Annotated in this window: 36 protein-coding genes and 3 tRNA genes; 22 read left to right on the top strand and 17 right to left on the bottom strand. The window is 36.3% G+C overall.

Annotated elements, in window-relative coordinates; all coding sequences use genetic code 11:
- Positions 1–298: XRE family transcriptional regulator (locus tag ACFIKX_RS00290; RefSeq protein WP_375629409.1), on the top strand; the 298-nt coding region annotated here is incomplete at its 5' end.
- Positions 299–387: 89 nt separating this feature from the next.
- Here ACFIKX_RS00290 and ACFIKX_RS00285 read toward each other — a convergent pair.
- The 3 genes from ACFIKX_RS00285 to ACFIKX_RS00275 form a co-directional block, all read right to left on the bottom strand.
- Positions 388–462: transfer RNA gene (locus tag ACFIKX_RS00285), tRNA-Val, on the bottom strand.
- 97 nt (positions 463–559) lie between these two features.
- Positions 560–922 carry a cell cycle two-component system response regulator CpdR gene (cpdR, locus tag ACFIKX_RS00280; RefSeq protein ID WP_375613077.1) on the bottom strand — a complete coding sequence of 121 codons (363 nt, stop codon included), beginning with the start codon at positions 920–922 and terminating at the stop codon, positions 560–562.
- Between the two features lie 843 nt (positions 923–1,765).
- Complete coding sequence (locus ACFIKX_RS00275) at positions 1,766–2,683, bottom strand: alpha/beta hydrolase (RefSeq protein WP_375629406.1); 918 nt, start codon at positions 2,681–2,683, stop codon at positions 1,766–1,768.
- A gap of 258 nt (positions 2,684–2,941) precedes the next feature.
- Between ACFIKX_RS00275 and ACFIKX_RS00270 the strand changes: the two genes are divergently transcribed.
- On the top strand, positions 2,942–3,409 hold the full coding sequence (locus ACFIKX_RS00270) for an Hsp20 family protein (protein ID WP_375613075.1): 468 nt from the start codon (positions 2,942–2,944) through the stop codon (positions 3,407–3,409).
- A 251-nt stretch (positions 3,410–3,660) separates the two neighbouring features.
- On the opposite strand, the gene ACFIKX_RS00265 is transcribed toward ACFIKX_RS00270, so the two are convergent.
- Positions 3,661–3,737: transfer RNA gene (locus ACFIKX_RS00265), tRNA-Pro, on the bottom strand.
- A gap of 606 nt (positions 3,738–4,343) precedes the next feature.
- Here ACFIKX_RS00265 and ACFIKX_RS00260 point away from each other — a divergent pair.
- On the top strand, positions 4,344–4,709 hold the full coding sequence (locus ACFIKX_RS00260) for an iron-sulfur cluster assembly accessory protein (protein WP_273791397.1): 366 nt from the start codon (positions 4,344–4,346) through the stop codon (positions 4,707–4,709).
- A 70-nt stretch (positions 4,710–4,779) separates the two neighbouring features.
- On the opposite strand, the gene mazG is transcribed toward ACFIKX_RS00260, so the two are convergent.
- The 8 genes from mazG to ACFIKX_RS00220 form a co-directional block, all read right to left on the bottom strand.
- Complete coding sequence (gene mazG / locus ACFIKX_RS00255) at positions 4,780–5,595, bottom strand: nucleoside triphosphate pyrophosphohydrolase (RefSeq protein WP_375611559.1); 816 nt, start codon at positions 5,593–5,595, stop codon at positions 4,780–4,782.
- A gap of 33 nt (positions 5,596–5,628) precedes the next feature.
- On the bottom strand, positions 5,629–6,558 hold the full coding sequence (locus ACFIKX_RS00250) for a lipid A biosynthesis lauroyl acyltransferase (protein ID WP_375611589.1): 930 nt from the start codon (positions 6,556–6,558) through the stop codon (positions 5,629–5,631).
- 6 nt (positions 6,559–6,564) lie between these two features.
- Complete coding sequence (locus ACFIKX_RS00245; RefSeq protein WP_375613072.1) at positions 6,565–7,593, bottom strand: zinc-binding dehydrogenase; 1,029 nt, start codon at positions 7,591–7,593, stop codon at positions 6,565–6,567.
- Between the two features lie 56 nt (positions 7,594–7,649).
- Positions 7,650–8,924 carry a beta-ketoacyl-ACP synthase gene (locus tag ACFIKX_RS00240; RefSeq protein WP_375613071.1) on the bottom strand — a complete coding sequence of 425 codons (1,275 nt, stop codon included), beginning with the start codon at positions 8,922–8,924 and terminating at the stop codon, positions 7,650–7,652.
- A gap of 15 nt (positions 8,925–8,939) precedes the next feature.
- Complete coding sequence (locus tag ACFIKX_RS00235) at positions 8,940–10,115, bottom strand: beta-ketoacyl-ACP synthase (RefSeq protein WP_375629402.1); 1,176 nt, start codon at positions 10,113–10,115, stop codon at positions 8,940–8,942.
- Positions 10,116–10,125: 10 nt separating this feature from the next.
- Positions 10,126–10,410 carry an acyl carrier protein gene (locus tag ACFIKX_RS00230; protein ID WP_005773457.1) on the bottom strand — a complete coding sequence of 95 codons (285 nt, stop codon included), beginning with the start codon at positions 10,408–10,410 and terminating at the stop codon, positions 10,126–10,128.
- Between the two features lie 189 nt (positions 10,411–10,599).
- Positions 10,600–12,918 carry an NADP-dependent malic enzyme gene (locus tag ACFIKX_RS00225; RefSeq protein ID WP_375611563.1) on the bottom strand — a complete coding sequence of 773 codons (2,319 nt, stop codon included), beginning with the start codon at positions 12,916–12,918 and terminating at the stop codon, positions 10,600–10,602.
- Between the two features lie 1,004 nt (positions 12,919–13,922).
- Positions 13,923–18,482: a hypothetical protein gene (locus tag ACFIKX_RS00220; protein ID WP_375629398.1), complete on the bottom strand. Its 4,560-nt coding sequence runs from the start codon at positions 18,480–18,482 to the stop codon at positions 13,923–13,925.
- A 654-nt stretch (positions 18,483–19,136) separates the two neighbouring features.
- Between ACFIKX_RS00220 and hfq the strand changes: the two genes are divergently transcribed.
- The 4 genes from hfq to ACFIKX_RS00200 all read left to right on the top strand — a co-directional run bounded on the left by hfq (position 19,137) and on the right by ACFIKX_RS00200 (position 23,967).
- Positions 19,137–19,376, top strand: coding sequence for an RNA chaperone Hfq (gene hfq / locus ACFIKX_RS00215; RefSeq protein ID WP_005773461.1), 240 nt, complete (start codon positions 19,137–19,139; stop codon positions 19,374–19,376).
- Between the two features lie 53 nt (positions 19,377–19,429).
- Positions 19,430–20,773: a GTPase HflX gene (gene hflX, locus ACFIKX_RS00210; RefSeq protein ID WP_375629395.1), complete on the top strand. Its 1,344-nt coding sequence runs from the start codon at positions 19,430–19,432 to the stop codon at positions 20,771–20,773.
- A 144-nt stretch (positions 20,774–20,917) separates the two neighbouring features.
- Complete coding sequence (locus ACFIKX_RS00205) at positions 20,918–22,744, top strand: hypothetical protein (protein WP_375629392.1); 1,827 nt, start codon at positions 20,918–20,920, stop codon at positions 22,742–22,744.
- 146 nt (positions 22,745–22,890) lie between these two features.
- Entirely contained in the window at positions 22,891–23,967 is a 1,077-nt protein-coding gene (locus ACFIKX_RS00200) for a COX15/CtaA family protein (protein ID WP_375629412.1), read from the top strand.
- Positions 23,968–23,987: 20 nt separating this feature from the next.
- On the opposite strand, the gene argC is transcribed toward ACFIKX_RS00200, so the two are convergent.
- Positions 23,988–24,920, bottom strand: a complete 933-nt coding sequence (gene argC / locus ACFIKX_RS00195) for an N-acetyl-gamma-glutamyl-phosphate reductase (RefSeq protein WP_375613064.1) — start codon at positions 24,918–24,920, stop codon at positions 23,988–23,990.
- A gap of 322 nt (positions 24,921–25,242) precedes the next feature.
- Here argC and glyA point away from each other — a divergent pair, with 322 nt between their 5' ends.
- From glyA to nusB, 6 genes are all read left to right on the top strand, one after another.
- Positions 25,243–26,556 carry a serine hydroxymethyltransferase gene (gene glyA, locus ACFIKX_RS00190; RefSeq protein ID WP_375629389.1) on the top strand — a complete coding sequence of 438 codons (1,314 nt, stop codon included), beginning with the start codon at positions 25,243–25,245 and terminating at the stop codon, positions 26,554–26,556.
- A gap of 11 nt (positions 26,557–26,567) precedes the next feature.
- Positions 26,568–27,050, top strand: a complete 483-nt coding sequence (gene nrdR, locus ACFIKX_RS00185) for a transcriptional regulator NrdR (RefSeq protein WP_375611570.1) — start codon at positions 26,568–26,570, stop codon at positions 27,048–27,050.
- On the top strand, positions 27,043–28,173 hold the full coding sequence (gene ribD, locus ACFIKX_RS00180) for a bifunctional diaminohydroxyphosphoribosylaminopyrimidine deaminase/5-amino-6-(5-phosphoribosylamino)uracil reductase RibD (protein ID WP_375611590.1): 1,131 nt from the start codon (positions 27,043–27,045) through the stop codon (positions 28,171–28,173). The genes nrdR and ribD overlap by 8 nt, the downstream gene beginning before the upstream one ends.
- Positions 28,155–28,772: a riboflavin synthase gene (locus tag ACFIKX_RS00175; RefSeq protein WP_375611571.1), complete on the top strand. Its 618-nt coding sequence runs from the start codon at positions 28,155–28,157 to the stop codon at positions 28,770–28,772. Before ribD ends, ACFIKX_RS00175 begins: the two co-directional genes overlap by 19 nt.
- Positions 28,773–28,853: 81 nt before the next feature.
- The gene (locus ACFIKX_RS00170) at positions 28,854–29,309 is read left to right on the top strand and encodes a 6,7-dimethyl-8-ribityllumazine synthase (protein ID WP_375611572.1); all 456 of its coding nucleotides are present in this window, start codon (positions 28,854–28,856) and stop codon (positions 29,307–29,309) included.
- Positions 29,310–29,311: 2 nt separating this feature from the next.
- Positions 29,312–29,782 carry a transcription antitermination factor NusB gene (nusB, locus tag ACFIKX_RS00165; protein WP_015856452.1) on the top strand — a complete coding sequence of 157 codons (471 nt, stop codon included), beginning with the start codon at positions 29,312–29,314 and terminating at the stop codon, positions 29,780–29,782.
- Positions 29,783–29,857: 75 nt separating this feature from the next.
- Here the strand turns inward: nusB and ACFIKX_RS00160 are convergent, their stop codons facing one another.
- Positions 29,858–30,337 carry an outer membrane protein assembly factor BamE gene (locus ACFIKX_RS00160; protein WP_375607172.1) on the bottom strand — a complete coding sequence of 160 codons (480 nt, stop codon included), beginning with the start codon at positions 30,335–30,337 and terminating at the stop codon, positions 29,858–29,860.
- Between the two features lie 221 nt (positions 30,338–30,558).
- On the opposite strand from ACFIKX_RS00160, the gene ACFIKX_RS00155 reads away from it, so the two are divergent.
- The 5 genes from ACFIKX_RS00155 (at position 30,559) to ACFIKX_RS00135 (ending at position 34,452) form a co-directional block, all read left to right on the top strand.
- Positions 30,559–31,116: a DUF177 domain-containing protein gene (locus ACFIKX_RS00155; protein WP_375629384.1), complete on the top strand. Its 558-nt coding sequence runs from the start codon at positions 30,559–30,561 to the stop codon at positions 31,114–31,116.
- 149 nt (positions 31,117–31,265) lie between these two features.
- Positions 31,266–32,336: a phosphate acyltransferase PlsX gene (gene plsX, locus ACFIKX_RS00150; protein WP_375613059.1), complete on the top strand. Its 1,071-nt coding sequence runs from the start codon at positions 31,266–31,268 to the stop codon at positions 32,334–32,336.
- Positions 32,337–32,385: 49 nt separating this feature from the next.
- Entirely contained in the window at positions 32,386–33,360 is a 975-nt protein-coding gene (locus ACFIKX_RS00145; protein WP_375629381.1) for a beta-ketoacyl-ACP synthase III, read from the top strand.
- 77 nt (positions 33,361–33,437) lie between these two features.
- Complete coding sequence (locus ACFIKX_RS00140; protein ID WP_273791377.1) at positions 33,438–33,752, top strand: integration host factor subunit alpha; 315 nt, start codon at positions 33,438–33,440, stop codon at positions 33,750–33,752.
- A 196-nt stretch (positions 33,753–33,948) separates the two neighbouring features.
- Complete coding sequence (locus ACFIKX_RS00135) at positions 33,949–34,452, top strand: MerR family transcriptional regulator (protein ID WP_375607116.1); 504 nt, start codon at positions 33,949–33,951, stop codon at positions 34,450–34,452.
- Positions 34,453–35,500: 1,048 nt separating this feature from the next.
- On the opposite strand, the gene thrS is transcribed toward ACFIKX_RS00135, so the two are convergent.
- The 3 genes from thrS to ACFIKX_RS00120 form a co-directional block, all read right to left on the bottom strand.
- On the bottom strand, positions 35,501–37,477 hold the full coding sequence (gene thrS / locus ACFIKX_RS00130; protein ID WP_375629377.1) for a threonine--tRNA ligase: 1,977 nt from the start codon (positions 37,475–37,477) through the stop codon (positions 35,501–35,503).
- 111 nt (positions 37,478–37,588) lie between these two features.
- A complete protein-coding gene (gene yidD / locus ACFIKX_RS00125) occupies positions 37,589–37,939 on the bottom strand; it encodes a membrane protein insertion efficiency factor YidD (protein WP_375607118.1) in 351 nt (116 codons plus the stop codon).
- Positions 37,940–38,368, bottom strand: coding sequence for an iron-sulfur cluster assembly scaffold protein (locus ACFIKX_RS00120; protein ID WP_375611578.1), 429 nt, complete (start codon positions 38,366–38,368; stop codon positions 37,940–37,942).
- Between the two features lie 125 nt (positions 38,369–38,493).
- On the opposite strand from ACFIKX_RS00120, the gene folE reads away from it, so the two are divergent.
- From folE to ACFIKX_RS00100, 4 genes are all read left to right on the top strand, one after another.
- Positions 38,494–39,105, top strand: a complete 612-nt coding sequence (gene folE, locus ACFIKX_RS00115) for a GTP cyclohydrolase I FolE (protein ID WP_375629374.1) — start codon at positions 38,494–38,496, stop codon at positions 39,103–39,105.
- Between the two features lie 137 nt (positions 39,106–39,242).
- A tRNA-Leu gene (locus ACFIKX_RS00110) sits at positions 39,243–39,327 on the top strand.
- Positions 39,328–39,520: 193 nt separating this feature from the next.
- Entirely contained in the window at positions 39,521–40,693 is a 1,173-nt protein-coding gene (locus tag ACFIKX_RS00105; RefSeq protein ID WP_375629371.1) for an alpha/beta hydrolase, read from the top strand.
- A 137-nt stretch (positions 40,694–40,830) separates the two neighbouring features.
- Positions 40,831–41,337: a hypothetical protein gene (locus ACFIKX_RS00100; RefSeq protein ID WP_015856440.1), complete on the top strand. Its 507-nt coding sequence runs from the start codon at positions 40,831–40,833 to the stop codon at positions 41,335–41,337.
- The last annotated feature ends 348 nt before the right edge of the window (positions 41,338–41,685 follow it).

The following is a 41,685-nucleotide window of genomic DNA, read 5'->3' as shown; positions in this document are numbered from 1 at the left end:
ATTAGACATATCTGTAGCATTTTTATCTTCTGTCGAGATTGGCAAAAAATCTGTTCCTGTAGGACTGGAGGAAAAGATAATAGAGCTTTATGGTTTAGATAAAGAGAAGGCTTCTCTCTTAAAAAAAGAAGCCTATTCTTGTCGAAAAAGCATCATCATAAAGCCTTCTACTCCGTTGCAACGTGAAACTGTTGTTGCGTTTATGAGACTTTTAGATGGCTTACATCAAGAAGCGTTAGCAGACTTCAAAGAAACATTAGAAACATTGTGCGAAGCGTGCTTTATAGAGAAATGTTAGAAAATCCTATTCCCTTAACTTTATTAAGGTATCCCTCACTTAAAAAAACATATGTAAAATCAATAAATTATTGTTGATATAAAATGCAATGGTGGGCGTGACAGGGATTGAACCTGTGACCCCTACGATGTCAACGTAGTGCTCTCCCGCTGAGCTACACGCCCATTCATTGATGTTGCATACACCATATAGAATGCCAAACGTCAATGCCTAATTTCATTTTCTCTTTCAACAGATGCAAATAACTTTAAAAAATACTTTTTAAGCAGCAATAAGGATTTTTTCAACCTCATTGACGAGTTCACGTAAGTGAAATGGCTTAGAGAGAACCTTTGCATCAGGAGGGGTATCACTATTTGAATTGAGTGCTACTGCTGCAAAACCCGTAATGAACATTACTCGTAAATCAGGGTCAATCTCAGTAGCACGTCGTGCGAGTTCGATTCCGTCCATCTCTGGCATCACAATATCAGTCAGGAGAAGGGAAAATGGCTCTTCTTGTAAACGTTCATATGCGCTAATACCATTATCGAAATCGGCGACTTCGTAGCCTGCACGTTCTAGGGCTTTTACGAGAAAGCGACGCATATCGTTATCATCTTCTGCGAGCAGGATTCGTTTCATGATTATGTTCCAATGGCTCCATTTGTCAGAGTTTTGCCGCATCAATTATACAATATAGAGTATTTAGAAAAAAGATGGTAAAATGCTCATAATTGAAATGAATGGCAAAATGGTTAATTCTTACATTCTTATTCAGAATACAGCATATTCGTTGTGAGTTGGTTAAATTCGAAATATATGTGATTTTGAAAAAAGAAGGGGGGCTCTAAAACTTCTAAGATGATTCATTGCTATCTTTTCTTTTAAATTTGCTGATTATTATCAGAATTCCATTAAAAAACTTATGAAAACCATTATTGTAGGGACTTCCTATATCGAGAAATTAAAAGAATATTATGTTAATTTATTGTTTTTAAAAAGTTCTCCTAAGAAATAGAAATTTTATAGTTATTTGTTTTTATAGAGATTTGTAATAAATATTATAAATGCGCTTTATTTCCAGTTTTTTTCCTTAAATAGATGAAAAATATTGTTTTCCTAGATATAATATTAAATTATCACTTAATAACAGATCAAAAATAGTATTTTGATGCTTTATTTATAAATATGTATCATGTTATATTAAGATAGATTTATTATTTTTATTTATATAAATAGTTTTTTATTAAGTTATTTTTTATGATATAAAATAATATTGTTTAATGTAATGATATACTTTGTATATTAGTTTTTTTATTAGAATGCGTGGTGAATATTTAGGTCATGGCTTGTCTGTAGAGGCTAGAAAACGAATCATATGAGTGGTTGGAAAGTAAAATCCATTATATTAAAAAGTGTTTGTAGATCCAATGCTCGTAGAAAATTTCTTTTTTGATAGGGCGGAGCGGAAATTAAGGTTTAGTGTTATTTTACAGATACATTATCGGGAATAAATGCATCAAATGCAGCCCAAAATTGCTTTTTATAATCTTCGTTAACCATAATTGTATCCAGTTCAGCGCCTGTAATAGTAATACTTTCTGTCAGACGTGTGTGTTGGCATAATTGCTGCACTTCAATGTTGTTTGCAATATTATTTTGATTGGCAAGAATAAAGAGTGTTGGGATTCGTAAATCTCCATGAAGTACATTTCTCTTCACAGAATCAATCGCATTAAATACTGATGCTATCCATTGGGATGTTGGGGGCTTAATGGAAGAGAGCGGCACTTTATGTATGTGTCCCAATTGTATATTTTTTTGTTTTGTTTTGTTTAATTTTTTACCATCTTTCGCTGGTATAAAGCCAAGACCTATATCAGAAAGAAATTGTGTTAATTTATGTTGAAAACCATTTGTTTTATTGCCGAATGGAGCAAAAAGGGGAGAAACACAGAGCAATCTATTAAACTGATGATTAATGAGATCTAATCCGCTAAGTGCTATCAATCCACCTATGCCGTAGGCAAGCATAGAGTAAGGTGGCGGACAATTAGGATAAACAATATTTTTAAGAAATTTATATAAGTCATTAATATCGTTATTTATATCAAAATAATGATGTCTGTTTTGTTTTCTTATCTTGAGGGATGTTTTTTCTTGATCAAACCAGTCAAATATTGCTGTATGAAAACCGCGTTTAGAAATTTCATTTATTAATAAAAAATATTTTTCTAAAGCATTTGCGTAGCTTTTGAGAATAACAATTGTTCCCTTAGATTTTTCCACCTCAGGATATGTTATAGCAAAACGAATTTCATGATCTATTGCTATTTTAAGAGTACCATGATGGACATTAAGAGGAGTGGCCCCCCAGTCTATGGGATAAAGAGGTGTTTCCAATTGAAATCCTTTACAGTGTATTTGCTGCTTAGTGCTTTGACATTTATGTAATGAAGAAAAAGGATTTAAAAAGGGGTATATTGCTTTTTAGATAGTTTTTATCAATTTAGGTCCCAAAGAGTTGAAATAAAGAAAAACGATTACTAGATAATATAGTGCGGTTGCCATGATGGGGCCGCAGGTTCACAAGTAAGTTTGCCATGTGGGAACTTTGTGAATTAGTTATAAATTATAGTCGCTCTAGAGGAGGGCAATATTATGCGTCAAGTAGATTTTTCACCATTTTATCGTTCCACAGTAGGTTTTGATCATCTTTTTAACTGGTTTGATTCTAGAACACAACCAGACGAAGTTTCTTCTTATCCCCCTTATAATATCGAGCGTTTAACTGAAGATTCTTATAGAATTTCTATGGCTGTTGCTGGTTTTTCTCAAGATGAAATTGATATTGAAACGCATTGTAACCAGCTGATCGTTAAGGGAGACAGAAAGTCTAAAAATGATGATGAAGAGCGAGAATTCCTTTATCGAGGTATTGCTTCGCGTGCTTTTGAACGGCGTTTTCATTTGGCTGATCATGTTAAGGTTATTGGGGCAGAACTTGGAGATGGGCTTCTTCATATTCAGCTTAAAAGGGAAATGCCAGCTGAATTAAAACCCAAAAAGATAACCGTACAGATGTCACCATCCATTACAAAAAATGATAACAGCGACGTTATCGTGTAAAGAAAATTTAGAAAATATGAGATCGGATAATTATAAATTTTTCTGAAAAATAAAAAACGCGAGGCAAAAGGTCTCGCGTTTCGTATGTGTTTTCCTAAGAACGAAGCGCATTTTAATAAAAAAGCTTATCTCGAATTTATGATAAAATATCATTGCACATTATTCTACGTTGAAGAAAAAGTTCATGTGTGTGCAATTGAAATGCATAATGATTCACTTTTTAAGTAAGCTTATTTATAGCATTTTAAAAATGGTCGGAGCGGCGGGATTTGAACCCACGACCCCTTGACCCCCAGTCAAGTGCGCTACCAAGCTGCGCTACGCTCCGAGTTCGTGTAAAACGATTAAATGACTGTTTCTTTAAAGGCAAGAGAAAAAATAAACAGAATAAAATCTAAAATGCTCTTGCACTTAGAGCTTTTGAAAGTAAAAATTTTGGACATCAATATTTTGTTGTTAATTCAAGATAAATAACGAATTTGTAAAATTCTTTGTGATCATTAAATTTTTAGCTCTATAGTTAATAGATGTATGCATTTAATTACTTTTGAGATTGTGAGGAGGGGGGTAAGATTGGTGTAGAAGGTATGAATTGGAGCAAATGAGTGCTGAAGGTATATTTTTTTCTTACCTAATCGTTACTTTTCTAAAAAGATAAAGATTTTCAAAAGAAGAGGAGTGAATATATGGTTTTGAAAAGTTTTCGTTTTTTAGAGTTTTATAGACGAGGTATTTTCATTTTATATGGATAAAAAATTGTAAGTTCTGGATTGTATAATCACAAATCTCGTTTTACGGGTATGTATTTTTATCCAAATAAACAAGATCAGAATGCTTTAATTTATGTTTTGTTGTTTTTTTTCTAAAATATCAGATAAAATATTATAGAGGAAAAACTTTCAAAGTGTCTATTGAACTAAGAAAAGAGTAAACTATGAGCCGTTTTTCGGTAATAAATTTGACGCAAGCAGCAGTGGATCGTGTTAAAGCGATTATGGATGCAAAAGATGCACAGGGTATTCTTGTTGGTATCAAAAAAGGTGGTTGTGCAGGGATGGAGTATACAATTACTCTTGTCAAAGAAAAGGGGATAGATGCGGATGTTGTTGAAGTGAATGGTGCCCGTGTTTTTGTAGCACATGATGCGGTATTATTTTTATTAGGGACGCAGATGGATTATGAAGTGACAACGCTGCGGTCTGGTTTTATCTTTAAAAATCCTAATCAAGTTTCAGCATGCGGGTGTGGAGAATCGGTGGAACTTCGTCCTGCTACGCAGGATCAATATAAAACAAATTGAGCTGAGCTAAATTATAATTTAGTAATTTTAGAGGGGCTTATTCTTTTAGGTAGAAGAAATCTACTATTTTTTATTGTTCATTTTTAGCTTGCTTCCAAAGTGCTTCCATTTCATTCAAGGATGCGTCAGTGAGTGTTTTAGATTGAGTGGATAGCTTTTCTTCAATATAGGCGAAACGATTTCGAAATTTTATATTCGTTTTTTTTAATGCTTTTTGTGAATCAATCGCTAAGTGGCGCGCGAGGTTAAGGAGTATAAAGTAGAGATCTCCAAACTCTGCTTCTATCTCTGAGTTTTGTTTATTTTTGATGGCTTCTTTGAGCTCTTCGAGTTCTTCTTCTATTTTTTCAAAAACTTTATCACTTTTTTGCCAATCAAAACCTACTTTAGCTGCTGCTTCTTGTAAAGCAAGTGCCTCTTGGTTTGCTGGCTGGATTTGTTTTACTTTTGCGAGTATGCTTGTGGAGGAATTGTTGTTTTTTTCTTCGCACATTCTTTTTTGTTCAACCTGTTCTCTTTTTTTTATATATTCCCACTCCTCTTTTATAAATCCTCGTTTTTTTTGCTCGGTATTTCCAAAAACATGAGGATGGCGTCGAATCATTTTTTCTGTGATTGCATAAACAACATCTTCAAAAGTAAAGCTGCCTTCTTCTTGTGCTATGGTAGCATGATAGACAACTTGTAAAAGAAGATCCCCAAGTTCTTCACAGAGATCCTTTCGATTCTTTCGTTCAATGGCATCGATGACTTCGTAAACTTCTTCGAGCATATAGGGTATGAGGGATTCAAAAGTTTGTTTTTTATGCCAGATACAACCATTATCAGAGTTTCGTAATGCAGTGATAATTGCAGTGAGATCTTTGATATCTTTTGAGGCTAACATTTTGCACTTCCTTTGTAAGCAATAGAGCTTATGTTAGATGTCCCAACGTCTATGTAACCACATCCATTGTCCAGGATATTCACGGACCCAAGATTCAACAATATCATTTAATTTTTGCGTAGAAGCAGCTATATCGATATCATTTTTTTCATCACGTGGAAGTTCTACATGTTCATATAACTCTAAACGATGACGTCCACTAGGCAAACGAATACAACGTGCTGGATAAATATCACAGTCATATTGTCGAGCAAGTTTTATAATTAAGGGGTTTGTTTTAAGAGGTCTGTTAAAAAATGTTCCCATGATACCGCGGCGAAATTTTTGATCAACGAGCATACCAACATTTTCACCTTCTTCTAATTTGGCTGCTAATGCCCATGCTGCTCCGGCCTTGGAGGGAACAAGGTGTCCCATAGAAGTTTGTCGTGCTTTAAGGATTCGTTTGGCAACATAGGGATTATTGGGTGGTCTAAATAATACTGTAACATTAAGATCAAAACTTTGTGCACAAATAGGCAGAAGTTCAAAATTTCCAGTATGTGCGGTGAAAAAAATATGTGGTTTTTTTTCATTTTTTAATCGCTCAAATATTTCAGTGCCTTTAACCTCAATGAAACCTGGCTCGTCTGCATGAGGATCAAAATCAAAAATTTTATCAAGAAAAATATATTCGGCTAGGAAACGTCCTATATTTTCCCACATTTCTATTGCAATCGCACGGAGTTCTTGCTCTGTTTTTTCTGGATATGCACTCCTAAGGTTTGCGAGTGTGATTTGATGACGATGTACAAGGGGACCAATTTTTTTTGCTAACCAAGCAAAAAAAGAAATTCCCATTTTGGCTGGAAAACATTTTAGAATAAATAAAGAACCAAAGAGTAGATATGCCCATAACAAGTAGGATATTTTTTTAGCTATAATTTTAATACGATATATGAGATTTTTAAGAGAAAGCTTCATCATGATTTAATCGATTTTAAGGATAATTTTACCAAAAACATCACGACTCTCCATTCGTTTTAAAGCTGTATCAATTTCATCCAGCCCAACAATTGTATCAATGACAGGGTGTACGGCTTTTTGTGCCATTTTTTGCATGGCATTTTTCATATTTTCCATACGGCAGCCAAATGAACCGAATATTTTAAGCTGTTGCTGGAATAATTGCATGAGATTTATTGGTGCTGAAACACCAGAGGTAGAACCGCAAGTCACTAAGCGTGCTCCTTTTTTCATACATAACAGAGAACCGTTCCATGTATCGACACCAACATGCTCAAAAACAACGTCAACACCTTTTTTTTGGGTTAATTTACGCACTACACCTTCAAAACGATCTTTACGATAATTAATCACATGATCTGCCCCAAGAGAGTGCGCTTTTGCAATTTTTTCATCTGAACCTACAGTTGTGATAACTGTACAGCCCATGTGTTTTGCAAGTTGAATGGCTGCAGAACCAATACCTGAGCCACCAGCCTGTACCAGGATTGTTTCTCCTGCTTGTAGTTTTGCGTTATCGAAAAGCATATGTTCTACGGTACCAAAAGTAATTGGAGCAACTGCTGCTTGCAATTCATCACATTGGGGAGGTGATGGAACTAATAAACGTGCTGGCAAATTGACAAGCTCACACGCAAATCCATCAAGGTGAAAACCATAGACTCCCTTTACATTACTGCAAAGATTATCCCGTCCTTCATGACAAGCTTGGCATACTCCGCAGGTTTGTGCACCATAAATTGAGACAATCTGTCCAAGTTGGAGATGTTCAACGCCATCTCCTATTTGTATAACCTCACCAGAGGCTTCTGCACCAATGATGAGTGGCATTTTTCTTTTCGCAAAAGCCATGCCACGCCATCCCCATACATCAATATGATTAAGAGCAACGGCTTTTATCCGCACAGTTACTTCACCTATACTAGGTGAAGATGGCGGGGAAATATTGGTGATTTCAAGCCGACGATCATCGAAGAGTTGCAGTGCACGCATTATCATCCCCCTTAAATAATTATTGGTTAGCGTTATAAAATTTTATTATTACAGGATTATCCTTTATATGCAGTGATAACAAGACTCATATTTTGACCACCAAATCCAAATGAGTTTGACAAAACCGCATTGACACAGGACTTACGGCTATGATGAGGAACAACATCTAAGGGGATAGTAGGGTCAGGGTTATCATAATTTATTGTTGGTGGAAGTATTCCCGATTGAATGGTTAAAAGCGAAAAAACCGCTTCTATTGCACCAGCAGCAGTTAATGTATGCCCAATCATTGATTTATTAGAAGAGACAGGAATATGCTCTAAAAGATCACCGAATACTGTTGATAATGCAAGATATTCCATTTTTTCATTTTCAGGTGTTGAAGTTCCGTGGGCATTAATATAGTCAATTTCATTGATGGTTATTTTTGCATCGTCTAAAGCTTTGCGAACGGATTCAATTGCTGGTGATGCATCGGGTTTTGAACGTGTACGGTGAAAGTCATCGGCGGTTTCTCCACAGCCAGCTAAAATTCCTAAAACTGTAGCATTACGGTTTAATGCGCTTTGAAGAGATTCAAGAACAAGAGCGCCTGAGCCTTCTGCCATAACAAAACCATCTCGATCACGGCTAAAGGGTTTTGCTGCTTTTTCTGGAGGCTCATTCTGAGTTGAAAGAGCAGATAGTAGCGAAAAACGAATAAGAGATTCTGCTGAAACTGATCCATCTGTCGCAATTATGAGAGCTCTATTTGTCTCTCTCCGTCTAATAGACTCAACACCTAATTGAATTGCTGTTGCACCAGATGCACAGGCAGTGGAAAGTGTAACAGGAAGTCCTTTTGTGCCAAATGTTTTTTGAAGTTTTTCTGCAATTGCACCAAATTGTGTGGATTCAAAAAGCGTCTCATGGAGTTTATCCTTACAGACTTTAAGAAGATGTGCATAAGAAGGCTCATTATTGAATTCTTCCTCTTGATCAAGACTAAAACGTGCTTTCCATTCAAGTTCAACAGGAGGAGCAGCTAGAAAGAGTGGTCCATTAAAGTTTTTTTTATCAATAGCAGCTTGTTCTAAAGCTTCTTCAGCAGAAAGATGTGCAAGCTTCTCAGAGAGAGCTGAAGCACCAAGTGTACTTTCTTTAAGAAAATCAATTGTTCCAGCAATATATGTATTTAATCCCTCAACGGGAAAACGTGTTATTTTGTGGATACCACTTACACCGCTTGTTAATTTTTGCCAATTTTCATGTTTCCCTTGTCCCAGTGATGTGACAATGCCTGCACCAGTTATTGCTACAAGTGGACGCCCAAAATGATCATGATATTTCACTATAGAAATTCCCCTTCAAACAGCAGTAAGACGCACAATACCTTCAGCTCTTTTTATACCAATCGTTGTAACAAATATTTCACGTACTTCTTTAGAAAAAGGTTTTTCATGAGGACTTAACACTGGAAAACCGCGTTTTTTTTCAATTGAAAGTGCTGCAAGAGCTAGAGCTAGAGGAAATTGTGCTTCCCGCATATAACCAAATAATGTTGTAATGCCACGGTAAGATAGATCAGCATTATCAAGAGCATTTTGTTCTGCTTTTGTTGCTTCGTGAGCTCCTGAGGCTGCTGAAATGGCTAAGGCAGATTTAGCGCCCGCAGTTTTTAACATTGTTGCAATTGAATCTCTAAGTGGAATTTTGGTTCTATCTGTTTGGTCTGTAATAATTTGGCTAATTTCAGCATAAGCACGTGCGTTGCGTTTTTTGGCATGTTCTCCACTTTCAATAACTAGGAAGATCCCAGCAGAACCTGCTATGACACCGCCGCCTGGATAGATTCCACGATCCCACACTGGGCTCCATCCATTATGGGTTAAAAGACCACCAAGCTCATGCGCCAACAACATATCATAACTTTGTGCATTATAGGAACTTCCTACAAGAGCATGGGTACTTTGACCTGATTTAATACGAGCTACAGCAATTTGAAGTGCAGAAAGACCACTGCCTTCTTCTCCCATAAATGTACGAGATGATCCAGTGACTTTATGAACAATTGAAATGTTTCCTGCCAAAAGGTTTGAAAGTTGTGCCAAAAATAATGTTGGACGAAGTTCAGTTGAAAGAGCAACATTTAACATAGAAGCATGATCGGCAACAGCGCGCGCTTTAGAAAGAATCTGTGTATCAACAGTAATATCACGTTCTCCCCCACTTGCCGCTACGATCATATCCATTGTTGAAGTGAGTTGTTCATTATTTTTCATGCCGGCATCATCAAGAGCAAGACCAGCCGCATAGGTACCAAGACGCTGCCATGTTCCCATTTGCCGTTGATCACTTTTTTTAGGAATTTGTAAACTCCAATCAATTTCGGGCAATTTATGAACCGTGTAAGGTGAAAAAGTTGTATAATCTAGGTTTGGTGTACGGATTGGATCATTTAAGAGATTCCAATGTTGATCAGTTCCTTCCCCCAGAGAGCTTATGAGACCTATACCAGTGATGAATACAGATTGATCATGCATGGCGAAAAAACTACTCGGCCTGTTTTAAGGCAACGAGATCATCAATTTTTGCACAAAGGTTTTTAAGAACAAAGTATTCTTCTGTTGCAACGGTACCTTCGTTGACTTCTTGTGTCCATTGTTCTAGAGGGACTTTTATTCCAAAAGCTTTATCAATAGCGAAAACAATATCAAGAAAATCAAGACTGTCGATTCCTAAATCGTCAATTGTATGACTCTCAGGTGTAATTGTATTGCGATCAATTTCACTGATTTCTGCAATGATATCAGCAACTTTATCAAACGTGGAAGGCAATGTACGGATTCCTTATTATAGAGTTAGTAAATTCAAAATACATTTAATATTGTTCTTCTAGCCTTTTTTCTCTTTAAAAAAAAGACTTAATCCAGAATATAGCTGTCTTTATCTATAGAGAAAAGAGGTTTACAGTACATGAAATACTATATCTCAATATTTAAAAAACTTTGAAATTTTATTACGCATTTATTTTACGAGACTATTTTTTCTATTGGCAGCAAGGACAGCAAGGGCTGTTATATTAACAACTCCCCGGGAAGTTACTGAAGGTGTTAAGATATGGGCGGGACGTGCTGCCCCGATTAGAATAGGACCAACATGGAGTGCATTTGTGAGGCTTTTAACAGTGTTGAGCGTGATATTGGCTGAATCAAGTGTTGGAAAGACAAGCAAATTAGCTTCACTTTTAAGACGAGAATTAGGAAAAACACGATCACGAAAAACTTTGGAAAGGGCAGCATCAGCATGCATTTCACCATCTGCTTCTAAATCAGGGTGTAATTTGGCAAGAATTTCTGTTGCACGTCGCATTTTACGCGCACTTTCTGTGTTTTTAGAACCAAAGTTTGAGTGTGATAATAAGGCTGCTTTTGGTGTTATTCCAAATGCTTCAACTTCTTGAGCTGCCAACACAGTCATTTCAGCGATTTCTTCTGCAGAAGGATTTTCATTGACGTAAGTATCTGTAAGGAAAAGAGTACGTTGTTGAGAGATAAGCAAACTCATAGCAGAAAAACGGTGAACATGAGGATCAAGACCGATAATTTGTTCAATCAATTCAAGTTGACGTTCAAAGCGTCCTTCTAAGCCGCAAATCATTGCATCTGCTTCTTCACGCATAACGGCAAGGGCAGCAATAGCCGTTGTTGATGTTCTCACTACTGTTTTTGCCATTTCAGGCGTAACACCACGCCTTCCTGTATAATGAAAAAATAAATTAACATAATCACGAAAACGTGGATCATCTTCAGGGTTTGTTAATTCAAAATCTATACCGGGACGAATTCTTAAACCAAAGCGTTTTAATCTTGCTTCTACGACATGTGGACGGCCGATAAGGAGGGGCGTTGCTGTTTGTTCTTCAATGACAACTTGTGCCGCACGAAGGACGCGTTCATCTTCACCATTGGCATAGATGACGCGTTTACGTTTTGCTGTTTTTGCTGCAGCAAAAACAGGTTTCATTGTTAAACCAGAAAGAAAGACAAATCGATTGAGGATATCATAGTAGGCCTCCATATCTTCAATGGGACGAATGGCAACACCAGTTGTCATTGCTGCTTTAGCAACAGCGGGGGCAATACGCAGTATTAAACGCGGATCAAAAGGAGAGGGGATTAGATAGTCTGGTCCAAAATTGGGTGGTTCTTTTGAGTATGCACGTGCTACAACATCTGAAGTTTCTTCACGTGCAAGGGCAGCAATCGCATGAACAGCGGCCATTTTCATTTCTTCATTAATTGCACTAGCACCTACGTCTAATGCACCACGGAAGATATAGGGAAAACAAAGGACATTATTAACTTGATTGGGATAATCAGAGCGTCCTGTGCAGATCATTGCATCTGGTCGTATAGAGCGTGCTTCTTCAGGCATAATTTCTGGTACTGGATTAGCCAGTGCTAAAATGAGTGGATTTTGAGCCATTCTTTTAAGATATTCAGGCTTTAAAACACCACCTGCAGATAGGCCTAGAAAAATATCCGCATCATCAATAATATCAGATAAAGTTCGTGCGTCCGTTTTTTGTGCGTAATTGATTTTCCAACGATCCATAAGGGTCTTGCGACCTTCATAAACAACTCCCTCTAAGTCACTAAGCCAAATATTTTCAACTTTTGCCCCAAGACGAACCAAAAGATTAAGGCAAGCGAGGGCAGCAGCACCTGCACCTGAGGTAACTATTTTTGCATTTTCAATTTTTTTTCCTGAAAGATTTAAGGCATTTAATACAGCCGCAGAAACAATAATGGCAGTTCCATGTTGGTCATCATGAAAAACTGGAATTTTCATTTTAGCACGAAGCTTTTCTTCGATGTCAAAACATTCAGGAGCCTTAATGTCTTCAAGATTAATACCACCAAATGTAGGTTCTAAAGTCGATACCGTTTGTACCATTTGTTCTATATCGGATGCATCAATTTCAATATCAAAGACATCAATATTCGCAAATTTTTTGAATAAAACGGCTTTACCTTCCATAACTGGCTTTGAAGCAAGAGGGCCAATATTTCCTAAACCAAGAACAGCAGTTCCATTGGATATAACAGCGACTAAATTAGAACGGGAGGTATATTGAGCAGCAAGATTAGGATCTTCATGAATTGCAAGACATGGTGCAGCAACACCTGGAGAATAAGCAAGAGCTAAATCACGTTGGTTATCAAGAGGTTTTGTTGCTTGTATTTCCAATTTTCCAGGTTTAGGGTACTGGTGATAAAAAAGTGCGGCACTGTCAAGTTCAGCTTTTGGTGAACTGAAATCACTATTTCGTTCTCTAGACATTTTTATGATATCCAAGTTAGCGTATGTGTATATGAGATGTTCCATCTACGATAAGGTTTTGTCCACTAATAGATCCTCATTTCTCTGAATATCAAAATGCATGAGTATGAGAAAACTCTTCTGGATCGTAAAACCAGTTTGATGATTCTTTTTGTTTGTGTGCATGAATAATTTCATTGATAGAAGCACGATTAGTTTTTTCTTTCCTTAATAAAACGCGTAAAAATTGATTAGTCTACAAACGAATAAAATATTACTAATAATTACATTACCAAGCCATTATTTTTTTTGCAATGCTTACAACTTAAGGAAAGAAAAGAAGAGTGTTTTCTATTAACTTCATCTTCTTTATTTAAATTTCTATAGGGAGGTAGAAGAAATTTTAAATAACAATTTGCAATTTATAAATTATTTTTGCAGCTATTTAAAAGGAAATTGGAACTTTAAAAATGGGAGTTGTTTTGTTTATTATTCAATTGAACTCTTAATAATGCAAACTTTATAATTTATAATGAATCATCTCGTATGTTGAATGAGAAATTTGAATACAATAAGATTCTTTTAGCTCAAACTCATCTAATATAATAAAAAATATTTACTTACATAATTCAAACGAGAGTAATATGTGGATAAAAAACATTAAAAAAAAATAAATAGAAGTGTTTCTATGAGCTATTTTAATACAAAAGCATGAATTTTTTTCACAATTAATAAAAATAATTATTACTGATTTTGTACCTTTATGAAACTATGAAAAATAAAGGAGTTAAGAAAAAGATAAGGAAATAGAAAACATGCTTTATCATTCTTAGAATGATACGTTGTTTGATAAGCCATTACGCTTCTTTAGGGTTATTGCTTAGGATATCAAAGAAAACCGCATGCCAATTATCCCAACCTTTGAAGTACAAAGCTACAGTTGAAAAAAAAGCATTCTATGATGAGCCATTAAAACAACTGGAGAGAGAAAGTGGAAAAAATATCTTTTTCCACTTTCTTATTTGTTATTGGATTCGACCACTTGCATGAGCAAGCATAGTATAAACTTTTCCGGTATCTGATATCAAGTACTTGCGAACTGAGTTGGAAGAGCCAGAACTGCGCGATATATCACGTAAGAGCTTTTCGAAATCTGTAACATATTGATTCACTGAACGTTTAAACCCAAAATCGCTCATATATTTTTTCTTAATCATTTCAAATATTTTTTGTCCATTTAAGGTATAAAGGCGTTCTGTTACGATGTTTTTTTGTCCACGTTGATAATGATCCCATAGCTCAACAATGGCATTGTGATTAATAGCTTGCACTATACCAGAAGCTAATGAATTAAGAGAGCAGTTTGCAGGAGATGGTTTTGTTTGCACTGATGTTAAAACATCATCACTAGGGGGAGCATCATAAAATGTTTCTTCACGTGAAGCTCTTTCTAAGAGATTTGATACCCATTTATTTGGTCTTTTTTTGCTTTGATCTTGTTGCAAAATAGGCTTAGGTGGCACAATCTTTTTAACAGACTCAGTGGAACTGTCACTTTTTTGATTAAACATTGATGATGTAGGAAATGCTGACATTAGCTGTTTTTGTGCGCTCTTTTGATCATTTTGTATAACACTGACTAAATCTTGTAACGCTGTAATCTGTTCATTCAAAGCTGTGCGAATTGTTTGCGTTGTTTCTTTTGTTTTTTCTGGAAGTTTTTTTACATTTTCATTGATATCATTATTAATCTTTGAAAGCTCTAAACGAACTTCATCAGCGGAGCGACGTATATCTTCTGCTGCTTCTGAAAAACGCGTTGATGCTTCACTAACAAGCTTATTAAGTGATTGTTGGAATGAATTTGTGGAGTTACGCGCATTCTTATCAGAGCGTTCAAGTGCTAAGTTGAAGATTTTTTCATAATGCCCAATCATTTGATTAATTTCATGAGACTTTGAAACAAGAGCATCGCTTAATACAGAAAGCGTATTATGTTTTTCTTCAAGTGTTGCACTAAGTGAATTTTCAGACTGTTCAAGAACATGAATAGTTTGGGAAAGTGTCTTTGCATGTTCACCAAAACTGCTCGTTATATGATTAATTTGTTCAAAGGTACTCTTTGAAAGTCCTTGCAGAATTTCAACATTAGTATTGAGCGCTTGATTTGAAGCTGACAAACGCTCTGCTACTTGGTCCGTGTTGCGGAAAAAATTATTCGTACTCTCATTAAACTGCCCATCAATATTTTGAACAGCCGATAATAAAACATTACTATTTTCGTGAAAATTGTAAATTGATTGATTCAACTGTGTTAAGATGGATGAGACATTATTAACAAGCTCTTCCTTCATAATCGTTATTGTTTGAAGTGTTTCAGAGTTAGCTTTGGTTAAGCTATTCACTAAAGATTCATTATGTGCATAAATTCTTTGTTCAGCATCTTGTGTGGAAAGAGAGAGTTGTTCACCGATATGCTGTGTTAAAGAATCAATTGATTCTGTCGTATTTTGCGCTGCTTGATTTAAGTGATTTGTAAGCTCTGTTATTTTTCCAACATGTTGTGAAATTTGTGTTGTTGTTTGATTTCCAGCATCTTCCAGACGGCTCGTTACATCAGAGAGCTGATATCCTAAATTATTTTTAAGATTTTGCATAGAGTGATGAAGAACATCACAGCGTTCATTAAGAACTTGTTCTATTGCTGTTGTTGATGTGTGAATAGTTTCATTCAATAATGCTTGTGCATTATGGCTGGCTGTTGCGAAAGCTTCGACAGTATGCGCTGTTTGTTCAGACAGAACTGACAGAACTTTTTCACTGGTATCATAAACAGTTTTTTTGACATTTGATACAATGCGATTGCCTGATTCTGAGAGAATATTTTCTGCTTGTGCAGTAACATTTGTAACAGATGAAAGAATTTGTTCACTCGTAGAAGAAAGAATATCAGAAGCTTTTATAATCTTATTATGCAGGTTATCTGTCACTGTATTAACAGAGTCTTCTAAGGTTACACGCATATTGTCAACACTGCTTTCCAGCGCTTGTTGAATTATCTGACTTTGCTCATTACTAATCATGAGAGACGTTTTTAATGTGTCAGAACGTTCCTCAATAACAGATGTTTGCATATCAATGGCTTCACAGATTTGGCTAAATTTTTCAGATAATGTTTCCTCTAGCGTTGTTGTCCGTTCAAAAATTTTGTGTGCACGATCTTCTAGATCTGTATCGAATGATTCCATACGTGTTTCAAGGGTTTCAAAGAAAACACCACTCGATTGAGAGAGAGTATTCTTTAAAATTTCGGCATGGCTTTCAAGGTTTTTGATATGATCTTGAACCGTTTCAGTAATGTTTTTATTATTGGCGACAATTGCACTCTCAACTAAATCTATTTGTTGTTTCAATGCAACATCGACACGTATATCACTTTTTGCAATGAGATTATGGATTGTTTCCATGCGTTGTTCAAGTGTGCGTGCTTGATCGGCAAGAACTTCATTGAGAGAAAAACTATTAATCGCTAAAGAATCGCGCAGAGCATCGGCACGGATATCAATATTTCTCGCTTGTGCTTCTAAAGCATCTTGGGTTGTATTACAACTTTGTACAATGACATCTTGTAACTTTTCAGTGCATTGAATGATGTTTGTAATATGATTTTCAGCTTGTTTATCAACGACTTGAACATTATCAGCCAAAACTTTTTCAATATGAGAAGTATTTTGGGACAAAACATCAATTTGATTTCTTAATGTATCCGCAATTTTATTTTTCTCGTTATCGAGCATGTCTGCCATAAGAGCTCGTTGATCAGAAAGTTGTACTTTAAAATCTTGTGAACGTTCTTGTATGATATCAACAATGGCATTGTCGACATATTGAATTTCTTCTCTCAGACTTTCCTTACTTTTATCAATTGCAGAAAGAATAGCTTCACGTCCATTTGTAAATGCATGGGTAATGTCTGCTGTTTTTTCTTGGAGGTTCTCATTTATTTTCAAGACATGAGCTTCCAAGAAGTTACCAAGTTTTTCAGCATTATCCTCTAAAGCCTGACTGCGTTCTATAAAGGAATCAATGATGGAATCACTATGTTCTTTAAGAGAAAGATCAACAGTTGCTAAACGTTGTTCAAAGGCTCCAATTGCTTGCGAGGTTACGTTATCAAATTTAGAAGAGAGTTTATGTGCTTGGTCGTCGAGCTTTAAGATCTTCTCATCAAAATTCTGTAGAGATTGATTATTACGATCAATAAGAGCTTTATCCAAGGCTTTAAACTTTTCATCAACAGCGTGCAAAGTTTGATCTGTTACTGCTTGTATATGTGTTGCAATTTTAGCAACATGTACTTCTGCTTTTTCAGCTGTTTCATTAAAAGTTTTTTCTATTTGTTTTTCATTATAATCAAATCGTTTTGCAAAACCATCAAAGTTTTTTCCTAATTCATGAAAAAATTCCGTGTTTTTCTGCTGAATTTGTGTTGTTGTTTTGTTAAATTTTTCAACAAGTTGATTTGTTACGCCATCACCGGCATAGGAAAGTTTTTCAACAAGGTCTTCACCTTGTTTTTGTAAAGTTTGAGAAAGGGTTTGTGCAAGCTTTTCAACATTGGTCACAATGTTAGAGGTAACCAAACCAAATTCATCACTCAGTTGTTCTTGGGTTCCTTTAATTGTTGATTGTACGCGATCTGCGTGATTCAAAATGGCTATGCGTTCATTACTCAATTCTTTGATTAATGTGTGAATGCGTGATTCATTCTCAGCATAGGCTTGTTCTAGATTGTGAACTTCACCTTGTATGATTGCTTCAAGTTCAACAGCACGTCCGAGGGTACGTTCAATACCTTCGTTCATTGCCGCTACTTCTTCACGAATGGTTTGCCCTATAGCAATAGCTTGTTTTTCAGATAGATGTTGTGGTTCACTAAGGCGCTGTGCAGCATTGGTCATAAGAAGCGCAATATTATGCAAGTCGTTTGAACGTTTTGTTAATTGAGCAACGCCCCAAGATATAAGGATAGGAATTGCTGTTCCGGCTGCTACAGCAAGTCCTGTTGGGGATGTAACAAAAGTGCTGATATTGGATAAGGAGCTGAGTCCGGTAGGTGCGAGTTTATGCGCAATAAAAGCTCCTCCCGTTGCCCATAAAGCACTAAGCGCTGTTGTATACCAGTAGACTCGAGAGGAAGAACGCTGCTTGAATGGTCCAAAATTTACAGGGGTTGTTATATCATCATTTGCAGGAAGAAGTTTTGTAGGCAATAATGTATTATGAACAGTTCCACCTGAAATATCAGGTGAAGGTTTTGGAGCAAAAAGCTGTTCAACAACGGATTTATCAACAACAGCTTCATCATGAATATTAGAAACAAAAGTTGACGTACCGTTTTCAGCAAAAAATTCTTCTTCTGCCATTGCAATTTTTTGAATCAGATCATCGACATTAACAACATTTTCAGAATTATTGGATGATATCGTTTCAAATCCTGTGTCATCGAAATCAAAGTTCATAGCTTTTGTGAGGGCTTCTTCAACTTCAACTTCAAATGTTTGCAATTTTGTTCTGCGTGCCATACTCGCCTCGTACTCTTACAGCCGGAAAAGGGATACGTTCTCTTCCACATAATTTCTACATACTAGCTGTTAATTATTTAGAAAGGAATATGCTTAGGGAAAAATTTTAAAAACTTATCAAGATAAAGTTAACGCGGTTTCTTGTACCCTGTTTAAAAATGTTATAAAATATAGTAAAAACAATTTATTATTTAAATCTAACTAAAACAAAAATACTGTTTACAACTTGTGTTTATAGAAAGCTTTATAAGCCGGCAGTCTTTGAAATAAGGACAATTTAATAGCGGTTATATATATAGTAAGGTGCGAATGTCTCTCTTTAATATCGACAATCGTTAATAAATGTTGTTGTCCGCTTACTTTTATTGATTCTAAACGAAGCAGATTTATCATCACATATAGTCTGTAATAGCTTAGGATGTATAAAAGTATGCCTTTGAATTGTAAGCTCATAAAAAAGTAAACGTGGAAAAATTTTTAATTTAATATAGCTTTTCGTAAGTTGTACTTTATTCTTGTCTTAAAGAGCTGTTTTTTCTCTAATTTCAGTTGTTTGTTGCTGAATTTTTAAGCTTCTACGTTGACAATTGGATATTTTTCAGTCGATATGCATGCACGAATATTTTATGCAATCTAGATAAAGGTGTAAGAATAATGGCAGAGCGATCACAACACCTGCAAGATGTGTTTTTAAATACGGTGCGTAAGCAAAAAATTTCCCTTACAATTTTTCTTGTCAATGGCGTTAAACTCACGGGTATTGTAACTTCATTTGATAATTTTTGTGTTCTTTTGCGCCGAGATGGACACGCGCAATTGGTTTATAAGCATGCTATTTCTACGATTATGCCTGGACAGCCTGTACAGATGTTTGAGGGTGAAAGTCCTGAGTAAACATATCATTTTAAGATAGACCTCTTATCCCATTTAAAAGTACTTAGATTGCTATGATAAATGAAAATGAGAGATTAGGAGGGGTATTTTCGCAGAATACAGGACAGGTGCGCGCACTTGTTTTGATACCGATTTTTCAAGAAAATAGAAGTGAAAGCTCTTTGAGAGAGTGTTCTATATCTTCTCGTGTTAAAGAATCATTGGGGTTAGCACGTGCTATAAGGTTAGAAGTTGTTAATTATGAAACGATTAATATTGCAACGCCTCGCTCTGCGACTCTCTTTGGAAAAGGTAAAGTAGATGCGTTAACCTGTTATATAGATGAATATTCTATTGAGCTTGCGATTGTAGATCACTTTTTAACGCCAGTACAGCAGCGTAATTTAGAAAAATTGTGGAATTGCAAAGTTATCGATAGAACGGCTTTGATTCTTGAAATTTTTGGGGACCGTGCACGAACAAAAGAAGGAGTTTTGCAAGTAGAGTTAGCGCACTTGTCCTATCAAAAAGGGAGGCTTGTGCGGAGTTGGACGCACTTGGAAAGGCAACGGGGGGGGCGTGGCTTCCTAGGTGGACCTGGTGAGACGCAAATTGAAGCAGATAGGCGTCTTTTACAAGAAAAAATTATTCGTATTCGCCGCGAATTGCAAACGGTTATTAAAACACGTGCACTTCATAGAGCAAAAAGGAAAAAAACATCTTATCCTGTTGTGGCACTGGTAGGATATACGAATACAGGAAAGTCAACTCTCTTTAACCGTTTAAGCGGTGCAGATGTTTTAGCAAAGAATATGTTATTTGCAACGCTTGACCCGACTTTGCGCAAAGTTGTGCTTCCCCATGGAAAAACTGTTCTTTTGTCTGATACTGTAGGGTTTATTTCTAACTTGCCAACGAATTTGATTGCAGCTTTTAGAGCAACCCTTGAAGAAGTGGTTGAAGCGGATCTCATTCTTCATATAAGAGATATGTCAGATCTTGATCATCGAGCACATGCCCAAGATGTTTTAGAAGTGCTTTCAAGTCTTGATATCGATATTGATGATATGGAGCATATCATAGAAGTTTGGAATAAGATTGATATGTTAGATGAGCAAGCATTGAATGTTTTACAAACAAGCGCAAAGACGCGATTAAATCCTGCTCTCATGGTATCAGCACTTAAGGGGGATGGACTCGATCAATTATTAAGAGCCATTGAAAAGCGAATTTTTGGAGAGGTGCAAAGCATTGAATATCTTTTACAACCTCATGAAATGTCGCTTATTGATTGGTTTTATGAAAACTCTGCGGAAATAGTGCAAGAAGGGCATGATGATGGGTCTATTACCATTAGAGCGGTTGTTACTTCTGAAGCAAAAAAACAACTAGAGAGCCTCAAAAAAAATATGAATTAAGTTCTTTAAAGCTATTTTTGAACATTTGTTCTTAAATTTTATATTTTTATTATCTCAAAATAATATGACAGCAAGTTAAGAGGATAGTTACTACTTTCTCTTAATAAAACAATATGAAGAAGTATTTTGCTGGTTAAAATAAAGATGAGTCTTACATGTAATAAAAGACTATTCGTACGTACCGTATGGCGAAGCATTTTGATTGTTTTGCTATTACAAATGCTATGTGTATCTTTGATTTGGTTGTATTATTTTGTCCAGCCTCGTGGTTACCAAGCAACTTTAACATTTTCATTATCTGATTCTGTAGGAAAGCCATTACCAATTAAAAAGAAAGACAATGTTATCGCCTTTTTGTTTTCACAGCCTATGTTCTTCAATGATTCGAATTTTTCTTTAAGTGCTTCTTATAAGAAAAAAAATCATGAAAATATCCGTTTATCGCGTCATGGTGATTTTATCGATCTTACTTTTGAAGCCGAGACACTTGAAGCAGCTCAACGTGGGTTGGAAACTTGGTTTTCCGCATTTTCACAAGCAATCATAAAACAGAAACAATTCTTGTTAAATGATAAATTAGAAGACAAACAATATGATAATATTGCAATCCTTAATATCGTGCAGGAATTTCGTAAATCTATTGATTCTTTTATTCAGCGTGGTGTAAAACAAACAGAGCTTCATGATCTTTCGATGCAATTAACGCAAGCAACTTTAAAGCGTATTCATTTAACAAGTTTGAATTCAACGATTAACATGATGCGTGAAAATGGGCAGTCTTTACTGTCTTTATCGTTTATTGCAGGCAATTCAGCAATTGCTGCTCTGGAATCTAAACGTGATCTCTTGGAAACACAAAGAGCACATATGGCTGTGCAATTAGGGTGGACACATCCTCAAATTAAAGCGATGACTGCAGAATTAGAGACAGTTTCTCATCAATTAAAAAATAAAATTTTACAAATCGTTTATCAAGTTCATTCAGATGAGGTTATTGCAACGGAATTAGAAAAACAGCTCAAAAAAAGAATGAACTTTTTTGTAAAAGATCAATCCCAATCTTTGAATGAAATATTTAACGAGTTTGAAAATAAAATAAAAGTAGCAGTCGATGCCCAAAATGAAGCGATGAGCAAGTCTGCTCAACGAAGAGAAAAAATTATTGATTCATATCGGAGATTGAGTGATGATCCTCTTCTCTTACAAAATACAAATATCCACGTGGTCACGCCAACAACGTTAGCACCAATTTCTTTTATGGCTCTTTATGGAAAAAATATTCTTGTGAGTGCATTGGTCAGTTTCCTTACTCTTTTGCTAGGAATATTGTTATCCTATCCGTGCTTTAAAAGGAAAAAAGACCAAATCTCAGAAGAGGATTTGAGATCAAAAGAAAATGATCTTAAGAAGAATGAGAGTATTTTAGTCTCTCAAGAAATGAAAAATTTTGAAGCTTTTATTACGATAGAGGGATTATCTGATGTTTTGAAATGGCGTGCTTCAACCATTATTTCAATCATTGGACCAGAAGCTGCACGGACAGCGGCAAAGCTTTCACTTCATCTCACAAAAGAGAACAAAACAATTTTGTTGGTCGATATTTCTGGTCAACAAATAGAGAAAGTCATAGGCCCACATCGCGGACTGAGTGATATTTTAACGGGCAATGCCAAGTTGCATGATGTTATTTACCGTGATTATGATACGGGGGTTGATATTCTTCCTCAGGGGTTAACAAGTGCTATTTCAGCACAAGATTTTTCAAATGATATTTTTCATATATTACAAGAATTTAAAAAAGAATATGATTTTATCATCCTAGAGATGGCAAGCGAACCCAAATATGGGTTTGAGCAATTTGCAGAGCTAACAGACTATTATATTTGTAATACTGTTCTTAATAAACAAGAATGGATGATGCGTATGGTAGACAGCTTTCCAAAGACTGTTTATCGCGTTGTAGCATCATAAGCTTCGTAAAAAAGAAATATGTATCGCATGTTATAGTGGTACGCTTGTTTTTTGCTAAAGTTGTAGTACATACTAAAATAGACAAAGAGTTAATGTTTAAATTTTAAAATGCATTTTAGTTGGAGAGAAGCGTGGGGCAATCAGAGATGGCAGTAAAGAGATTAAACAATAGCATTTTAACGCCTGTGCAAAAGGAAAATAGAAAACATATACAGGTGTGGCTTTACTCTATTTTATTGCTTTGTTTGGCAATTGTCTTAGTAGGTGGCGCTACTCGTTTGACGGGATCAGGATTATCTATAACGGAATGGAAGCCAATACACGGCGTTATTCCACCGATTGGTGAGGATCAATGGCAAGAGGAATTTTTAAAATATCAACAAATAGCACAATATAAGCTGCTTAATCCTGATATGACCTTAAGTGCTTTTAAGGTCATTTTTTGGTGGGAATGGGCGCATCGTGTTCTTGGGCGTCTTGTTGGTCTTGTCGCTTTATTGGGGCTCATTTGGTTTTGGGCGACTAAGCGTGTTGAAAAAAATATCTTACTCCCGCTTATTGTTGTACCTATTCTTATCGCCTTTCAAGGCTTTATTGGTTGGTGGATGGTTGCTTCAGGGATTGGGCAAAGTAATTTAACAAGTGTGAGCCAATATCGTTTGGCATTTCATCTTATAACAGCATGTTTTGTTATTGTTTTTGTTACTTATTTATCTCGAGGGCTTGCAGAATATTCAGAAAAACCAGCAAATAAAAAGGTGCAATATTTTGCGGCATGGCTTGTTATTCTCGTCTTGATAGAGATTTATTTCGGAGCTTTGGTTGCAGGGCTTCATGCTGGAAAAGTCTATAATACATGGCCCCTTATGGATGGGCAGATTATTCCTGATGGATTGTTGCAGCATCGTCCTGTTTGGCTCAATTTATTCGAAAATTCCTTAATGGTTCAATTTATTCATCGGTTTTTTGCTTATTTTTTATTGATTGCCTCGGCTATTCATGCTTTCTATGTACAAAAAAATGCTCCACATTCAACTCATTCTCGTCGTGCATTTCTTATCTGTGTTATGATTATTATCCAAGCAGTCTTGGGTATCTTAACACTGTTACATGAGGTTCCGATAAGTTTGGGGCTCATTCATCAAAGTATGGCATTAGTCGTGTTGTGTTTTGTTGTTGCACATTGGCGAGCAACAAAAGGGGCTTATCGCGTTGTTGAATAAAAGTTTGTGGGTAGGGAGGTTTAGTCGCTTGAAAGCATTAAATCGAGGTTTTGGATAGCTGCAGCTGATGCGCCTTTTCCTAAATTATCGAATATGGCGCTGAGATTAAAAATACCTTCACGATCATTTCCAAATACGAACAGTTTCATACCATCTTTATTGGCTAAACACTCTGGATTAAGTCTTTGAAGTGAAGCAGTTTCTTCTTGTGATGCAACTAAAATGGTATTTTGTCCATCGTAATGGTTTGCGAGAATTTCGCGCAAATCAGAACAGTTTGCTGATTTTGTGAATAAATGGCGATGCAGAGGAAGATTCACAATCATTCCTTGGGGAAAACGACCCACACTTGGTATAAAAACTGGGGGTTGATTGATTTGTCCATAGATTTTAATTTCTGGCACATGTTTGTGTTCAAGATTAAGACCATAGATAAAATAATTGTCCTGAATATTTTGTTGAGATTGATTTTCCATTTGTAAAATCAACTGTTTTCCACCACCGGTATAGCCGGAGATTGCATTAATCGAGATGGGATAATCGGCGTCTAGCAGTCCTGCTTCACGGAGTGGGCGAATCAAACTAATGGCACCGGTAGGATAGCATCCGGGATTGGTTATATAATGTGCTGCTTGGATGCGCTTTCTTTGTCCTGCTGTCATTTCAGGAAAACCGTAAACCCAGTCTGGTGCAACACGGTGGGCTGTCGAGCTATCAATAATCCTAATGTTTTTATTTTTTTGAAGCCAATGAACCGTTTCGCGTGCAGCATCATCTGGAAGACACAAAATAGCAATATCGGCTTGATTAAGATAGTCTTGTCGCAGATGAACATTATGGCGATCTTTATGAGCAAGAGAGAGTAGTTTTAAATCTGTACGCCTTTCTAAGCGTTTTTGTATTTGTAGTCCGGTTGTGCCATGTTCACCATCAATAAAAACTTTGGTTAGCATTTTTATTTGCCTTCGTATTAACTTTGCCTATTATACTCAGCTTTTCACATTATAAATTATTTTTAATCATTAAATTATTGAATTTCTTTAGATTATAGATATTTTTTGTAAAAGGTGTAAACAAATAAGAGTGTAAAAAAAGAAATGTAATCTCATTTTTTACTATTCTCGAGAGGAAAGTTTTTCGCTGTTTTTATAACAAAGAATAAGATAAATATTTGCCTCATTATTTTTGAGTGTAAGTAGTTTAAAATGTTTGGTTTGCATGGTTTGCTGTGTTATCGTTCCTTGACTTTATTTTTTTATGTTAGGAATGTGTTTTATGACTCAGCAAGAAAATGACGCACAAAAGCGCTTTTTTAATGATAATTTACAAACTGTTGATGGTGCAATTTTTGACGCAATTAGAGGGGAGTTTGAGCGTCAACAACATGAAATTGAGCTTATTGCTTCAGAGAATATTGTTTCAAGAGCGGTCCTTGAAGCGCAGGGGTCTGTTTTAACCAATAAGTATGCAGAAGGTTATCCAAGAAAGCGCTACTATGGTGGGTGTCAATTTGTTGATGTCGTTGAAGATTTAGCTATTGAAAGGGCAAAACTGCTTTTCGGTGCTGCGTTTGCGAATGTACAGCCTAATTCTGGTAGCCAAATGAATCAAGCTGTCTTTTTAGCTTTACTTCAGCCTGGTGACACATTTATGGGGTTGGATTTAAATGCTGGAGGTCACCTTACGCATGGTTCACCTGTTAATATGTCAGGAAAATGGTTTGATGTTGTTTCCTATGGTGTGCGTCAAGAAGATCAGATTATTGATATGGATGAGGTTGAGCAGCTTGCAAAAGAACGTAAGCCAAAACTTATTATAGCAGGGGGCTCATCTTATCCACGGCTATGGGATTGGGAAAGATTCCGTGAAATTGCAGATGAAATCGGTGCTCATTTACTCGTTGATATGTCTCATATTGCTGGTCTTGTTGCTGGTGGCGTGCATCCTTCACCTGTTCCACATGCGCATATTGTAACAACAACAACACATAAATCGCTTCGAGGTCCTCGGGGTGGTTTAATATTGACAAATGATGAGGCTTTATCCAGAAAAATTAATTCTGCAATTTTTCCTGGTCTTCAAGGTGGTCCTTTAATGCATGTGATTGCCGCAAAGGCTGTTGCGTTTGAGGAGGCTTTGCGTCCCTCTTTCAAGAGTTACAGTGCCAATGTTGTCGCTAATGCGAAAACTTTAGCAAAAACATTACAGGGTAATGGTTTTAATATTGTTTCTGGTGGTACAGATAATCATTTGTTGTTGGTTGATTTACGTTCTAAAAATCTAACAGGTAAACGTGCTGAATTGGCTTTGGGACGCGCTCATATTACCTGCAATAAAAATGGCATTCCTTTTGATTCTGAAACGCCATCTATAACATCGGGAATTCGTTTGGGATCACCTGCTGCCACGACGCGTGGTTTTTTAGAAAAAGAGTTTATTCAAGTTGGTCATCTGATTTCAGAAGTTCTTGATGGTCTTCGGAGTGCAAAAAGTGATGAAGATAATCATGCCGTTGAAATGGCTGTTGAGAAAAAGGTAAAAGATATAACGAATCAATTTCCTCTTTACTCTTATCTTAGCACTCGTTAAGGATACAAAGGATGCGCTGTCCTTACTGCCAATATGAGGATACACAGGTCAAAGACTCTCGTCCAGCAGAAGAGGGGGCAGTGATTCGCCGCCGCCGTGTGTGTTCCGTTTGTGGTGGTCGTTTTACAACTTTTGAACGTGTTCAGTTGCGTGAGCTCTTGGTTGCTAAAAAAAGTGGACGATGTGAACCCTTCGATCGTGATAAGTTAATGCGATCAGTTGATGTGGCTGTACGTAAGCGCAATATTGATCCTGATCATATTGAACGAGCAATTTCTGGCATTGTACGCCAGCTTGAAAGTTTGGGAGAACCAGAGATTTCTTCAGAAAAAATTGGGCATCTTGTGATGGAAGCATTGAAAAGAATTGATGATATTGCTTATATTCGTTTTGCTTCTGTGTATCGAGATTTTCGTAATGCAAGCGATTTTCACGATGTTATAGATGAATTGTCAAAGGGTATCGCGGATACAGAATCTCGTTTTGATGAATAAAAAAGTGCAAGATGAACGGTTTATGGCTGCAGCTATTCGTTTAGCAGAACGTCATGTCGGTCTTACAGGTGAGAATCCTTCCGTTGGTACGTTAATTGTGCGAAACGATAATGGTGCTGTGGGGGCTTTTATTGTTGGCTATGGCGTAACAGCTATTCATGGGAGTCCTCATGCGGAAGTGCAAGCTTTACACATGGCAGGTTCTTTGGCTCAAGGAGCGACTGCTTATGTTACTTTAGAACCTTGTGCGCATTATGGAAAAACTTCGCCGTGTGTGAATGCGCTTATTGATTCAGGTGTTTCTCGAGTTGTTATTGCGCTGACTGATTGTGACAAGCGTGTTGATGGTCATGGTATTGCTCTTTTGCGAGCGGCGGGTATTGAAGTGGTTGAGGGCATTTTAGCTGAAGAGGCTTTTGAATCCTTATGGACGCATTGGTGCATAAGGAAGATACAACGCTGTGCGGTCACTTTTAAAATGGCAATTTCTGCCGATAATGGTGTTGGAAAAAGAGAGAAGGGCAGCGTAAAAATTAGTGGAACACTTTCTCATGCCCATACGCATATTCTACGTGCTCAAAATAATGCTATCCTCGTTGGTATTGGTACTATATTAGCAGATGATCCACAACTCAATTGCCGCTTGCCAGGGATGGAGATGCGCTCACCAATTCGTATTATTTTGGATGCAGATTTATCTATCCCCCTTGATGCAAAAGTTGTCCAAACAGCCATAAAAATTCCTACATGGGTTATTTGTGATGTGGATATTTCAAAGAAAAGCAAAAAAAATGCATTGGAGCAATATGGTGTGTCTGTTTATTCGGTCGAGATGAACAATGGTTGTGTAGAACCCTTTGCTCTTTTACAGATGCTTTATAAACATGGGATTAATAGTGTTTTATTGGAAGGGGGTGTCAAGACAGGGGAAAAATTTTTGAATGCTGGTTGTGTTGATCATTTGATATGTTTTCATACCCCCATTGTTTTAGGCAAAAATCGTATTGAAGCCCCTCATTTTGGAAATTATCTCTCGCAGTTTCATGAGATTGAGACAAGAATGTTTGGAAATGACCGTTTTTATAAGTGGAGACGTAAGACATTATGTTCACAGGAATTATAACGGATATTGGTTGTGTTGAAGATGTTCAACCTTTAAAGCAGGGGATGCGTTTAAAGATTTCTACCCGCTATGCTATAGAAAGCTTAGCAATTGGGGCGTCAATTGCTTGTTCAGGAATTTGTCTGACAATTGTAGAGCGAGGATTAAAGCAAGAAGATTCCAATTGGTTTGTTGTCGAGGCGTGGGAAGAAACATTACGTTTAACGAATCTTGCACAATGGATAAAAGGAACTTTTGTTAATTTGGAACGTTCGCTTCGATTGGGTGATGAAATGGGAGGACATTTAGTTTCTGGTCATATTGATGGTTTGGCTGAAATCATTGATCAAAAAAATGAAGGGGATGCAATTCGCTTTTATTTAAAAGTTTCAAGACAATTTATGCCTTTCATTGTTAATAAGGGATCTATTGCACTTAATGGGACATCTTTGACTGTTAATGGTGTTGAGGATTGTGTTTTTGATGTTCTTATTATTCGCCATACACTTGAAATGACAACGTGGGGACAAGCTAAAATTGGAGATCGGGTCAATTTGGAAATTGATCAACTTGCTCGTTATGCTGCAAAACTTTTTACTTTAAAAAGAGAAGATGAATAAGCCAACACTCTATTGATCGTTTTCAGAATTTTATGCTTTATAACTTTGATTTTTTTGATTCGTTTTTTGTGGAATTCCATTATGATGAAAGAGATAGGTAAAAAGCCTCACGTATTGATTGTTGAGGCACGTTTTTATGAGGGGATTTCTGATGCACTTTTGAGAGGTGCAGTGAATACTTTGCAAAAAGCTGAAGCAAGTTATGATGTTGTAACGGTTCCTGGAGCATTAGAAATACCAAGTGCAATAGCTTTTGCTGAACAAAACAAGATATCGTATGATGGTTATGTTGCTCTTGGTTGTGTTATTCGGGGTGAAACATATCACTTTGAAATTGTTGCTAATGATTCTTGTCGTGCATTGATGGATTTAACTGTTCATCAGCACTTGGCTATTGGAAATGGTATTTTGACTGTTGAAAACGAAGAACAAGCATGGGTGCGTGCAAAACTAGATGACAAAAATAAAGGTGGTTTTGCGGCTGAAGCTGCTTTATGTATGATCGCTCTAAAAAAGAGATTTGGAGATAATCGTTAAATATGGCTGATATAAAAAGCAGACATTTTCCGCGTTCAGCCAATAAACGTGGAGCAGCAAGACTCGCTGCAGTTCAAGCACTCTATCAAATGGATATCGTGGGTTCGGGGGTGATGGAAACGGCAGCTGAGTATGAGGCTTATCGTTTGGGAAAAGATATTGATGGAGACCAATATCTTGAAGCTGATTTTCAATGGTTTTTGGCTATTATAACGGGTGTTGTAAAAGATCAAAAGCAGCTTGATCCGCTGCTTCATCAACAGCTTTCTGCAGAGTGGTCTCTTTCACGTCTTGATTCTATATTGCGAGCAATTTTACGAGCAGGTTTATGGGAGTTGATCAACCGTAAAGATGTTCCCGTTGCGGTTGTCATGAATGAGTATGTTGACATAGCAAAGGCGTTTTTTGAAGGTGATGAGCCAAAACTTGTTAATGCAGTTCTTGACAGTATGGCAAAAAAAGTTCGCCTCTAAGAGTTACAAATCTCCCTATTATAGATCTGATATTATCAGACCTATAATATTGAAACGGTATGCAGACTATATAATTTAGTTATGGGGTGGCAAATTCGCAGGGCCTTTTATAATTTGAATTAAGAAAGGATGTTCTTTCGTTACAGTTGGCGTTGTTTGTGTAATAAAATCAAATACTTGACCGTCTTGTAATCCGTAATTTGCAACTTTTGCAACCTGATTATTTTTATTGAAGTAAATGGCTAAAACTTTGCGATCAATAATCTTTGTTTTCATAAACTGCATCCCACGATAACGTGTCTGTGAGATGTAATAAAAAACTTCATTATCATATTTTGTTTTTAATGAAGGGGTTCCTAAAGTTAAAAGAACTTGCTCTTGACTTGAGCCAATAGAGATAGAACTTAGAGCATTTTTATCAAGAACATAGCCCTCTCTATAAATTTGGCTCGAACCTGAAGAATCAAGAAGGCTACACCCAGCAAGCATTCCTATGCTTGCTATTGATAAACCAATCAATAATTTACGTTTGATTAAGGCTATTATGTGAGGCATTTGAAACAATGGTATCTCCTTTTTATACTGAGATGTAGGACAAGAAGGCAACCTCAAGTTTTTTCTAATTTTAACTTAATCTACCGTAGCTTACACTGAATTTCCCTGTTATAAAGCAAATTATGCCATATAGAATTTCTTTAGAAAAGAAAAAAATGCATAAATACTTGAGATAAATAAAAACATAGTGCTTTACGCGTTTTTATGTTTGGGAGTTGTCAATGAATGTTCAAAATGTTGCTCAAATGACATTTGCTTTGGCTTATCCAATATCTGTACGTTCTCTACCTGCTAAAGGTATAAGGGTTCATTTTTGTGCAAACAAAAAAGAATGTACACATTTAGCCCAGAACCATGATTTAATTGAAGTAAAATCTTGTGAGGGAAAATTCCATATTTTCCCGTGGAAAAGACGCGGAGTGCGTATAAAAGGTCTGTTGCAAGCGCGTATACTACAGTTATGTGTTGTTACATTAGAACCATTAGAAAATATCCTTTGTGAAAATATTGAGGTTGTTTTTGTTCCTGAAGATTCAAATTTGATGAAGCCCCAAATATCAGAGGATACAGGGGAATTGTTTTTAGATGTGGAGGGGCTTGATACTCCTGAAGTGTTTTATGATGATAAAATTGATATTGGCGCAATCATGGAAGAGTTTTTTGAGTTGTCTATTAATCATTATCCACGTAAAGAAGGGATAAAGATGAATATGGTTGAAAATTTAGAAGAAGTAGAGCGAAAATTCTCTCCATTTTCTGTTTTGAAAAATTGGAAGTGATTGTAAAAACATACAAAAAATATCTATTGTATGCTAAACGGTATTTTCTGCGGAGCGATTTTCGCAAGATGTGCTGTGTGAGTATTCAGGAGCCAAAAATCATAATATGTATTTAAAGATGTAAATGAAAAGATGTGGGATATGCAAGCGTGATTAGAATTTCTGTGGATGTCATGGGCGGTGATTACGGTCCAGAAGCAGCTATTGCAGGAGCAGCAATTGTACAAAAATATTTATCAAATATTTATTTTCTATTTTATGGAGTAGAGGAGGCTGTTCGTCCGGTTTTAAAAAAATATCCCTGTTTGGATTCTGTATCGCGCTTTTGCCCTACAGAAAGTTATACACGCATGGATGAAAAGCCAAGCCAAGCACTTCGTAATGGACGTGGTAAATCATCAATGTGGTACGCCATTGAAGCGGTAAAAAATGGTGAAGCTGATGCTTGCATTTCTGCTGGTAATACGGGTGCACTCATGGCCATGTCTTATTTTTGTTTGAAAATGCTTGCAGAGGCTGAACGTCCTGGTATTGCGGGTATCTGGCCAACACTGCGCAGTGAGAGTATTGTTTTAGATATTGGAGCAACAATTGGTGCCTCTGCTAGTCAGTTGGTTGATTTGGCGGTTATGGGAGCAGGTATGTTTCGCGCTTTATATCACACTGAAAGACCAAGTGTTGGGCTTTTAAATGTGGGGGTGGAAGAGGTTAAAGGACTTTATGAAATAAAAAAAGCAGGAATGATATTGCGTGAAGTGCAATTAGAAGGATTGGAATATAAAGGATTTGTTGAGGGCAATGACATTGGAAAAGGAACAGTCGATGTTGTTGTGACAGAGGGGTTTTCTGGTAATATTGCTTTAAAAACCGCAGAAGGAACCGCGCGACAGATAGGAGAGATTTTAAACTCTGCAATGCGCAGTTCTTTTTTAACATCTCTTGGTTATTTTTTATCACGGGGTGCTTTTCGTATACTGAAACATAAAATGGATCCTGATAGGGTGAATGGAGGAGTTCTTTTAGGTTTGAATGGTGTTGTTATAAAAAGTCATGGCAGTGCTAATGCTAATGGCTTTGCTTCTGCTATCCGCGTTGGTTATAAAATGGTTAATAATGGACTTTTACAAAAAATAACGGCTGATTTACGGCGATTTCATGAAAATAAAGCAACACTTTTTGACCAAGAAGATGAAGCGGTGATGAATGGAGAGTCCTTATGATAAGCTCTTATAATAGAAATAAAAAATTTGAAGAAAAGGTAAGAGCTGAATGATTCGGTCAATTATACGTGGTGTAGGAAGTGCTTTGCCGAAAAGAAGTTTATCAAATGATGAGATTGCAAAGTTTGTTGAAACGTCAGATTCATGGATTGTTCAGCGTACAGGAATACGCCAACGTTATATTGCCAGTGAAAATGAAACAACTGTTTCTTTAGGAGTTGAGGCTGCGCAAGCAGCACTTACAAATGCTGGTTTAACAATAAAAGACATCGATTGTATTATTTTAGCAACGTCCACCCCGAATCGTACTTTTCCTGCTTCTGCTGTTGAAATTCAGCATGCTTTGGGAATGAGCCATGGATTTGCTTTTGATATTCAAGCTGTTTGCTCTGGTTTTATTTTTGCTTTAACAACAGGAGATTCTTATTTACGGTGTGGAGGGGCTAAAAGAATTTTAGTTATTGGATCCGATACATTTTCTCGAATTTTAGATTGGGAAGATCGTACGACATGTGTTTTGTTTGGTGATGGTGCTGGTGCTGTTATTTTGGAAGCACTAGAAACTGAGGGTGATATTGCTTTTGAGCGTGGTATATTGTCTGCGAAATTGCGCTCTAATGGTGCTTATATAGATAAGCTATATGTTGATGGTGGACCTTCAACAACACAAACGACAGGCTATTTGCGTATGGAAGGACGAGAAGTTTTTAAATATGCTGTTGGTATGATAACGGATGTGGTTGATGATTGTTTTGCAGCTGCAGGTATGGATTCTTCACAACTAGATTGGTTTGTACCTCATCAGGCTAATAAGCGCATTATTGAAGCATCTGCTAAAAAGCTGGGAATTTCACTAGATAAAGTTGTGATTACCGTTGATCAACATGGTAATACGTCTGCTGCATCAGTTCCGTTGGCTTTAACAACAGCTGTTTGCGATGGAAAAATAAAAGAAGGAGATCTTATCATGTTAGAAGCCATGGGAGGTGGATTTACATGGGGAGCAATTCTTATTCGTTGGTAAATTATGGCTACTTGACCATATTTCAAGAAAACGTATAAGTCATTTTGTAATTTTTAATATTTTAATAGGTGGTTATAATGACAAGTAAGACAGTAACGCGTGCAGATTTAGCGAGCGTAGTTTGTAAAAGAGTGGGCTTGTCACATACTGAATCAGCAGCTTTAGTCGAATTGGTTTTGGATGAGATTTGCAACTCACTTGTAAGAGGTGAAGCGGTTAAATTATCTTCTTTTGCAACTTTTCAGGTTCGCAGTAAAAATGAACGTGTTGGACGCAATCCAAAAACAGGTGTTGAAGCACCGATTCCGCCGCGACGTGTTGTGACGTTTAAGGCTGCCAATGTCCTTAAACAGAGAATTTTAGATTCGCATCGTGCAAAACAGAAAAAATGATATCTCATAAATAAATGCCATGGTATGTTTGGTATTTGTTAAAGAAATGTATAAAATAAGGGTCTTTATTTTTTAGAAAAAGACTGGTGAGTAAGGTATCAATGATGGTCTTATTTTTGACTAATCTTGTTGAGAAATTGAGACAGAATGAGTCATTGTGAAGTAATTTATTTTGTTTTAAATAAGGTGTTACAAAATGGATAAAAGCTCTGATGCTTTTCGCACAATTAGCGAAGTAGCGGAGTTATTGGAGCTTCCGCAGCATGTCTTAAGATTTTGGGAAACACGTTTTAGGCAGATTAAACCAATGAAACGTGGGGGAGGAAGGCGCTATTATCGTCCGGTCGATGTTGATTTGCTCAATGGTATTAAGCAGTTACTATATGATCAGGGTTATACAATAAAAGGTGTGCAACGCCTTTTGAAAGAAAATGGTGTTGCTTTTGTGACTGCATTGGGTAATGGTGATCTTGATGCTATGAATGTGGTCATAGAGAAGAAACATGCAGGACAAACTTCTGAAAATGCTAGCAATAAGCCTAAGAAATCTTCTTTTGGGCTTTTGAGTTTCATGAGGAATGAGGGAGAAACATCTGTCGGTTCTGTGAATCTTTACAAAGATAAAACTGATAAAGCATTGTTACAAGAAATTCTGTTTGAACTCATTGAATGTAAGCGTGTTCTTGATAGAGCACGATAATAATATTTTTTTATTTTATATGTGTTTCGTAGATATTTAGATGTTTTATGGATGTACACAGAATTTAATACGTTCAACGAGTGGTCATGTATCGTATGTGTATATTTAACGAGTTTTTATAAGAGTTTTTCATTTGGTAAAATATGAAGAAGGAAAAGAGTAAATGCTGAGCTTTGCCATTTTTTTTGATTTGGCTTTATAAAAATTAAGGCAATATCTCATCAGTGTAGATTGCGGGATGTAGAATGCCATTAGCTTACCAATTCATGTGCTTGTTTTAAAGAGATGTTTCTTAAGGCTTCTTAATCTTATTTTACCATAATGCCTCGTGAATGATTAATGGTAAACTCGTTGAGTACCGCTATTTTTATACTTATGAAGGTTCAAGTCGGCATCATCATTATAATTATAGCTTGTTCTCAATGACTGCAACAATTCTTAGCACTTTAGGCGGTTCATTGTAGGCATTTTAAAAGTCCTTTCTCAATAATTTTTATCCACACACTCATTCCGCTTGTTTCGTGCAAGCAAATGATTTTGATAGATTCAACATAAACATATTAAAAATAAGAGAAGCCTATGATATTCGAAACCTTATTTAATATGAATGACAATATATTATCATTATAAATCAATATCTTGTCCTTTTTATAAGGGCTTATCTTACGAATAAGAAATATCATTGTTCAGCTAATTTTACATATTTTTTATTAATAAATATAATCTTGTTTTCAGTTTTCTTGCTTGATGTTGCTATAATTATTGTAATGATCTATCCATGATAATAGCAGCATCTTTTCATTATAAAGGTAAAAGATTAATGTTATTATTAATATTCAATTGTCTATGATTTTTGCAATTTAAACAGCTCATAGCTTACATTCAACTTTTTCACCAATCTACCTTGTAGAGGAAGAGCACGTTATTCTTTCTGGTGATAGGTCATTGTGCATGAAACAAAAACACACTACAATATCAAATTATTTTATTTTGTACAAAAACTGAAGATTTATAGTAAAAAATTAACGTATTACCATCTTCTGTGGTATTATGCATTTATTACACGTTGCAAATCTGGAGGTGTTGCTTCATTTGAGAGTTGTTTAATCACATCTTCTACAGATAAAAGGGTTTGATTTGTACTTCCTAAGCGGCGCATATTTACGCTGTTTGTTTCAGCTTCACGTTTGCCACATACCAAAATTACGGGGACTTTTTGTAAAGAATGTTCTCGTATTTTATAGTTAATTTTTTCATTGCGGAGATCTATTGTTGCGGAAAGCCCAACAGCTTTAAGTTTTGCTGTTATTTTTTGGGCATATTCATTTGCTTCGGATGTAATTGTTGCAACAACAATTTGTTCAGGAGCAAGCCAAAGTGGCATATGTCCAGCAAAATTTTCAATTAATATACCAAGAAAACGCTCCATTGATCCAAAAATAGCACGGTGGATCATAACAGGTTGACGTTTTTCTGAATCTTTATCAATATAGAATGCACCAAAACGTTCAGGGAGATTAAAGTCTATTTGTGTTGTTCCACATTGCCATTCACGACCGATAGCATCCTTTAATGTATATTCAAATTTTGGACCATAAAATGCTCCTTCACCTGGAAGGATGCTTGTTTTGATTTGTCCTGCAAATTTTGTTTCAATCGTTTTAAGGACAGATTCCATGATACTTTCTGCATGATCCCATAATGCATCAGATCCAACTCGTTTTTCTGGACGGGTTGAAAGCTTAAGACTAATTTCTTTAAAACCAAAATCAGCATAAGTTGATAAAATAAGATCGTTAATACTGAGACATTCATCGGCTAATTGTTCATCAGTACAAAAAATATGCGCATCATCTTGTGTAAAACCACGCACACGCATAAGACCATGTAAAGAGCCTGAAGGCTCATAACGATGAACAAGTCCAAATTCAGCAAGTCTAATAGGCAAATCACGATAAGATTTTAAACCATGTTTAAAAATTTGCACATGACCAGGGCAGTTCATTGGTTTAAGGGCATAAACATTCCCATGATCTGAATCTTCTTCTGCTGAAATTACTTTGAACATATTCTCCTTATACCAACCCCAATGGCCAGATATTTCCCAGAGTGACCTATCGAGAACTTGTGGTGCATTAACTTCAGCATATTGATGATCATCAAGGCGTCTACGCATATAGCTGATCAAATTTTGGAACATTTTCCAACCTTTTTTGTGCCAAAAAATCATTCCTGGCCCTTCTTCTTGAAAGTGAAATAAGTCCATTTCACGTCCCAAGCGGCGATGATCACGTTTTTCAGCTTCTTCTAGCATATGGAGGTAGGCTTTTAAGTCATTTTCATTTGCAAATGCTGTTCCATAAATTCTCGTGAGCATTGGATTATTGGCATCGCCACGCCAATAAGCTCCTGCAACTTTCATTAATTTGAAAGCATTCCCAATTTGCCCTGTAGATTGCATGTGCGGTCCGCGACAAAGATCAAACCACTCCCCTTGATAATAGATTTTTAAATCTTGATTTTCAGGAATGCTATCAATAAGTTCAACTTTATAAAATTCCTTTTTCTCAGAAAAAACTTTTCTTGCTTTTTCACGAGACCAAATTTTTTTTCTAAAAGGTTTATTGCGTTGGATAATTTCACGCATTTTCTTTTCAATGACGGTGAGATCATCTAATGTGAAAGGTTGTTGGCGTGCAAAATCATAATAGAATCCGTTCTCAATGACAGGACCTATTGTTACTTGCGTTTCAGGAAAAAGCTCTTGCACTGCTTCAGCAAGGACATGGGCGCAATCATGCCTTATGAGCTCAAGAGCGCGTGAATCTTCTCGGGTAATAATCTCTACTTGACCAGATTGTCCCAATGGATCCGATAAGTCTCGCGTGATACCATCAAGACTATAGGCGACTGCTTTTTTTGCAAGTGATTTAGAAATAGATTCCGCTAATTCCAAGCCTGTCATTTCGGCGGGGTAATTACGTTTTGAACCATCGGGAAAAAAAAGAGAAATAGAGCAAGACATAAAAACACCCTTTTAATCCAATTCCGCTAACGATTGCGGATGGTTTCGTGAAAATTGAGTAAAAAGCTTATAGACTAATTTTTTATCAATACATGTGAAAAAAGAAAAGGATTATTTGTTGTGTTTGTCAGAAATTTTCCAGTAACGCCAAGGTTTATAAAAACAGCAAGAATTTCCAAGCGATGGAGGGACTGGATCAAAGCCATCTGTTCCAAAGGGCCCACAACGCATGATACGAAAGAGTCCCATCCATGCACCAGCCCAAAGCCCATGGCGTGCAATCGCTTCATATGTATATTCTGAACAAGTCGGGGCATGGCGACATTGATTGCCTATAAGGCTCGAAAGTGTTATTTGATAGAACCGTATTAAGAAAATACCCAATAATCGTCCGGGTGTTTTTTGCCAAGTGCCTGTGTAATTCCGAGTCAACTTTTTTTGTCTAGATTGTGATTTGAACATTTATTTTTCTTCAATTTTTTGAATGCAGTCTATCGTTGCATCAAAGGGTAGTAGTGTTGCTGCATGGCGCACTTTATAGTCTTTAATGGGCTGTAAGCAAGAAAAATCCTCAAATGGAGCTTGAGGAGAAGGACCATTTTGCGTTAGCATTTGGTAGATAACTTCACGCAATATTTTAAGATCTTGAGTTGTTTGTCCGATGATATGAGATGCTAAAAGTGAAGCTGAAGCTTGCCCTAGCACACATGCATGTATTTCGTGAGCAAAATCGGTAATAATACTATTTTCCACTTTTAAATCTACAGTGATTGTCGAACCACAAAGGTGTGCGTGTTTTCTTGATGTTGCATCAGGATTATTAAGACGCCCAATTTTGCCTATATGTGCAGCATATTTAAGTATTTTATCATTATAGATAGTATCAATCATGCGCTATTGCCTGAAATTTTGAGAGTCGTGATTGTTTAAACTTTTAATTCGCTTATATAGAGATTATACAAAATGAGATAGGTATGGAGCAAATGCTTTGTATAGAGTAAGCTTGGAGTTTTTGAATGCGTAATGTTGTTAAAGAAGACACAAATTTATCTGAAGAAAAGCGTCCGAGTATTGAAAAGGTGGAAGAAGCGATTCGTACATTACTCTTATGGATAGGGGAAAATCCAAATAGAGAAGGGCTTTTAGATACTCCAAAACGTATAGCCAAGGCATATCGCGAGCTTTTTAATGGTTATAGTCAATCGGTTAAAGAAACCTTAGGTACAGTTTTTGAAGAGGTTTCAGGATACAATGAAGCCGTAATCGTAAAGAATATACCTTTTTATTCACACTGTGAGCATCACATGATCCCAATTATTGGGAAAGCACATATAGCATATCTTCCTAATGCAAAAATTGTTGGTCTTTCAAAAATTGTACGTGTTGTAGATATTTTTTCTCGTCGTTTACAAACTCAAGAAGCTATGACAGCGCAAGTGGCTCACGCGTTAAAAACGTATCTGAAGCCTCATGGTGTAGCAGTATTGATTGAGGCTGAGCACATGTGTATGGCTATGAGAGGAATCCAAAAACAGGGCTCTACAACAATTACAAAAAACTTTCATGGTTATTATGAAAAAGATCAAGCGGCACAAGCACATTTTATGATGATGGTTCAAAGGTCATAGTAAAGCCCATATTTCTCGTAATCTTTATTAAGTTATAAAGCATCCGGATAAAATAAATTATGAGAAAAAGAAAATTGGCTTGTACCTTTCTTTATGATTTGTTAAAGGCTAAAAACCAAGATTTTTTCTTTCCACGTGCGGTCGTGGCGGAATTGGTAGACGCGCAGCGTTGAGGTCGCTGTGGGGCAACCCGTGGAAGTTCGAGTCTTCTCGACCGCACCAGTTAGCAGTGAGTCTCTCCATAATGAGATGAAGTTATGTTAGAGAGAGGGGATTTATAGGCATTATAAAAAAATCTTTTTTGTATGTTATTTGTTGGTGTGTTGCCAATAATGTTTCGTTTTTTATTACTTTATCTATGCATTTGAAATGTTATATTTTTATAAGGTGGGGTGAAGTTGCAGTGAGAAGTATAATGATTCTGAGATATTTAACACTTCTTATTTGTATTTCTTTATTATCAGCGTGTAGTGATTCACGTGCTGTACTTTGGCATGGGGTGCATGCAACACCTTCTATGACTGCCGTAGAAAGGGAAGTTGAAGGGAAACCAGTTTCTCCAAAAGCCATCGTTCCAGTGTATGTTGCAACAAGTCGTATGATGCAAAATAATTACGCTCAACCTTATGGTGCAGAGCGATCAAATAAAGTTCATTATAATCGCGTTGACGTAGGAATTCCTCAGCAACATGTAAAGGGAGTTGTTGAAATAAATGCCTATAAACCTACGCATGATAAGTATTTTGCAGCAGTAGCATTGCAAAAATACGATAATAAAGAACAGTTTAAACAGCAATTAAATGCTGCTTTAGCAAAAAAGCCAAAAGGAAAAAGAGAAATTTTTCTTTTTATCCATGGGTATAATAATAATTTTGCAGATGGTACATTTCGTACAGCACAGTTTACACACGATTATTCTTTAAATGTTGTCGCTGTGCATTATTCTTGGCCTTCGGCCGGATCAGTTCCTCTTTATATTTATGATCGTGACAGTGCTAATTTTGCCCGTGACGGATTGATAGAGCTTTTAACACTTATTAGTGAAACCAATGCTGATCAAATTTCGGTTATTGCACATTCTATGGGCAATTTTGTTATAATGGAAGCATTTAGAACGTTAGCGTTACAGGGAAAATATAGGCCTATTCGTCGTATTACAAGTTTATTAATGGCTGCACCAGATATTGATGTTGATGTATTTGAGCGCCAACTTAAAGATATAAAAAAACTCCCGCAGCCAACCGCTATTTTAGTATCCAGAGCGGATAAAGCTCTTGCGGTTTCAGGACGTCTTACGGGTGGACATCATCGTGTGGGCGATGGCTCAGATATTGAAATGTTGCGTAAAAATGGAATAGCTGTTCTTGATTTTTCTCATGTGGATGGGGGAGCACACAATGTCTTTGCATCTTCGCCAACGTTGATGGCTCTTTCTCGAGAAGGTTCTTTGGCTTCCACAATTATGCAAGGTACAGAATTGTCACCTAGTCAAGCCCTTCTTGCTGATGGCAGTAGTGTGTTGGAAAAAACAACACATCTTATCCTTTATACACCTGTACGTTTTCTCTCTCCACGGATTCCACGTTGATCGTGAAAAGAGAGAAGGGGCTCCATCGAATAATGTATTGGAGGTAATATTTTTTAGCACTTTCTTTAGAATGGTCTTGTAAAATGAAAAATAAATAGCGGGATGAATGTAAAAAACAGTCATTAGGTGAGTTTGTGATGATTGCACGGAAACGCTATGTTAATACGCCTACAGTTGTTGATTATTTATCTCATTCCGCAATTAAGTTATTAGACATTCATGCTATGCTTGTGAAGGTGAGAAAAGGTGATATGGGGGAAAAACCAAATTTATTGCGTCAAATTGATTCTACAAAAAAACAGTTAGATGAGATAAGCCATGCTCTTATTTTAGAATATCGTAAACGCCAAGAAAATGAGCGTTTTTTAAAACAAATTCTGCTATCCATTTCTGATCAACTTTTTGCACTTAATAATGGTTTTAAGGAAACAGGACGTCTTTTTTTTCAAGAAGTTAGAATTCTTCAATCTCAGATGCAATGTTTATATGAGGGAAAGGAGAGGCTGCATTTGTTGAATAGCCAAGAATCTTTTTGTTCTCCGTCAAAGATTGATGAAGTCATTAAACAGTTACAAAAAGCACGAGAGAAGCTTATTCTTGAAAGCCCACATCTCTTTGAAAAAAGCACAAAAGCTAAACAATAAAAGTTCTTTAGTTGAGCAGATAGATAATTTGAATTTTACAGCAAAAACGCTGTTAGATAGAAGGCTATAACCTTTTTAAAGCAAATTCTTTTCTTTAATAAATGAAACACATGCCTTATATCTTTGCTAAAGTTAAGGCTGATGAATTAGGTGGCTTTATTGAAAAAAATGTTTGTGGAAAGAATTTTACAAAAAACTTTCTGATTCTTTTAATAATAGCCCGCCGGATAATTTTACCAATGTCATAAAGTTGTTAGTATATTCATTAGGCAAATAAAAAGCAAGTAAAATAAAATAGTTATGTCTAATATAAGGGAATAGGTGAATCTTGATTCTATTGAGTTTTTT

The sequence above is a fragment of the Bartonella sp. CM86QHHN genome (assembly GCF_042194695.1).
Taxonomy (GTDB): domain Bacteria; phylum Pseudomonadota; class Alphaproteobacteria; order Rhizobiales; family Rhizobiaceae; genus Bartonella.
The sequence above is the reverse complement of the archived record's forward strand: the minus strand, read 5'-3'. Positions and strand labels throughout refer to the sequence as shown.

Coding starts and splice junctions, on each gene's coding strand:
- ACFIKX_RS00145 (WP_375629381.1), top strand. CDS start 32,386: ATGATTCGGTCAATTATACGTGGTGTAGGAAGTGCTTTGCCGAAAAGA.
- ACFIKX_RS00160 (WP_375607172.1), bottom strand. CDS start 30,337: ATGCCTCACATAATAGCCTTAATCAAACGTAAATTATTGATTGGTTTA.
- ACFIKX_RS00170 (WP_375611572.1), top strand. CDS start 28,854: ATGATGAAAGAGATAGGTAAAAAGCCTCACGTATTGATTGTTGAGGCA.
- ACFIKX_RS00225 (WP_375611563.1), bottom strand. CDS start 12,918: ATGTCTAGAGAACGAAATAGTGATTTCAGTTCACCAAAAGCTGAACTT.
- yidD (WP_375607118.1), bottom strand. CDS start 37,939: ATGTTCAAATCACAATCTAGACAAAAAAAGTTGACTCGGAATTACACA.
- mazG (WP_375611559.1), bottom strand. CDS start 5,595: ATGTTAGCCTCAAAAGATATCAAAGATCTCACTGCAATTATCACTGCA.
- ribD (WP_375611590.1), top strand. CDS start 27,043: ATGAATAAAAAAGTGCAAGATGAACGGTTTATGGCTGCAGCTATTCGT.
- nusB (WP_015856452.1), top strand. CDS start 29,312: ATGGCTGATATAAAAAGCAGACATTTTCCGCGTTCAGCCAATAAACGT.
- nrdR (WP_375611570.1), top strand. CDS start 26,568: ATGCGCTGTCCTTACTGCCAATATGAGGATACACAGGTCAAAGACTCT.
- hfq (WP_005773461.1), top strand. CDS start 19,137: ATGGCAGAGCGATCACAACACCTGCAAGATGTGTTTTTAAATACGGTG.
- ACFIKX_RS00260 (WP_273791397.1), top strand. CDS start 4,344: ATGAGCCGTTTTTCGGTAATAAATTTGACGCAAGCAGCAGTGGATCGT.
- hflX (WP_375629395.1), top strand. CDS start 19,430: ATGATAAATGAAAATGAGAGATTAGGAGGGGTATTTTCGCAGAATACA.
- ACFIKX_RS00135 (WP_375607116.1), top strand. CDS start 33,949: ATGGATAAAAGCTCTGATGCTTTTCGCACAATTAGCGAAGTAGCGGAG.
- ACFIKX_RS00205 (WP_375629392.1), top strand. CDS start 20,918: ATGAGTCTTACATGTAATAAAAGACTATTCGTACGTACCGTATGGCGA.
- thrS (WP_375629377.1), bottom strand. CDS start 37,477: ATGTCTTGCTCTATTTCTCTTTTTTTTCCCGATGGTTCAAAACGTAAT.
- ACFIKX_RS00220 (WP_375629398.1), bottom strand. CDS start 18,482: ATGGCACGCAGAACAAAATTGCAAACATTTGAAGTTGAAGTTGAAGAA.
- ACFIKX_RS00100 (WP_015856440.1), top strand. CDS start 40,831: ATGATTGCACGGAAACGCTATGTTAATACGCCTACAGTTGTTGATTAT.
- glyA (WP_375629389.1), top strand. CDS start 25,243: ATGACTCAGCAAGAAAATGACGCACAAAAGCGCTTTTTTAATGATAAT.
- ACFIKX_RS00155 (WP_375629384.1), top strand. CDS start 30,559: ATGAATGTTCAAAATGTTGCTCAAATGACATTTGCTTTGGCTTATCCA.
- ACFIKX_RS00270 (WP_375613075.1), top strand. CDS start 2,942: ATGCGTCAAGTAGATTTTTCACCATTTTATCGTTCCACAGTAGGTTTT.
- ACFIKX_RS00140 (WP_273791377.1), top strand. CDS start 33,438: ATGACAAGTAAGACAGTAACGCGTGCAGATTTAGCGAGCGTAGTTTGT.
- ACFIKX_RS00105 (WP_375629371.1), top strand. CDS start 39,521: ATGATTCTGAGATATTTAACACTTCTTATTTGTATTTCTTTATTATCA.
- ACFIKX_RS00175 (WP_375611571.1), top strand. CDS start 28,155: ATGTTCACAGGAATTATAACGGATATTGGTTGTGTTGAAGATGTTCAA.
- folE (WP_375629374.1), top strand. CDS start 38,494: ATGCGTAATGTTGTTAAAGAAGACACAAATTTATCTGAAGAAAAGCGT.
- ACFIKX_RS00120 (WP_375611578.1), bottom strand. CDS start 38,368: ATGATTGATACTATCTATAATGATAAAATACTTAAATATGCTGCACAT.
- ACFIKX_RS00245 (WP_375613072.1), bottom strand. CDS start 7,593: ATGCGTGCACTGCAACTCTTCGATGATCGTCGGCTTGAAATCACCAAT.
- ACFIKX_RS00235 (WP_375629402.1), bottom strand. CDS start 10,115: ATGCATGATCAATCTGTATTCATCACTGGTATAGGTCTCATAAGCTCT.
- argC (WP_375613064.1), bottom strand. CDS start 24,920: ATGCTAACCAAAGTTTTTATTGATGGTGAACATGGCACAACCGGACTA.
- cpdR (WP_375613077.1), bottom strand. CDS start 922: ATGAAACGAATCCTGCTCGCAGAAGATGATAACGATATGCGTCGCTTT.
- ACFIKX_RS00200 (WP_375629412.1), top strand. CDS start 22,891: ATGGCAGTAAAGAGATTAAACAATAGCATTTTAACGCCTGTGCAAAAG.
- ACFIKX_RS00250 (WP_375611589.1), bottom strand. CDS start 6,558: ATGAAGCTTTCTCTTAAAAATCTCATATATCGTATTAAAATTATAGCT.